63 protein-coding genes and 1 pseudogene (2 of these 64 cut by a window edge) are annotated in these 57236 nt (G+C 48.1%); 10 read left to right on the top strand and 54 right to left on the bottom strand.

All coding sequences use genetic code 11. From position 1 onward, the window contains the following. The 7 genes from hpf to flaG all read right to left on the bottom strand — a co-directional run. Positions 1–403, bottom strand: the 5' portion of a protein-coding gene (gene hpf / locus H615_RS0110230) for a ribosome hibernation-promoting factor, HPF/YfiA family (protein WP_027955061.1). Its footprint begins 155 nt before the window's first position; only the first 403 of its 558 coding nucleotides appear in the window; the start codon lies at positions 401–403; its stop codon lies off the left edge, out of view. Positions 404–957: 554 nt separating this feature from the next. Next, positions 958–2328: a cell wall-binding repeat-containing protein gene (locus H615_RS21825; protein WP_051254665.1), complete on the bottom strand. Its 1371-nt coding sequence runs from the start codon at positions 2326–2328 to the stop codon at positions 958–960. Between the two features lie 182 nt (positions 2329–2510). Beyond that, positions 2511–2747, bottom strand: a complete 237-nt coding sequence (locus tag H615_RS0110215) for a DUF8042 domain-containing protein (protein ID WP_027955060.1) — start codon at positions 2745–2747, stop codon at positions 2511–2513. 44 nt (positions 2748–2791) lie between these two features. Then, entirely contained in the window at positions 2792–3139 is a 348-nt protein-coding gene (gene fliT / locus H615_RS0110210; RefSeq protein WP_027955059.1) for a flagellar protein FliT, read from the bottom strand. A gap of 2 nt (positions 3140–3141) precedes the next feature. Further along, positions 3142–3531 (bottom strand): flagellar export chaperone FliS, encoded by a 390-nt coding sequence (gene fliS / locus H615_RS0110205; protein WP_027955058.1) that lies wholly within the window; start codon positions 3529–3531, stop codon positions 3142–3144. 28 nt (positions 3532–3559) lie between these two features. Next, positions 3560–5101: a flagellar hook-associated protein 2 gene (locus H615_RS0110200; protein ID WP_051254664.1), complete on the bottom strand. Its 1542-nt coding sequence runs from the start codon at positions 5099–5101 to the stop codon at positions 3560–3562. 12 nt (positions 5102–5113) lie between these two features. Continuing rightward, the gene (gene flaG, locus H615_RS0110195) at positions 5114–5461 is read right to left on the bottom strand and encodes a flagellar protein FlaG (RefSeq protein ID WP_051254663.1); all 348 of its coding nucleotides are present in this window, start codon (positions 5459–5461) and stop codon (positions 5114–5116) included. On the opposite strand from flaG, the gene H615_RS0110190 reads away from it, so the two are divergent. Further along, positions 5446–6519: a hypothetical protein gene (locus H615_RS0110190; protein ID WP_027955055.1), complete on the top strand. Its 1074-nt coding sequence runs from the start codon at positions 5446–5448 to the stop codon at positions 6517–6519. The genes flaG and H615_RS0110190 overlap by 16 nt on opposite strands. Before the next feature lie 36 nt (positions 6520–6555). On the opposite strand, the pseudogene H615_RS22700 reads toward H615_RS0110190, so the two are convergent. From H615_RS22700 to H615_RS0110110, 15 genes and pseudogenes are all read right to left on the bottom strand, one after another. After that, positions 6556–6669: pseudogene (locus H615_RS22700) on the bottom strand (flagellin); the annotation flags it as partial. 347 nt (positions 6670–7016) lie between these two features. After that, complete coding sequence (locus H615_RS0110180; RefSeq protein ID WP_027955053.1) at positions 7017–8018, bottom strand: flagellin N-terminal helical domain-containing protein; 1002 nt, start codon at positions 8016–8018, stop codon at positions 7017–7019. 138 nt (positions 8019–8156) lie between these two features. Continuing rightward, complete coding sequence (gene csrA, locus H615_RS0110175; RefSeq protein ID WP_027955052.1) at positions 8157–8372, bottom strand: carbon storage regulator CsrA; 216 nt, start codon at positions 8370–8372, stop codon at positions 8157–8159. Continuing rightward, complete coding sequence (gene fliW, locus H615_RS0110170; RefSeq protein ID WP_027955051.1) at positions 8359–8814, bottom strand: flagellar assembly protein FliW; 456 nt, start codon at positions 8812–8814, stop codon at positions 8359–8361. The genes csrA and fliW overlap by 14 nt, the downstream gene beginning before the upstream one ends. Positions 8815–8827: 13 nt before the next feature. After that, entirely contained in the window at positions 8828–9379 is a 552-nt protein-coding gene (locus H615_RS0110165; RefSeq protein WP_027955050.1) for a DUF6470 family protein, read from the bottom strand. A gap of 51 nt (positions 9380–9430) precedes the next feature. Next, complete coding sequence (gene flgL / locus H615_RS0110160) at positions 9431–10303, bottom strand: flagellar hook-associated protein FlgL (protein ID WP_027955049.1); 873 nt, start codon at positions 10301–10303, stop codon at positions 9431–9433. Positions 10304–10319: 16 nt separating this feature from the next. Further along, positions 10320–11861: a flagellar hook-associated protein FlgK gene (flgK, locus tag H615_RS0110155; RefSeq protein WP_027955048.1), complete on the bottom strand. Its 1542-nt coding sequence runs from the start codon at positions 11859–11861 to the stop codon at positions 10320–10322. A gap of 17 nt (positions 11862–11878) precedes the next feature. Further along, positions 11879–12361 (bottom strand): flagellar protein FlgN, encoded by a 483-nt coding sequence (locus tag H615_RS0110150; protein WP_027955047.1) that lies wholly within the window; start codon positions 12359–12361, stop codon positions 11879–11881. Between the two features lie 12 nt (positions 12362–12373). Then, positions 12374–12637: a flagellar biosynthesis anti-sigma factor FlgM gene (gene flgM / locus H615_RS0110145; RefSeq protein ID WP_027955046.1), complete on the bottom strand. Its 264-nt coding sequence runs from the start codon at positions 12635–12637 to the stop codon at positions 12374–12376. A 78-nt stretch (positions 12638–12715) separates the two neighbouring features. Continuing rightward, positions 12716–13135, bottom strand: a complete 420-nt coding sequence (locus tag H615_RS0110140) for a TIGR03826 family flagellar region protein (RefSeq protein ID WP_027955045.1) — start codon at positions 13133–13135, stop codon at positions 12716–12718. 75 nt (positions 13136–13210) lie between these two features. Next, positions 13211–13873, bottom strand: a complete 663-nt coding sequence (locus H615_RS0110135) for a ComF family protein (RefSeq protein ID WP_027955044.1) — start codon at positions 13871–13873, stop codon at positions 13211–13213. Next, positions 13870–15285, bottom strand: coding sequence for an ATP-dependent helicase ComFA (locus H615_RS21210; protein ID WP_027955043.1), 1416 nt, complete (start codon positions 15283–15285; stop codon positions 13870–13872). Before H615_RS21210 ends, H615_RS0110135 begins: the two co-directional genes overlap by 4 nt. Before the next feature lie 59 nt (positions 15286–15344). Next, positions 15345–16190 carry a DegV family protein gene (locus H615_RS0110125; protein ID WP_027955042.1) on the bottom strand — a complete coding sequence of 282 codons (846 nt, stop codon included), beginning with the start codon at positions 16188–16190 and terminating at the stop codon, positions 15345–15347. 401 nt (positions 16191–16591) lie between these two features. Beyond that, entirely contained in the window at positions 16592–17269 is a 678-nt protein-coding gene (locus H615_RS0110115; protein ID WP_027955040.1) for a response regulator, read from the bottom strand. A 163-nt stretch (positions 17270–17432) separates the two neighbouring features. Then, on the bottom strand, positions 17433–18572 hold the full coding sequence (locus tag H615_RS0110110) for a sensor histidine kinase (protein ID WP_027955039.1): 1140 nt from the start codon (positions 18570–18572) through the stop codon (positions 17433–17435). Between the two features lie 155 nt (positions 18573–18727). Here H615_RS0110110 and H615_RS0110105 point away from each other — a divergent pair, with 155 nt between their 5' ends. Continuing rightward, positions 18728–19369: a YigZ family protein gene (locus H615_RS0110105; protein WP_027955038.1), complete on the top strand. Its 642-nt coding sequence runs from the start codon at positions 18728–18730 to the stop codon at positions 19367–19369. Positions 19370–19385: 16 nt separating this feature from the next. Continuing rightward, positions 19386–20408 carry an LCP family protein gene (locus H615_RS0110100; protein ID WP_027955037.1) on the top strand — a complete coding sequence of 341 codons (1023 nt, stop codon included), beginning with the start codon at positions 19386–19388 and terminating at the stop codon, positions 20406–20408. 38 nt (positions 20409–20446) lie between these two features. Here H615_RS0110100 and H615_RS0110095 read toward each other — a convergent pair whose 3' ends face one another. After that, positions 20447–21493: a glycosyltransferase family 4 protein gene (locus H615_RS0110095; RefSeq protein ID WP_027955036.1), complete on the bottom strand. Its 1047-nt coding sequence runs from the start codon at positions 21491–21493 to the stop codon at positions 20447–20449. Between the two features lie 376 nt (positions 21494–21869). On the opposite strand from H615_RS0110095, the gene H615_RS0110090 reads away from it, so the two are divergent. Next, entirely contained in the window at positions 21870–23330 is a 1461-nt protein-coding gene (locus tag H615_RS0110090) for an APC family permease (RefSeq protein ID WP_027955035.1), read from the top strand. 177 nt (positions 23331–23507) lie between these two features. Further along, positions 23508–24545 (top strand): LCP family protein, encoded by a 1038-nt coding sequence (locus H615_RS0110085; RefSeq protein WP_027955034.1) that lies wholly within the window; start codon positions 23508–23510, stop codon positions 24543–24545. Positions 24546–24595: 50 nt separating this feature from the next. Here the strand turns inward: H615_RS0110085 and H615_RS0110080 are convergent, their stop codons facing one another. Then, a complete protein-coding gene (locus tag H615_RS0110080; protein WP_027955033.1) occupies positions 24596–24853 on the bottom strand; it encodes a hypothetical protein in 258 nt (85 codons plus the stop codon). 363 nt (positions 24854–25216) lie between these two features. After that, on the bottom strand, positions 25217–25426 hold the full coding sequence (locus H615_RS0110070) for a YkvS family protein (RefSeq protein ID WP_027955031.1): 210 nt from the start codon (positions 25424–25426) through the stop codon (positions 25217–25219). A gap of 195 nt (positions 25427–25621) precedes the next feature. Between H615_RS0110070 and H615_RS21820 the strand changes: the two genes are divergently transcribed. Both H615_RS21820 and H615_RS0110060 read left to right on the top strand, forming a co-directional pair. Continuing rightward, on the top strand, positions 25622–26215 hold the full coding sequence (locus H615_RS21820) for a YdcF family protein (RefSeq protein ID WP_051254662.1): 594 nt from the start codon (positions 25622–25624) through the stop codon (positions 26213–26215). Between the two features lie 124 nt (positions 26216–26339). Continuing rightward, positions 26340–29096 (top strand): alpha-amylase family glycosyl hydrolase, encoded by a 2757-nt coding sequence (locus H615_RS0110060; protein ID WP_027955030.1) that lies wholly within the window; start codon positions 26340–26342, stop codon positions 29094–29096. Between the two features lie 35 nt (positions 29097–29131). Here H615_RS0110060 and H615_RS0110055 read toward each other — a convergent pair whose 3' ends face one another. The 23 genes from H615_RS0110055 to gvpQ all read right to left on the bottom strand — a co-directional run bounded on the left by H615_RS0110055 (position 29132) and on the right by gvpQ (position 47572). Next, the gene (locus H615_RS0110055; protein WP_027955029.1) at positions 29132–29599 is read right to left on the bottom strand and encodes a hypothetical protein; all 468 of its coding nucleotides are present in this window, start codon (positions 29597–29599) and stop codon (positions 29132–29134) included. A 91-nt stretch (positions 29600–29690) separates the two neighbouring features. After that, on the bottom strand, positions 29691–31370 hold the full coding sequence (locus tag H615_RS0110050) for a catalase (protein WP_027955028.1): 1680 nt from the start codon (positions 31368–31370) through the stop codon (positions 29691–29693). A 125-nt stretch (positions 31371–31495) separates the two neighbouring features. Further along, on the bottom strand, positions 31496–32518 hold the full coding sequence (locus H615_RS0110045; protein ID WP_027955027.1) for an SEC-C domain-containing protein: 1023 nt from the start codon (positions 32516–32518) through the stop codon (positions 31496–31498). A 163-nt stretch (positions 32519–32681) separates the two neighbouring features. Then, positions 32682–33719, bottom strand: coding sequence for a LacI family DNA-binding transcriptional regulator (locus H615_RS0110040; RefSeq protein ID WP_027955026.1), 1038 nt, complete (start codon positions 33717–33719; stop codon positions 32682–32684). Positions 33720–34044: 325 nt separating this feature from the next. Further along, a complete protein-coding gene (locus tag H615_RS0110035) occupies positions 34045–35745 on the bottom strand; it encodes a methyl-accepting chemotaxis protein (RefSeq protein ID WP_027955025.1) in 1701 nt (566 codons plus the stop codon). After that, on the bottom strand, positions 35742–36869 hold the full coding sequence (locus H615_RS0110030) for an ATP-grasp domain-containing protein (RefSeq protein ID WP_027955024.1): 1128 nt from the start codon (positions 36867–36869) through the stop codon (positions 35742–35744). Before H615_RS0110030 ends, H615_RS0110035 begins: the two co-directional genes overlap by 4 nt. Before the next feature lie 206 nt (positions 36870–37075). Further along, positions 37076–38026 (bottom strand): ArsA family ATPase, encoded by a 951-nt coding sequence (locus H615_RS0110025; RefSeq protein WP_027955023.1) that lies wholly within the window; start codon positions 38024–38026, stop codon positions 37076–37078. A gap of 12 nt (positions 38027–38038) precedes the next feature. Continuing rightward, positions 38039–38302: a cory-CC-star protein gene (locus H615_RS0110020; RefSeq protein WP_027955022.1), complete on the bottom strand. Its 264-nt coding sequence runs from the start codon at positions 38300–38302 to the stop codon at positions 38039–38041. Between the two features lie 12 nt (positions 38303–38314). Beyond that, positions 38315–38695: a hypothetical protein gene (locus tag H615_RS0110015; RefSeq protein ID WP_027955021.1), complete on the bottom strand. Its 381-nt coding sequence runs from the start codon at positions 38693–38695 to the stop codon at positions 38315–38317. Positions 38696–38752: 57 nt separating this feature from the next. Continuing rightward, positions 38753–40489, bottom strand: a complete 1737-nt coding sequence (locus H615_RS0110010) for a carbon starvation CstA family protein (RefSeq protein ID WP_027955020.1) — start codon at positions 40487–40489, stop codon at positions 38753–38755. A 159-nt stretch (positions 40490–40648) separates the two neighbouring features. Continuing rightward, on the bottom strand, positions 40649–41785 hold the full coding sequence (locus tag H615_RS21200) for an acyltransferase (protein WP_084163090.1): 1137 nt from the start codon (positions 41783–41785) through the stop codon (positions 40649–40651). A 132-nt stretch (positions 41786–41917) separates the two neighbouring features. Further along, positions 41918–42277 (bottom strand): gas vesicle accessory protein GvpU, encoded by a 360-nt coding sequence (gvpU, locus tag H615_RS0110000; RefSeq protein WP_027955019.1) that lies wholly within the window; start codon positions 42275–42277, stop codon positions 41918–41920. A gap of 24 nt (positions 42278–42301) precedes the next feature. Further along, complete coding sequence (locus tag H615_RS0109995) at positions 42302–42832, bottom strand: YtxH domain-containing protein (protein ID WP_027955018.1); 531 nt, start codon at positions 42830–42832, stop codon at positions 42302–42304. A gap of 15 nt (positions 42833–42847) precedes the next feature. Then, the gene (locus tag H615_RS0109990; protein WP_027955017.1) at positions 42848–43168 is read right to left on the bottom strand and encodes a gas vesicle protein; all 321 of its coding nucleotides are present in this window, start codon (positions 43166–43168) and stop codon (positions 42848–42850) included. Between the two features lie 13 nt (positions 43169–43181). Then, on the bottom strand, positions 43182–43481 hold the full coding sequence (locus tag H615_RS0109985; protein ID WP_051254661.1) for a gas vesicle protein K: 300 nt from the start codon (positions 43479–43481) through the stop codon (positions 43182–43184). Continuing rightward, a complete protein-coding gene (locus H615_RS0109980; RefSeq protein WP_027955015.1) occupies positions 43462–43713 on the bottom strand; it encodes a gas vesicle protein in 252 nt (83 codons plus the stop codon). Before H615_RS0109980 ends, H615_RS0109985 begins: the two co-directional genes overlap by 20 nt. After that, positions 43710–44534 (bottom strand): GvpL/GvpF family gas vesicle protein, encoded by an 825-nt coding sequence (locus tag H615_RS0109975; RefSeq protein WP_027955014.1) that lies wholly within the window; start codon positions 44532–44534, stop codon positions 43710–43712. The genes H615_RS0109980 and H615_RS0109975 overlap by 4 nt, the downstream gene beginning before the upstream one ends. Positions 44535–44546: 12 nt before the next feature. Next, positions 44547–44804: a gas vesicle protein GvpG gene (locus H615_RS0109970; RefSeq protein WP_027955013.1), complete on the bottom strand. Its 258-nt coding sequence runs from the start codon at positions 44802–44804 to the stop codon at positions 44547–44549. Further along, the gene (locus H615_RS0109965) at positions 44801–45562 is read right to left on the bottom strand and encodes a GvpL/GvpF family gas vesicle protein (RefSeq protein ID WP_027955012.1); all 762 of its coding nucleotides are present in this window, start codon (positions 45560–45562) and stop codon (positions 44801–44803) included. Before H615_RS0109965 ends, H615_RS0109970 begins: the two co-directional genes overlap by 4 nt. Then, positions 45562–46482, bottom strand: coding sequence for a gas vesicle protein GvpN (gene gvpN / locus H615_RS0109960; protein ID WP_027955011.1), 921 nt, complete (start codon positions 46480–46482; stop codon positions 45562–45564). Before gvpN ends, H615_RS0109965 begins: the two co-directional genes overlap by 1 nt. 16 nt (positions 46483–46498) lie before the next feature. After that, positions 46499–46759, bottom strand: a complete 261-nt coding sequence (gene gvpO, locus H615_RS0109955) for a gas vesicle protein GvpO (RefSeq protein WP_027955010.1) — start codon at positions 46757–46759, stop codon at positions 46499–46501. A gap of 33 nt (positions 46760–46792) precedes the next feature. Next, positions 46793–47083 (bottom strand): gas vesicle structural protein GvpA, encoded by a 291-nt coding sequence (gene gvpA / locus H615_RS21195; protein ID WP_035531814.1) that lies wholly within the window; start codon positions 47081–47083, stop codon positions 46793–46795. Positions 47084–47104: 21 nt separating this feature from the next. Then, positions 47105–47572: a gas vesicle protein GvpQ gene (gene gvpQ, locus H615_RS0109945; RefSeq protein ID WP_027955009.1), complete on the bottom strand. Its 468-nt coding sequence runs from the start codon at positions 47570–47572 to the stop codon at positions 47105–47107. Between the two features lie 385 nt (positions 47573–47957). Between gvpQ and H615_RS0109940 the strand changes: the two genes are divergently transcribed. From H615_RS0109940 to H615_RS0109930, 3 genes are all read left to right on the top strand, one after another. After that, on the top strand, positions 47958–49166 hold the full coding sequence (locus H615_RS0109940; RefSeq protein ID WP_027955008.1) for a S8 family peptidase: 1209 nt from the start codon (positions 47958–47960) through the stop codon (positions 49164–49166). Positions 49167–49420: 254 nt separating this feature from the next. Beyond that, positions 49421–50383 carry a sodium:calcium antiporter gene (locus H615_RS0109935; RefSeq protein WP_027955007.1) on the top strand — a complete coding sequence of 321 codons (963 nt, stop codon included), beginning with the start codon at positions 49421–49423 and terminating at the stop codon, positions 50381–50383. A gap of 224 nt (positions 50384–50607) precedes the next feature. Next, entirely contained in the window at positions 50608–51552 is a 945-nt protein-coding gene (locus H615_RS0109930) for a nuclease-related domain-containing protein (protein ID WP_027955006.1), read from the top strand. Positions 51553–51724: 172 nt separating this feature from the next. On the opposite strand, the gene H615_RS0109925 is transcribed toward H615_RS0109930, so the two are convergent. The 6 genes from H615_RS0109925 to H615_RS0109900 form a co-directional block, all read right to left on the bottom strand. Further along, positions 51725–53020, bottom strand: coding sequence for a (Fe-S)-binding protein (locus tag H615_RS0109925; RefSeq protein WP_027955005.1), 1296 nt, complete (start codon positions 53018–53020; stop codon positions 51725–51727). Continuing rightward, positions 53013–54416, bottom strand: a complete 1404-nt coding sequence (locus tag H615_RS0109920) for an FAD-binding oxidoreductase (protein ID WP_027955004.1) — start codon at positions 54414–54416, stop codon at positions 53013–53015. The genes H615_RS0109925 and H615_RS0109920 overlap by 8 nt, the downstream gene beginning before the upstream one ends. A gap of 15 nt (positions 54417–54431) precedes the next feature. After that, a complete protein-coding gene (locus H615_RS0109915) occupies positions 54432–55325 on the bottom strand; it encodes a MurR/RpiR family transcriptional regulator (RefSeq protein WP_027955003.1) in 894 nt (297 codons plus the stop codon). Between the two features lie 14 nt (positions 55326–55339). Next, complete coding sequence (locus H615_RS0109910; RefSeq protein ID WP_027955002.1) at positions 55340–56176, bottom strand: carbohydrate ABC transporter permease; 837 nt, start codon at positions 56174–56176, stop codon at positions 55340–55342. Positions 56177–56195: 19 nt separating this feature from the next. After that, complete coding sequence (locus tag H615_RS0109905) at positions 56196–57089, bottom strand: carbohydrate ABC transporter permease (protein WP_027955001.1); 894 nt, start codon at positions 57087–57089, stop codon at positions 56196–56198. 81 nt (positions 57090–57170) lie between these two features. Next, positions 57171–57236, bottom strand: partial view of an extracellular solute-binding protein gene (locus tag H615_RS0109900; protein WP_027955000.1) — the 3' portion only. 1311 nt of this gene lie beyond the right edge of the window; only the last 66 of its 1377 coding nucleotides appear in the window; its start codon lies beyond the right edge, outside the window; the stop codon is at positions 57171–57173.

Below are 57236 nucleotides of genomic sequence, written 5' to 3'. Positions count from 1 at the left end.
TCGTTTTCACGATTTCCACATCGAATTCATCATCCGACTGCATCTGCTCCTGATTGGCTTCACGCTCTAATTCGGCAAATACGTATTTTGGTGCACCCTCCTGACGGAATCGGCGGTTTACCTTCGTTTTATGCTTACGGATCTGTCTTTCTAATTTATCAACCACAAGGTCGATGGCAGCGTATAAATCTGTATTATGCTCCTCCGCTCGGAGTAGTAGATTCTTCATCGGGATTGTGACCTCGATTGTCTGCTCATCATTATAGACACTTAAATTTACGTGCACCTCAGAGGACGGGGGAGTGTCAAAGTAGCGTTCAAGCTTGCCCACCTTTTTCTCCACATATTCTTTAATAGAATCCGTCACTTCAAGGTTCTCACCACGAATGTTGTACTGTAGCATTAGAAGTGTCCTCCTTTCATCCTTATGTGATATATATTCTATCATACCCACGGCCTTTCCTGCATAAACTTTCTTAAAATTGTGTCATTTTTATGTCGGTATTTGCTGGAATTTGTCCCATGACAATGAAAACGTGGATGAAACAGGGATGGATTTTGTCAGAATGATAGATGAACCGCGGTTTCCGTCATAACCTTACAATAAGATTAAGATAAAAAAAGTCAGCCTGGTTCAGGCTGACTTTCACTTTTACAAAACTGTGTTTTCCAATGCCTCCGGGAGGAAAAAACTTCCTATTCCACGGACGAACATCCAATCCTTCTCATGAAGACTTCCCAGCGTGGTCTCGGTCACCCCTGTTTCAATCGATTACTTGGTGAGGTCATGAGGAGAGTTCGGTGGTCACGCCTGCGGGAAAAGCACGAGCCGGAGATCCACTTGGGCAGGCGTTCTTCCTGTCCGAGTTAGCTGAGGACGTGCCCCGGCAAGCATCCACCGATAAGCGGAACGTGACCGTAAGTCTTTCGTGTGGAAAGCACAATACACATTCACTTTTATTCATAGAGAGCTTCCAGTTCCTGTTCCACACTGTCTTCGACAGCAGCTGTACCGCCGAAAATATTGAAACGGAACATCTCCTTTTCTTTTACGTACGCTTTAATCTCTTCGTTCAGCTCATCCTTCGGTGTCAGAAGAAGCGGCTGGTCGACATCGTTCACAGAGCCGGCAAGAGCATCAGCAAAATGGGACCCTGTCGCAAAGCTCGCTTTCACTCCTACAACGTTGAAGTGTTCCACGACGGCAAGAGACGTCAGGTAACGGTTCTTCCCAGAGATTCGCTCTGCTTTCGGCATGTCAGCGAGTACATCAGAGCTGATTACACCTGTCCCTCCGACCGCGATGCTTTCCCCATATTTTTTCAGACTTTGCTCTGTTGCTTCCGGAAGTTCATCCTGTTCGGTTAAGAGAATCGGCATCCCTTTTCCAGCCGCGATCGGGGCGATAGAAAGCGCGTCCGGGAAATTGCGTCCGTAGGCGACGACCGCTTGATCACTTTTAGGAAGACGGTCCGCAATCGCTGCGGCGGTTTCATAGCGGTTTTTTCCGGAAATGCGGTCGACTTCCATTCCAAGATCATTTTCGAGATACGTTTCTACATCAGTGGAAACAGCGCCTGTTCCGCCAAGTATCGTCACTTTTTCGGTATCAAAGCTGTTCATCACTTGTTCTGTGATTCCAGGAAGCTTGTCATCCCGCGTCAAAAGGATCGGTGCATCGAGGTGCTCTGCTAATGGAGCTCCTGCCAGTGCGTCAGGGAAATCTTCTCCAGTTGCCAGCACAACATTTTCAGATGGATAACGGTCCGCATCGCCATATTTTGCAATATTGGCGGCTGTCCAGTAGCGGTCGACTCCCCAGATTCTTTCTGCGGATGCGTTTAAAAGTTCTGCTCCAGTACCTAGATAGTAGGTGCTGCCATCCCCAAGGTCCGCCTTATCCCATACTTTCATATAGTAGACGCCCGGATCTAAAAGATGGGATTCTATGTAACCATATTCATTTCCATTCATGCTATAAGGTGGCAAAACCTCTCCCTGTTCGGTCAGGAGTCTGCCTTGAAACTTCATATCCGTTTTTTCCTCTACATACTCGAATAGATGAAAGGTAAATTGAACCGGTGTATCCCCATTCACCTCTACACGGTAGTAATCCACATCCTCGTCCGTAAATTCCCCGGAAATGTAGGAATTCAACGGAACTTGTGTGGCATCTTCCCGTCCATCGTTCGGTTCCTTTTCTTCATATGTATTCTGTGCTTCGACTTTCTCTACCTCGATGGGACCTTGCGCTGCCTCGACGGTTGATGCTTGAAACAACCCTGCCGCTGCCAGAGCGGTGGCTGCCAGTCCTAACCATTTCTTCATATAACCTCTCCCCTTTTTATGTATGGTTCCACCATGGGATTATATAGGAGATTAGTCATGAAATCTACCACATATCCAAAACAAAAGAAGTATCAGGATCCTGATACTTCTTTACTAGTGCACGATGTAGGGGTGCAGAGCGGACTGGATTTTTTCTGACCATGCCGCGTAGGCAGGCAGGACTACTTCAGAAAGATGAATGGACTTCTCCTGAGAGGGAATGTCAAACCAGCCTTCAGCAAATTACTTTCCATAAGCCCACACATTTTCTCATGAGTGACGTTCAACTGTTGGAAAGCCGTCAGCACATCCTGAAAAACACCAGGAGCCTGTGGTGATGGAAGCCCGGCATACTGGTCTGTTAAATAGTCCAGGCCCTCCTGAGTGGTGTGGATAAGCTCATTATAAGCACGAAGCATCGTGTGCTGTTCACAGGTTAGAAAAGGCAGAGGAATCCCTCTTTCTATTTTTTATGATCCAGATACATGCCGTCATAGGTCGATACGCTTTGGTACGGATTGATGTATCGCTGTTTACTGGATTTCTGCTTTTTATTATTCCGCATCTGATTCTTCAAATCCATTAGCAGAAACTCCATCTTCTGATTGATCACCAAGTCCCGCTTCTTCACTTCCTGTACGATTGCCTTTTCTTCATCCGTCAAAGGCTGCGGCAGCTTGGATAACAGTTTCTGGCGTTTTTCTAACAGGTCATTGATATGTTCCATCCGCTGAGAGCGAGTCTGAGAGGAGGGCTGGTGAACCATTTCCTCCAGTTCTTTCGTCAGCGTTAAAAATGTCTGCCACACCATCGTTACGCGTTTCCGCCCTGAGGGTACTGGGATTTTCTCGTCTGCAGGATAACCTGCTTCCACGTATCGCGGAACTCGACAACGAGCCCTTCCACTTCATCAAGGATGGCCGGATCATTTTTCGTATTCGCTTCGATCAGACGGCGGTTCATATAGTCATATAGAGGAAGCACCTGTGCGCTGATGTCTGTATTCTGGTCCATCGTCACCATCAGTTCCTGGATGATGCGCTGGGCTTTTTGGATATTCGTATTTTTACTTTCTATATCTTTCTGCTCCATCGCTTTTCCCGCTGCCTTGATGAATTTGATGCAGCCGTTGTAGAGCATGAGTGTCAGTTCGCCAGGGGAGGCTGTTTCCACTGAGTTGTTTTGATAGGCTTGAATAGACATCTATTCAACACTCCTTTTTTTATAACGTTTAGCCAAAGTTCTGCATAATAAAAGCTGACTGAGAGTTCATCTGTGAAATGGCCTTCTCCATCGCGGTAAACTCTCTCCAGTAGCGGTCTTCAATTTGATTCAAGCGGTCCTGGAAGCTGTCCATTTCATCATCTAAATCCTCAATCTGCCGGCCGAGCAGGAAATTGTTATCAAGCGTCGTCGCTTTTCCTGCCTTTTGCTCGATCGATTTCACGGTGCTGTCGATCGTCGTTTCCAGACGCCGTGCAATACCGGGATTCTCCTCTGTACCCGAAAACAGCTGATAGACCGATTCCGGGTCGTTGCGAAGGGCATTCTTCAAATCGTCCTCGTCAACGATGAGCTTACCGCCGTCACGGTAGTTGGAGGAGGATGTGATGCCAATCTGCGACAGCATGGAAAACGCTCCGTCTGTCTGAACAGGTGTGTACCAGTTTTCCCGCATTTTGCTGAGGGCTCCAGAAACAGCGGCGTCATTGCGGAGCATGCCGCTCTTCGCCTGCTCTTCCCACAGCTCGATTTCCTTCTCTTCCATATCCTCTTTCTGTTCGGCTGTCAGTGGTGGATAGTCACGGTTCTTCTTTTCCTGTACCTTCCCGTTCAAGTCCTCAATGATCTGATTGTATTTATCGACGAATTTGACAATCTTATCAAACGCGTCATCCACATTGTTGGTCACATTGACCTTGACGTTGCCGTTGGTCACTTCGTTAAAGGTAAAATTCACACCATTCAACGTGTAGTTGTTGGTCTTCGACGAAATTTCCAGTCCGTTGTTATAGGTGAACTTCGCATCCTGTCCGCCTTTTTCATTCAGCTTCCACGAGCCGGAGGAGTTATCCCCATTCTTAATGCCAAGGGTCGTAGACAGAAACGAGGCACTTCCATCAAAACCAATTTCCGCACCTAAGAATTCATTATCATCCTGATTGAAGTTTCCGGTCACGGTTCGTTCAATCATCACTTTATCCGCACTTTTATCATAAAACGCACGGACACCAAGATCAGACTTGCTGATTTCAGAGAGAACGTCATTCAGTGACTTGTCTCCGGTCACTTCGAACGACTTCGTATTTTTTGAGCCGTCTTCATTATACGTCGTTATCGAAAATGTCTCGCCAAGCGTCAGACCATTTTTGAAGCTGTTCTGCTGGCTGCTTAACGAAGCACTCGGATCAAATGATGAACCATCTTTTGTAATCTTTTCTTCACTGTAATTGTAGGCAGCCGTCGCCAGCTGTTCGACACTCAGCGTATAATCGCCGTTTCCAGCGGAAGAGTTGGCCGTTGCAGAAACGGCTGAACTCGAAGAAGTCGCTGTTTTGGAATTGAACGTTGACTGCAGTTTCATGTTAAAGGCCATATCATCCAGTTCCTTCAACTGCTTGTTCACATCACGGTACGAATCCCGCTGCCATGTGAGCCATTCCTTATCCTGCTCCATTTTGTTTAACGGCTGTTTCTCCGCATTCATCAGATCCTTGACGATACCGTCAATATCCATCCCGGAAGCCAGGCCTCCGATCCGCATATCACTCATGATTTCACCTTCTTATATTTTATGGTCGACAATGATGCCGATCGATTCCGCAATCGATGCATACAGATCCAGCATCTTCTTCGGCGGAATTTCCTTAATCACTTCGTCGGTTTCATTATTGACGACGGTTACATAATATTCCCCGAGCTTATCGTGGAACTGAAAGCGCAGGGATGTTTGCAACGATTGGAAAATATCATTCAAGCTGTCCGTCAACTGCGTCAGCTTTTCTTTTTCACCAGCAGGAAAAGAGTACGCTTCTCTCTTCTCCTGTACGTCCTGAACAGATGTCGTTGGGTTATGTGGCTTATAGGTGCTCTGCAGGGGTTGTGAGGGGGTGATGCGTGTGGGCAGGTGCACCTTCAACAACTCCTATACGGTTTTCTTTTTATATCGGAGCATTATACTTTTTATTTAGTATTAGAAAGGATATATTGAAGAGAGAAGAATACGAACGTACATTCTCTACAGAGGAGTGTAATTTATTGAATAACTTATGGGTCGATCTCCCTCAAGCTATCAAATCCCGGATTACCGGTAAGCTTTTAGGTGATGGAGGAATCACAAAGCAAATAAATCGCCAGCCCAGGATGCAATTCATTCACGCAGATAAGGATAAAGAATGGATGACATATTGTTACCATAGTCTCAAAGATTATATTCCTCTCCAACTACCAACTTACCGCAAAGTACAGGATTCCCGTTTAAAGAAGGGGTATTCTGAATCGTGGCAATGCCAGAGTAGAATATCTGAACTCATAACTTTTTTAGAAATGGAATGGTATAAAGACCGTAAGAAGACTATCCCCTTTCACCTTATTGAAACCTGCTTCACTAATGAGATGTTAGCATGGTGGTATTACGACGATGGACATTTAAAAAAGTCCCGTTCAAATATTCCTCAAAAAATCATTATTTCCACTGAATGTTTCTCCTACGTTGAAAATACAAAATTAATGAAACTCTTCGATAAAGAGTTTCAGCTTCGTTTTTTGTTAGATAATTACAACCGCTTAGTATTATACGACCAACCCTCCATTCACTATTTCCTTCATCTCATTCAAATTCCACCGGTACCATGTATGGAGCGGAAACATATCTCCTATTCAGAATCATTACCTGGACTCCCGGATAAAAGGACCACAATAAGCCTTCCGATTAACATTACTTTGAACAAACCTACACAGGAAATAAATGACTCGTTGGTTAACCTATCCAGTGTTATTAAAGATGTTAGAAATCATATGTTTTATCAGTTACACTACTTTTCATTACTAAATACGAATAAAAGAGGTAGCTACAATAAATACCAAGTTGTAGTGAGGAATGAGAATTTAGAAAAACTGTATTGGTTAAAAAGAAGAACTGGTTTCTCATATAACTCTCTCGTACAATACTGCTTCATTCTACAAAAATGAAAAAGGACCTCAGAATGAGATCCTTTACAATAAATATTAACGTAGAAGTTGAAGAACTCCCTGTGGCTGTTGGTTTGCCTGTGCAAGCATCGCCTGTGCAGCTTGAGAAAGGATAGAGTTCTTTGTTTGGTTCATCATTTCTTTCGCCATCGTGCGAACATTTGCTTTCACAAATGACCAGACTATATCTTCACCCTCTAGTAATCCAGGAGGGGTCGGGCACTTCGGATTCACAATGCTGATGATACATTGTTTCACCTATGGATTTCATCATCCTTGCATTTGCTTTAGATGGTCTATCCTAGTCGTTGAACCTTCTCCACTCTTTCGAGACAGGAGCTTGGCTGCTGATTGCCCAATCTTTTCTTTTGTTAACCTTCACGCTTATCGTTTCCAATTACGTTGTGGTAAGAAAAGTTCTCAGGGGTTTCCAGCAATTCACCCGATAATGATCGCTGACCGTTACCAGTCAGGACGACTGTGCTTTAGTTGCATTATTAAGCAGCTAAGGCATAATCTACGTCACGGATACGAGATTCCGCAGCAGTTAGGTTTTCAGAAGATGTGTTTAAGTTGTTGATGGTATGGTCAAGACGGTTTTGGTAAGCACCTAACTTGGAACGTTCTTTGGAAACCTCCGTAATCGCTTTATCAATATTAGAAATTGAAGCTTTTGCTGTTGAATGATCAGTAACATCCACTTTACCTGCTGCTGCTAAATCTAAAACGCCATCTGTTTTCATATTACGGATCGCTAAAGAAATATTTTGATCTTCATTCGCACCAATTTGGAATGTTGCAGAGCCAGAGTTTACCACTACATCACCAACACCAGCATCTTGTGCATACCCAGCATTTGTTTTAATACTTATGCCGAAGTCAGAAAAATTAAGTTCTTGAGCACCTGCAGCATTGTCAATGGTTTGGGTTTTACCACCAGACGTCATTGTAAGAGTGTGGGCGGTTGTATCAGCAGTAATTGCGTAAGTACCTGCAGTTGCACCAGAAGTTTCAGCAGAAGCAACACCAGCTACTCCTAAGACTGTCGTAGTAGTTGAATCTTGATCGACTGTACCTCCAAGATTTCCCTTAAGCAACTTTTGCGTATTAAATTCAGTAGTATCACCAATACGGTCAATTTCGTTTTTTAATTCGTTTAATTCTTCTTGGATAGCTGCTCTATCTTCAGTTACGTTTGTATCGTTAGCACCTTGAACTGAAAGTTCACGCATACGTTGAAGTATGTCATGAGTTTCATTAAGAGCTCCCTCAGCAGTTTGAATCATTGAAACTGCATCCTGAGAGTTTTTAGAAGCTTGATCCAACCCACGAATCTGACCACGCATCTTCTCAGAGATCGCAAGACCAGCGGCATCATCAGATGCGTTGTTAATACGAAGACCAGAAGATAGTTTTTCCATAGAATTGGACTGCGCATTGTTAGCAGAGCCCAATTGACGATAAGTATTCAAAGCCGCGATATTGTGATTAATTCTCATGTTACAAATTCCTCCTTGAAATGGTTGATTTCACGTCCTTGTGAAATCCATTAGAATACATACAAAAAGTCGGCCGACTCTTGTAATGCTTTTACATTACTTATATCGGACGACTTTTCCCACTGTTAACGATTATTTTCATTTTTTCAGCAGATCCAGTAAATTTTTTGAAAGCGCGGAGGCTTCCTTGTTCTCCTCTTCAATGCTGACATACACTTCTTTGCGGTGGATATCGATATGACGGGGAGCCTCGATGCCGAGCTTCACCTGTCCGCCTTCAATGGAAACGACTTTAATTTCGATGTCATCACCGATTTTGATCGATTCTCCGGACTTACGATTAAGGACGAGCATCAGCTTCACCGCCTTTATCCTCTGTCAAAAGAAGTTGCCGTCTCTGGTAGCTTTCTTCTTTCAGGATGACCTGCTTGGCCTTGTTTTTATGGACGTTAACCACGATTGGAGCTTTCAAGTTGATTGTAGAGGCTGTGAAAGGATCTTTTAGCGTCAGCACGCTGTAGACAGCTACATCTTCCGGACCGTTCAGGCTAAGCTCTTCAACGACCGCGTCTTCAATATGGAACTCGTAATCCTCAAAAAACAGGTACGGGTTGGTGACGATGAGTGCCACCTCGGCTTCGTCCACGGACTGCAGCGCGTAATAAACACCATTTTCATCCACAGGCAGCAGCACATATGTATGCTCATCTTCAAATCCCGGCAGTCCGTGCTTGAAGGTGAGAAGATCCTTTTCCTCTACAGCAAGTTCACCGAAATGCTTTGTATTGATATTCATATCCATTCTCCTTTTACACTTTCCAGTCGATCTGTACGTCCGGATGCTGTTCTAACTGAAAGCTCACTTCTCCAGGCTGATACGTATGCTGTGGTTTCTGCGGCTGAACCTGGATCACCGGTTTCTGCGGCTCTACGTCAATTTCCACAGAAGCGGTCTCATACGATAGGTCAACAAGATCATACGCAGGCAGCCCTCCCGGCGCAAATGTAAAATCCAGCTTGGCATTTTCCTCTCCATGAGAGGCGATTGGATTGCCGCCGTTTTCGATTTTCATCAGCTCATCGCCTTCACGCGCCATCCGGGCGATGCCTTCCAGCAACAACTGCCGGCCAGCAGCGGCAAGCTCATCACTCCGCTTCGCCACGCTTTTCAAATCAATATTGTTCCACGCCTTTGTCTGGTCGATTGTCAGTTTTCCAGGACGCTGACGGATATTCATTTCTGCCGCCGGCTGCTGGATGGACAATTCCGCTTTCGGCTGACGGATCGTCTGCTGTGACCCATCCACCTGATGACCGAGCCGTGCCTGAGTCGTCTGCACCTGAAGCTTTGGTATGTTCATAAGGATGCTCTCCTTTTCATAAAAAAGCAGGCTGTCCCTTCAGGGAGCAGCCTATCTTAGAAAGTCCATCAGCGTCGGCTGGATAATGCGTGAGCCAGCACCGAGGGCGGCCCTGTGGATCGTTTCCTGTGTTTTCAAATCCATGATGACTTTTTCAATGTCGGCATCTTCATTATCGGAGACAAGCTTGGAGGCCGACACCTCCTGAGTCGCCAGACGGTCCTCAATCAGCTCGACCCGGTTCATCCGCGCGCCGAGGTCGGCCCGCTCATTGACGATATTGTTGATATGACCATCGAATTTACCAAGAAATTCATCAAGGTCTGTCCCACTTTCCAAAGCATTGGCAAAGCTTTCAAGGTCGTTGAATAAATCTTCGTTGAACACATTACCGGCGTTCACGTTCGTCTGAATCCGGACGCCGTCCGACACTTCAATCATGACCGGACTTGCGCTTTGATTGATCGTAAAAGCGGCATTGTCCATATTGACCGGTGCGGCTGTCGTATTGGTCCCGTTAAAGATGTATTTATCGTTCACCTTCGTGTTGGCGATGCTTCCGACATGCTCCTTCAACTGGCGGATTTCTTTTGCGATGTTGGCAAGCTGTTCTCCTTCATACGTGCCGTTACTTGCCTGAACCGTCAGCTCTCGCACACGCTGCATCGCCTGTGTGGCTTCATTCATAGAAGAATCACTGCTGTCCATCCAATTATGCACTTCGCTGATGTTCCGCTTATACTGTTCCACTCCGGAAAGCTGGGAGCGGTAATTCATGCCCTTCATCGCAACAACAGGGTCCTGAGAGGCGCGGGTGATCTTCTTCCCGGTCGCCAGCTGATCCTGATAGGTGCCCATGTTTTCATAGCTGCTGCTTAAATTACGCAGCATATTGCCGGCTAACATCGATTGAGTTACGCGCATAGGTTATCCTCCCTTCTTAGACGCCCATCCGGTTGATGATGGTATCGAGCATTTCATCAATGATCGTAATGTTACGGGCGGCCGCATTATAGGCGTGCTGATATTTGATCATATTGGCCATTTCCTCATCGAGGGAGACAGAGCTGACCGACTGCCGCTGCTCCTCCACGGAGGCTCGCAGTGTGCCGGCATTCTTTGACATCCGGTCCGCCTCCTGTGTTTCCACGGCCATCGTACCAATCATGGATTCATAAAAGTTGGAGAGGGACGCTTCCTCCCCGAAAAGGGCGTTACTTTCGTTCTTCACTTCAGCAAGATTCCGGGCGTTTTCACCGTTCCCCGACTCGTTTGTCACCGCTGCTGCGATGTTGTCGCCGTCGGCTTTGATTTCATCCGTTAAATCCAACGTCCCTGCAATGCCTTCCACCACGCCGTCATTGTTTGCCTGCGACATATCGATATCGAAAAACTTCGGTACAGGTGTTCCGTTATTGATGCTGTTCAAGGACTCGCCGTTTTGATGAACGGTATTGAATGCATCCGCAAAGCCTGTGGCCATCCGGTCTAAATCTGAGAGCATGTCTTCGTAGCTGCCCTTTTTCTCTCCGGCCTCCACATACCCACCGGATTCGATTAAACCTTTCAATTTTCCGGGGGAAGAAAATTCATCTATCGTGTACGTGTTCTCCCCTACTGTCATTCCTGTAGCGAGAGCGCTGTCTGCGCCATAGGTGACATCGAGCTCATTCACGCCGCCACCGACGGTTCCGTCTACAAGGGTGGCCGGCGGGTTCATCGCTTTACCGTCCTGATTGACTAAGGAAATCGTCGCTCTCCCCATAGCCAGTGGACTGGCAGATGAGGACGTCTCCTCATAGCTCACTTGTACGTTGACGTGCTCGGAAAGCTGATCGATCAAGCGGTCACGCTCATCATACAAATCATTCGGAACCATTCCGTGGGGCTCGACTCCACTGATCTGCTCATTGATATTATGAATCTGGTTGGCGATGGAATTGATCGACTTTTCCGTGACGCCCACTTCCGTTTTCACATCCTTCTGCATCGTTTGGATCGTGTTGGAAAGATAGTTGAACGTTTCGGCCACCGCCTGGCCGCGCTGCCGGACGACAGAACGGGCGCCTGAATCCTCCGGGTTCACGGACAAATCCTGAAGGGCTCCCCAGAAACGGTCCATCGTGCTGGATAAACCGTCCTCGGAAGGTTCGTTCATGACGCTTTCCAGACGCGCAAGAGCATCCGAGCGTAAATCATAATAGCCCGCTTTGCTGGCTTCCCCGCGGTACTGTTGATCAAGAAAACCGACACGCACGCGCTCAATGGAAGCTGCCTGCACACCGCTTCCCATCTGACCGGGAATTTCCGGACGGTTTCTCGAGGCGGCCGGATATGGACCTGTCTGCTCGAAATTGACGCGCTGTCTCGTATATCCTTCGGTGTTGGCGTTGGCGATATTATGAGAGGTTGTGTATAAGGCAGCCTGCTGGGTAAACAAGCCGCGTTTGGCTACTTCAAGCCCGTGAAACGTAGATGTCATATGTGCTGCTCCTCTATTTAAGCTTTCGAATCAAACAGGGAGCGCTTCGGCGCTTCCTGCTTTTGATTTCCGTAATTCAACGACTGGATGGACGGCTCCAGTGTATTCAGAGACAGGCTGATAAACTGCATCGACTGTTGGATGAGCTCAGCATTCAATGCCTCCTGCTGTTTCAAGTCAGATAGAACGAAGATGAGCGCTTCATACGCACGCTGCAGTTCCTCCTTTTCCTCACCTGAAAGAAGCTCGAGCATAGCTGAAACAGTCTCGTCCTGCCCCGTATGCCCCTTTTGCTTGAACCACTCAGCCGCTGCTTCCGTCCGCTGCTTTTCCACCTGTTTCACAGCCTGGACATGCTTCCGCTCCTGCTGCAGCAGCTTCTGCATTTCGTCCGTTACATTATGCTTCAACGCCTCTGTTTTGGTGTGCGATACCGTCAGCAGGCTTTTATGCAGCTGAGTCAGTTTGTTCATTAGAGTTATGATGGTACCGATCGTCATGGTGATGCTCCTTTATTCCTTGTTTGAAAAGAAATCGATCATCTTTTTCGCTGATGCCTGGGCATCCACCTGATAATTGCCCGCTTCCACATCATGCTTGATCTGTTCCACGAGCTTCTGACGCATCGGGGATACCGAATCATTCTCCTGCATCTGCTTCGCCTGCGGGGAAATCTCAAGCTTATCCTTCGCCTGATGAGTTTTGGCATCCGCCTGCTGATTCAACTGTTTTTGATAAGGGTTCATCTGAGTATGATGCGGTCGATTGATTTTCATTAGATACACCTCACTTACGTGTCCGTTTCGTTATACTCTATATATCGGAAAAAGGAATCGCTCCATCCATCATCCAAATTAATCATTTCCCACTGAGTAATAAGTCTTACGATATATCTTTTCCTTCTCCTTGATCCGACCAGCAAATTGTTCATTGCGTGTTACCTGCTCCAGCTCTTTACCGAGTTCTTTGCTGCAGCCAGAACAGATGCGTCCTTCCTGAATGGGGGAGCCGCACTTCTCACATCCGTATTCCAAGGAAGGAAACTGAGAAGGGTGAAGTCTTTTCTGCTTTACGAATTCCCTGATCTGCTTCTTGGAAACGCCGGTTTTTGCTTCAATTTCATTGACCGTAGCCGTCCGGTTGGATTTTTTTCTTAGAAACGTATACACCGTCTGAAAGTCCTGCTCCTCTTTTTTCACGCATGCCTGACAGATGACGGCCGTTCCTTTTATGAAAATTGAATTACAGCGCGGACAGTTCGCTAATTCTCCCATGTCGATGGTCCCCCTTATACTCTCTTTCTTATTATATCGGTTGAAAAATAAGATTCAAAAGTCTCATAGACAGATTCATCGGAAAATTGTAAATGACCGCACCTCTGGACAGCCGTTTTCTTTCAACAGCGAGGCCATGTGACGGATTGTTCTTCCCGTTGTATAAATGTCATCGACGATGATAACCGGCTGGTCTACCAGTTTTACAACAGAAAATGGGTTCTCCGCTTCCAGCCTCGCCCGTCTATTCCGCTTTGACTGCTTTTCCCCATGGATGCGTTTAAATAGATACGCGGGTTCTTTTCCGACCATTTCAATGATCTTCTCGGATTGATTAAAACCGCGCTCCCTTTCCCGCTCCGAACTCAAAGGAACGCAGACAGTCAGATAATCATCCCGGTTCAGTACATTCCATTTTTCCTTAATGAACGTTTCAAGGGCTTCCAAAGCCACGTAATCGCCGCGGTATTTCCATTTGGCGACAAGCTCTTTGGCAAAAGCATTGTACGTAAACACCGAATCGTTTTGATCAAGCACACCAGGAAGCGTCTCTTCCCAGCGCGCGCAGTCACCGCAGAGACCCTCTCCGGGTCTTGAACACATCGGACAGCGTTCAGCAGGAAGCTCCTCAAGCTCTTCTTCACACGTCCGGCAGATTTTCTTTTCGATTACCGGCAGCAGGAAATTTGTCCAGTTCACCTCCGGTACGATGGGTGAAAAGCAGAGATAACAGTTCACAGCTTCTGCCCCAGCTTGTTCATCTTTTTGATGGCTTCCACCGCGTCCAGCATCTCATCCGTTTTGCCGATGTGGTACAAACGCACCTCTCCATCCGGATCGTCAGCGCTTCTTCCAGCCCGGCCGGAAATCTGAACGAGAGCCGCTTCATCAAAGACGACATGACCGGCATCAATGACATAAACGTCGACGGAGGGAAAGGTAACGCCCCGTTCCAGGATTGTTGTCGTAACAAGAATCCGGTACTCTTTATTGCGGAAGCTTTGAATTTTCTCTGCCCGGTGATGATCTTCGGCATGGACCGACTTCACCTCATACCCTTCTTCCTCTAAGAAAGAAGCGATTTCCTCTGCCTTTTTAATGGAAGGAAGAAAAAGCAGCAGCTGCCTCTCTGTTGTCTGCTGGGCTGCTATGGCTTTCAATAGATGCTGAGGAAGCTTTCCTTGATTCAAAGAACGGTGAAGCATCGGAGTCAGCTTCAACACAGGTACAGGGAGCGGGTGACCGTGGAATCGTTTCGGGATGAAAGTGACGGGGAGTGATTTTTGGCGGAGCCTTTGCTTTTGTTCTTTTCGTGGCGTTGCGGTTAAATAGATAACTGCAGCCTCCCGCTTGGCCGCTCTTTTGGCTGCAAAATGCAGCGTGGGGTCGTTGTGAAAGGGAAAGGCATCGACTTCATCGATAATGAGCACGTCAAAAGCATGTGCAAATCGGAAAAGCTGGTGGGTGGTGGCAATGACAAATGGAGCCTGCCCGTTTTTGTCCGGACTGTCGCCGTACAATGCCGCTGTATCGACTGCTGGAAAAGCCTTCTGCAGCCGGGGCTGCAGCTCCCGGACAACGTCGGTTCTCGGTGTGGCGAGGCAGATTCTTTTGCCGGTTTCCAATGCTTTTGTAATCGCAGGAAAAAGCACTTCTGTTTTCCCAGCTCCACAGACAGCCCAGATGAGGTGTTCCCCGGAGCAGTTTTGAACCAATGCGGTTAAATCATCGGCCGCCCGCTGCTGGCCGGGAGTAAGCGTTCCCTCCCATACACACGGAGCCTCATAGATAGGCCACTGTACGTTCGCGCTGCCTATATATAACGGTTCACATTCCAATACACGTCCCATTTGAATGCAGTTCCGGCAGTACACGCACGACTTTCCACAGGTTGTATGGGGGAGTTCGGCAAATAAATGGGCCTGCGTGTTCCCGCAGCGGCGGCAGCGTTTTTGAAACAGGTGCTGCTCTATACTCTCTGTTTTCGTTAAAATTCGTTTCGTAACCAACGTTAACATCTGTTTTTCACTGTAGGGGATTTCATGCTGGAGGAGGAGTTTACCGGCAAGATCGAAGTACGGATGAGGAACGGGATTGGTGGGGATCCAGGAGAAGTCCTGAGGTTTCTTTCGTTGGAAATACGAGAGCACAGCGTCACCTTCCTTAGAAAAATAGAGCCTGCCTGAGTCTCACAGACAGGCTCGTATTCTTAGGACTGACGGTACCAGCCAAGGCCGATCGCTCCTTCACCGAGGTGGGTGCCGATAACCGGACCAAAGTAGCTTAATGTCACGCGGACATTGGCGTGCCGGGATTCAATTTCTTTCTTCAATTCCGCAGCTTCATCCGGACGGTTGGCGTGTATCAGAGTTGCTTCGTATTCTCCCCCATCCTCCACTTTTTCTGCAAGCAGGGAAAGGATCCGTTTCAGCGCTTTTTTACGCGTACGGATTTTTTCAAACGGAACGATTTTCGTATCCACAAAGTGCAGCACCGGCTTCACCTGAAGCAAACTGCCGACAAATGCCTGCGCTCCGTTCAGACGGCCTCCACGCTGCAGGTGGGACAAATCATCCACCATGAAGTAGGCATGCATTGTTTCCTTCATTTTCTTCAGACGGGACAAGATTTCGTCAGGACCTGCTCCGCGCTCAGCCATATCCGAAGCCTCAAGCGCATAAAAGCCCTGCATGTGGCAGCTGATTTCCGAGTCAAACACGTGGACGTCGATGTCATCCACCATTTCCCCGGCGGTCATCATCGCCTGATAGGTACCGGAGATTCCGCTGGATAAGTGGATGGAAATGACGGCGTCATAGTTGTGCGCCAGTTCCTCGAGCTTTTGTGTCATGATGCCGATCGACGGCTGGGAGGTTTTCGGAAGCTTCCCGCCTTCCCTGACCATGTCATAAAAATCATCGGCGTTGATATCAATCTCTTCTTGATAGGATTCTTCCCCAAAGATGACGTTCAGGGGAACCATATGTATGTGATGGGCTTGTCTTACTTGCTTCGGAAGGTAAGCCGTACTGTCCGTTATGATTGCTGTTTTCATCCGACCCAGCTCCTTATAAAAAAATTCCTCTATGCTTATATGTACGATATTTTTCCTTTTTCTCCTCCCCTATTTTACATGAAGGCTGCTGCCATTGCACCAACAAACTGTGCAGCTGTCCGATGTCAGGCACTCCCATTCTTGTTTTATCAACGAAGTCGGAGTTCGGTTCTGCGGGGGACAGGTCGCTTTCCGCGGACATGCGCTGAGTCTCCTCAGGCTCCGCCTTGCGGGGCCTCACCCTGCATGCTCATCCCGCAGGAGTCTCCCCGTCCCCCTTCGACCCTTGCTGAATGAGAGCCTCCCCGTCCTGGTTAATGAAGTACCAGGTCCGGTCATGCAGACAAAGAAAAAAGCTGCCCGGAGGTTCCGGACAGCTTGAGTAAGGAGCAAATCTACCGTTAAATGACTTCCACCCAGCCATTTTTAATGGCCGTGACAACCGCCTGCGTACGGTCATTCACATTCATCTTTTGTAAAATATTGCTGACATGGTTTTTAACGGTCTTCTCACTGATGTATAAGGCCTCTGCGACACCGCGGTTGCTGTTACCGTCCGCCAACAGCTGCAGCACTTCGCATTCGCGGCGGGTAAGCAGATGAAGCGGTTTGCGGTACTCGATCGTACGATAGCTGCTGCTTCCCTTACTTTCAGACAAGCGGCGGTATTCCGCTACTAGATTGTGTGTTACCTTCGGATGCAGATAAGAGCCTCCAGCACCGACGACTTTGATGGCATCGATGAGCGCATCGGAATCCATTTCCTTCAACAGATACCCCTGTGCCCCTGTTTTCAAGGCGTGGGTGACGTAGTTCTCGTCATCGTGAATGGACAGGATGATGACCTTCATTTCAGGATACCGCTTCGTAATTTCTGCTGTCGCTTCTACGCCGTTCATGCTTGGCATGTTAATGTCCATTAACACTACATCCGGCAGGTGTTCCTCGACAATGCGCAGTGCTGCATCCCCGTCATCACCTTCGGCTACAACTTCAAAACTGGATTCGAAGTCGAGGATTCTCTTTACGCCCTCCCTGAACAATTTATGGTCGTCAATCAGTACGATTCTGGTCGTCATGGTCATTTCCTCCTGTTTCTCTTACATAGAATGGTTTTTTGTTCCCCTAACCTATTCTTTGTTCTCTCTCTATCTCTGTTTTTGTTTGTTTGTAAATGACACCCTAATCCTGCTTTCTATTATAAACGATTTAAGTCCATTTACATAGTTTTTCACAAAATTATCAATTTAATGGCAGATGGATTGTGACTATCGTCCCTTCACCGATGCTGGAATCGATGTTCAGTTCGCCTTCGAGCATTTCTACACGCTCCCGCATCCCCATCAGGCCAAACGATTTTTCCTTCTTCCCGTTCGTGTCAAAACCTTTTCCGTCATCCTTCACGATGATCATCGCACTGGTGGACATGATTTCGACTTTCACTTTGATTTCCTGTGCTTCGGCATGCTTGACCGCATTTTGGACGGCCTCCTGCACAAGGCGGAACAGAGCTACTTCGTATTTGGATTCCAGCCTGTCTTCCTTACCGAACGTGGCGAAGGTGATGGTCAGTCCATCATTGTAATCCTGGACGGTCGCCAGGTATTTTTTCAATGTAGGAAGTAAACCAAGGTCATCAAGGGCCATCGGACGGAGATCGTAAATGATCCGCCGTACTTCATAGAGGGCAGAACGGACGAGGGAGCGGACACTTTTCACTTCCTGCATCGCATCCTCGATGCCGCGTTTCTTATAGGTTCTCTCAACAAGGTCGGAACGGAGCATCACGTTGGCCAGCATCTGCGCCGGACCGTCATGAATTTCTCTGGAGAGCCGGCGGCGTTCTTCCTCCTGCGCTTCAATGATCTGCAGGCCGAACTGCTGCTTTTCTTTCGCTGTTTCCAAAGCATCGCTGACATGCTTAAAATCTTCTGTTAAGTAATTCAAAACGACGGAAATTTTTCCGCCTAACGCTTCCGCACGTCCAATCGTTTCCTCAAGCTGACGGAGTCTGAGCTCAAGGTCATCCCTGCGGCAGCGCAGCTGTTTCTCTTTTTCTCTTTTCATCGAGAGTTCCATCTGCAAGGCATGGGTTTTCTCATAGACTTCGCGGATTTCTTCCTCTGAATATTTCTGGAACTGACTGCTTACTTCGGACAAACGCTTGCGCGAAAAACGAACTTTCTGATCGAGTTGATCGCCTTCTTCAATATAAGCGATCACCTGGCGTTTCGTTTCCTGCAGTTCATCGTACAGCTTTTCATATTCCTGACGGGATCCCTCACCGATCTCGAAGATTTCATCCTTGCTGTTGGTGACTGTATCCACCATTTCATCGATGATATGGTCAAGGGCAATATCCCCCGTTTTCTGTTCGCTCATTACAAGTCCCTCCATCAATATTCACATAATCATTCGTAAGACCCATGTCCATTTATGGGGGTTATGTATAACTTTTCAGCCGCAATCCTACTATTTGTATGGTTTGCCCATTTCAACCCCCCTCGATATAATAAAAGCTTAGGAGGTTTTCAACGATGCTGGAAAGATATTATACCGTAAAACCTGAGGGTTCTGAAGAAGTTACCATACAAAAATCCCGCTTCATCGGTTATGTGAAGCGTTGTGAAACAGAAGAAGAAGCACAGGCCTTTATTCAGGAAATCAAAAAGAAACACAGCGATGCCACCCATAACTGCTCCGCTTACATGATCGGCGAGCACGATTTGATCCAAAAGGCGAATGATGACGGAGAGCCGAGCGGAACCGCCGGTGTACCGATGCTTGAAGTATTGAAAAAACGTGGTTTAAAGGACACCGCTGTCGTCGTTACCCGTTACTTCGGCGGCATTAAACTGGGGGCCGGGGGACTCATCCGTGCTTACGGATCCACTGCTTCTGAAGCAATCCAAACCACAGGTGTCGTCCAACGGCAGCTGATGCAGGAAATCAAGGTGAAAATCGACTATACCCTGCTTGGAAAAGTGGAAAATGAAGTGCGGAATTCGACGTATACACTTGAAACGGTTAATTACCTCGAAAATGTGGAACTAATAATATACGTAGAAAGCGGACTGGAAGAGGAATTCGAAGCTTGGATGGTCGATTTGACGAGCGGTCAGGCGGACATCACAAGAGGCGGAACCTCCTACGTAGAATTTGACGTCACACCGGAGTAAAGGAGCTTACTGACGAATGAAGCTGAAAAAGCTGACCATCTTCCTCTGGACAGCGGCTTTCCTCGTGCTTGCCGGCGTCGGAGCAGCGGCCGGCTATGCGGTTTACTTAACCGATCAGGTGAAAGAAACCGCTGATGAATCCCACAAAGAGCTGGACCGTAGGGGCATGTCGGATAAACGCGTGGAAGAAGTGAACCCTGCCAAAGATCATACGTCTGTTTTATTCATCGGCATTGATGACAGCGAGAAGCGTACAGGTGACGAAGGACTTCCGGCCCGTTCCGACGCCCTCGTTCTGGCCACCTTCAATCAGGATGATCGATCAATTAAGATGCTGAACATCCCCCGGGACTCCCTCACCTATATCCCTGAAGTCGGCTATGAGGATAAAATTGCCCACGCCCATGCCTTCGGCGGTGTAGACGCTACCGTCAAGACGGTGGAGCAGCTGCTTGATGTTCCTGTCGATTATTATGTCCGATTGAACTTTAATTCATTTGTGGAAGTTGTCGATGCCATCGGCGGGATCAACTACGAAGTTCCTTTTGATATGACAGAGCAGAACAGCTCGGATACGGCGGGAGCCGTAGAGCTGCAGGAAGGCTACCAGACGATTAACGGCGAAGAAGCCCTGGCCCTTGCACGAACAAGGAAGTATGACAGCGACCTTGCCCGTGGGGAGCGCCAGATGAAGCTCATCCAGGAAATTTTCAGTGAGACGATGTCCACAAAAGGGTTGAACAACTTCGACGATATTCTTGCATCTGTGAGCAGCAACATGAAAACGAACCTGACCTTTGATGAAATGATTTCCTTCAAAGATTATTTCCTCCAGAAGGACGGCTTTACATTTGATAAAATGCAGCTGGCTGGTGAAGGCGGATTCACTGGTAACGGTTGGTACTATCAGGTGAATGAAGAAGATCTCACCGCCGTCACTCAAACGCTTAAAGATCACTTGAACCTATCCAACCCTCTCGTTAAGGACGATGAGGTGGACAGCTTTTCCGACGGAGACGAAAGCAGTAATTCCATGTAAAAAAAAGCAGAAGGCTGTTTATCCAGCCTTCTGCTTTTTTATCTGCGGGTTCGGACGCCGCGGATCATATTCAAAATCGGTTTGTAATCTTTTCCAATCAATCCGGTGATTTCAACAATCAATTCAATCATCAGCGCAAGAAGGGCTACAACAAGGACCGCTCCATACATCGTCGCCTGCGAGAAAATAACGGCAGCAAGACTGAACAGGGCACTGACGGCGTAAATCATCAGAACAGATTCCGGATGACTGTAGCCGAGATTTAACAGACAATGATGAAGGTGCGACTTATCCGGTGCCGACAGCGGTTTCCGCTGAATGACCCGGCGGACGATCGCAAAGAGCGTGTCCGAAATCGGAACACCTAAAATAATGACAGGAATAACGAGTGAGAATAACGTTACGTTTTTAAATCCGAGTAAAGAAAGAACACTGATCATGAAACCTAAAAACAGGGCACCTGTATCACCCATGAAAATTTTAGCCGGATAGAAATTGTAGACGAGGAAGCCGAGGGTGCTTCCAAGCATCATCAAGCCTGCGAAGACGACGAATACGTTCCCCATCGTAATGGCCATGCCGGAAATAGTTAACAGCGCAATGGCGGACACACCTGCGGCTAGGCCGTCCAGACCGTCAATCAAGTTGATGGCATTTGTAATGGCAATGATCCAGACGATCGTAAGCGGAATACTGAGATATCCAAGCTCCAGTTCCCCGCCGAAGGGCAGGTTGATGAACTCCACCTGAACACCGCCGATGACGACGACACCTGCGGCAAGCAGCTGCCCGGCGAGCTTCATTTTTGCAGACAGTTCTTTCAAGTCATCCAGTACGCCTGTCACGATAATGATCGTTCCTCCGAGAAGGACCGGCCATGTTAATTCACTTTCCGGAAAAAAGAAGACGATTCCCAGCGCGAAGCTTAAATATATCGCTAAACCGCCGAGACGCGGCATCACATTTTTGTGGACTTTCCGGTGGTTCGGCTGATCCGTCGCACCGATTTTTATTGCTGCCCGCTTGACCAGCGGCGTAATCGCCACCGAAATGATCAGGCAGAACAGCAAGGCCTTATACTCCATAAAGACCCTCCTCAGGTTTATTATATCCTCTCCGGTCCATTGTAAGCGGATCGATAATTTCCATCTGTTGTGTTCATACTAAGGTTTGTAATCGAGAAAATTATATCACAGGAATATGGGGGGCAATGTAACGATTTCCTAAATTTCCGTTAGCCTATTTTTTCAGACCTCAAACCTATTTAGATCGGTTTCGTCACAAACCTCACTATATCAGCAGATTATGTCAGTGGAATAACTGGTTTTTAACAATCCCATTTCATTTTTTGCGTTTTTCTGACTTTTTCTTTGTAGAGAGTTTTTTGTTTACACTTTCGTTTCGGTTTGTCTAAAATAGGGAAGTTATCTTTGACATCTAACTAGGAGGACTCATTCGTTTATGGCAACTAGAGAACGAAGAAAATTAGAAAAGACGTTAAAACCCCACTGGGTCTGGGCGATTGCCTTCGGTTCAGCGATTGGCTGGGGCGCTTTTGTGCTCCCCACAGACTGGATCGGCCAGGCAGGCCCTGTCGGTGTAGTTCTCGGCCTTTTACTCGGCGCCGCTCTTATGATGATTATCGGCGTCAGCTATGGATTTTTGATTGAAAAATTCCCCGTTACGGGTGGTGAATTCGCTTATGCCTATATTGGATTCGGCCGGCGGTTCGCTTTTATGGCGGGATGGTTTTTAACGCTCGGCTATATCTGTATTGTTGCATTGAATGCCTCAGCCCTCGCGCTGCTGGCAAAATTCCTCTTCCCTGATTTTGTTCAGACAGGGAATATGTATACCGTGGCTGGATATGATGTATCCATGATCCAGATTGCGATTGCATCTCTTGCCCTTATCGTATTTGCTCTATTGAATATCCGTGGTGCCAGCTTTTCCGGGCAGACACAATTTGTTTTCAGCCTGATCTTGATTGCGGGGATTGTCCTGCTTGGAATCGGTGCCATCATGACCGATGGACCGAGCGTATCCAATATCTCCCCTGGATTTACACCGGATCAGACCGCATTGGCATCCATTTTAACGATTCTTGCCATTGCCCCGTTCGCGTACGTCGGGTTTGACAACATTCCTCAGACAGCGGAAGAATTTGAATTCGAACCGAAAAAGGCGTTCAGCCTGATTATCTGGTCACTGCTCGCTGCCGGACTGGCTTACAGCGCCATGATTTTGATTACAGCAAGTACGATGCCTTGGCAGCAGCTGCTTGCGATGATCAACGACACCCAGTCGGTCTGGGGAACCGGTGATGCGATTGAAAGCTACCTTGGACGTGCCGGCGTCTTCATCATCGCTGTCGCTGTCTGTATGGGTATCTTTACAGGGTTGAACGGTTTTTACATTTCTGCCAGCCGCCTGACGTTTGCTATGGGACGTGCCCGCATTCTGCCGGACAGCTTCCGCAGACTGCACCCGAAATATAAAACACCCTATGTCGGCATCCTGTTTACGATGGCAATCTGTCTCGTCGCTCCGTGGTTCGGCAGAGAAGCCCTCCTATGGGTCGTCGATATGTCATCCACCGGCGTTGCCATCGCGTACTTTTTCTGTACCGCAACGGCGTACAAGTTTTTCCGCTGGTCAGAGAATTCCAAGGCGGAGAATGAAGCAAGCACGGTTTCCCCGGGACGCAAGCTTCTTTCCCTGATCGGAATGATCAGCTCCATCGGCTTTCTCGTTCTCCTGCTGCTGCCATGGTCACCGGCAGCCTTAGGGAAGGAATCCTACATCGCTCTTGGTGTATGGATCATCATCGGAATCGTCTTCTATCTATTGAATGCGAAACGCTACAACGAAATCAGCCGTAAAGAAATGAACTATCTGATTTTAGAAAAAGAAGAAATATAATAGGAAAACTCCCCGGAAATGTTTCGGGGAGTTTTCTTTTTCGACAAAATCACTACAAAAAACGACGTTGTATGACAGTCAGTTAACAATTTTCCAATCCTCAAAATGAACACCTCCCCCCGTTTTCATCTATGGTAGAATGGGAATTTGAGAGGTTAGAAAACAGAGGTGGAACAAATGGCGAAAAAACTCGTCCGCGTCCGCAGACGCAGGAAAAAAAGAAGAATAAGAAGATGGGTCGTTTTTTTATTTGTCCTGTCGCTGCTGATCGGTGGTGGCTTTTATTACGTGAATAAAGTCTACACCGCCTCTTACGAAGATCTGGACAGAGGAGACAAATCCGACCTGCGTGATGAAGCCGTGGACATCGGCGATGATCCGATTTCAATTTTACTGATGGGTGTTGAGGATTATTCGACAGAAGGCGGCGCCGGCCGTGCGGATACCCAGATTGTGATGACCCTTGATCCTGATACAAAGGACATTACGATGACAAGTATTCCACGGGATACGCAGGTGGACATCCCGGCCTATAAAGTCGGAGATCAATATGCAGGATCACACAAGCTGAACGCAGCCTACTCGCTCGGGGAGGTTTCCGGATACGGGGCTGAAAAGCTGACGATTGAAACCGTTGAGGACTACCTCGGCATTCCGATTGATAAGTTCGCATCCGTCAATTTCGAAGGGTTCATGGAAATTGTCGACCTGATGGGCGGCGTCACGATTGATGTGAAGGAAGGCTTCTGGGAACGAAGCAGCCTGGATTATGATAAGAAGATTGAATTTGAAGCTGGTGAAACAACGATGACCGGGGAGGAAGCTCTCGCTTTTGTCAGGATGAGAAAGCGTGATGTTGCCGTATCCTATCCACGGGACGAACGCCAGCGTCAATTCATCCGGGCGGGCATTGATGAGGCCCTTTCTGCTGACAACCTGCTCAAAGCCGGTGAATTTGCGGATATCCTCGGTGACAGTGTCAGTACGAACCTGACGATCTCCGAACTGTATGCCATTCAAAAAACGCTGTCTTCCGAAAATCCTTCGACGACGACTTATACGATTGAAGGACAGGACATGCGTCTGGAAGACGGGTTGTATTATTTCGTCCCGGACGAAGGGGCTTTAGAGGACACGAAGCAGAAACTGCAGCAGGCTCTGGATATTACGCCTTCCGGATCCTACGGGAACACTACGGATGAAATAAGTGAATAAACACAGCAAAACTGACCATATTCTGATGTGGTCAGTTTTTTTATGTATCCTTAAGCTGTCCTGGTAAAAATCAAGATTCCGTTGGTCCGTTTCGATGTGTAGGGACCTTCGTATTCCTGTGGAAACCCCTCTTCATCACTTTCAAGTTTGATTCGCTGTATCAACGCTTTCTCTTTCAAGATCCGGCGGAAGGTATCTTCTGTTAAATGTCTGAAAGGTTCCACGACAATCGTTTTGTCAATCCGCACGCTGCACCGGCCGCTCACCGGCAGTTCTGTCTGGTCCAGTAAAAGCTTGGTTACATGCACTACCCCTGACATCCTCTCTGTATAAAATGACAAAGAGCCCCTTCCTTTTGAAGGGTACTCTATCCATATTATAAGAAAAGGAGAATAAATTGGAAACGGCAGATATTCCTAGTTGGTTAGAAAGCCTCTTTCATCAGTCCTTGAATATCGTTCTGCCATCCGCTCTCCTTCTGTCCTAAATCCTTATTCACACGGGACTGGAGGTCTTTTCCCTGCTCTTCAGCCTTCCGAGAGTCATAGACCTTCTGGAAGGATTCTTTTGTACCATTTTCCAGCTGAACCCAACCTTTTTTCATCGACTGAACGGGCGGGTATTCTCAATAAAAAAAACTCCCCCACCGAAGTGGAGAAGGCCTGTTCATGTTATTCTTCGATAATGCGATAGTTTGTATGAGCCACAACCGTCCTGTCATATTCGAAATCGATGTCATTCAGATTGTCCATAATGGTTAAATCAACAATGACAGACTGCTGGCATTGACTTGGAATAACTCTTCCTTTAAATGTGATATCATTTCGTTCAAAGGTAACAATTTGACCAGGTGTTGCAATACGATCATCAGGTTGTATCATATCTCTCTATCCTTTCTGAATCAACATTATTGGTTTCAAAAAAGTTTACATGAAATAAACAAACAATTCAAACAAAACTTTTACAATATATGTTACTAAATTCGACAAAAGTATACAAGTAAAATACTTATGGTTTCACAAATCACTCAGGCGGTATATAGTAGAAATAGAAAAAAATGGAGAGGATGATCTTTTTTGTCTGTAGCCGTTTATAAAATAAAGCGGACCATCCTGATCTTTTTCGGGGTGTTTCTCATCGCTGCGACAGCTTTCCTTTTCACACTCTATCAACTGGGAACGGATTTTCTCATCCTGGACGATACCGTGGAGGAGGATTCGGAGGCGGATGCCATCATCGTCTTAAGCGGTAGTGCAGAACGACTGGAACGCGGAGCTGAATTGTACGCTAAGGGAGCGTCAGATACAGTCATTTTAACGAATGCCGAAGAAAATGGGACGACGCCGGACCGGGCGGTTTCCCTGGGCATATCCGAAGCCGATATTTTAGAAGACACCAAAGCCACGAGTACATATGACAATGCACTGTACGCCAAGGACATTATGGAGGAGCAGGACCTTTCCTCAGCCATCGTCGTTACGAGTGAATTCCACTCGAGGAGGACGAAAATGACGTTCGATGATATTTTCGGAAAAGACTATACGTTAAGCTATGCCTTTACCTCCTCCTCGTTCAATCCCGCCGACGGTTTGACGGAAATGGAAAAAAAGACAACCTTCAGCGAATATACGAAAATGATCTTTTACTCCATCCGTCTGCTCTTTGACTGACCTTTCATATGCTGCATCCATGCGCCTGAAACAATCACTAGGATAGTCCTATGGACAGGCGTATGTCTATCCGATACAATGAAAGCGATTTCATAAAAATGGAAAAAGGAAGGAATGAAAACGAATGAAGATATCATGGATTTGGATGATTGGGCTTGTCCTTTTATTTTCACTTTTTGTGCAACCGGTTGCACAAAACGTTCAAGCCGATGCCAAAACGTACGACACTGTTGTTCTGCGCGGCAGTGCGGAGGCGCTTGATTGGAGTTCTGATCGTCATCCACTGCAGTATGACGAAGAAGAAGGGGTATGGCTCAGTGAACCGGTGACCCTGAAAGGCGGTGAAACAACAGAATACAAGTTTGTCTACGACGGAACATGGATGACTGGTTCCAACCTGACCGTCACCGCTCCTCAGGATGCAGCGTATATTTTCGCTTTTCACCCGGAAGAGGAGCGGACGGTGGATATCCGTCCTGCGGGAACGCATGAAGCATCCGCCACACTCGAACTGACTGTTCCGGAGCATACACCTGAATGGGTGAAACCGACCGTTGCCTCAAGCACGAACCATTTTCATTACACGGCTGCCCCGATGACAAAGACGGGTGAAGATACGTATACGTTTACACTTGTCGGTGAGGACGGACAGAACGTTTCCTATATATACAGCCTTGCGGGGAAAGCCTATGAGGAAGTCCGCAGCGAGCGCCGCACGGTCACTCTGACAAAGGATTCAAGCGTCCAAAACGATACGGTGGACCAATGGAAGACGATTCCCGTAGCCCAGTCTGTCACCCATGATTTCAACCATGAGCCTTACACCCCCACTAAAAAAGATGAGGTGGACGTAACGGTAGAGGTCGAGCACTTTGGTCCCATTGATACAGGAGCAGTGTATTATACGACGGATGGATCCTCCCCTTCCGGTAAGCGCGGAGAGGCAGAGAATGGGATGACCGCTGCTCTGCGTGTCGTCGAGACGAGTGGATCCACCGATGGCTTAAAAACTTCAACCTTAAAGGGCACGATTCCTGCTCAAAAGAATGAAACGCGTGTGAAATACAAACTCGACGTTTGGAACACTGGATCGCAGGGCTCCCAGTTTGCCGACAACAACGTCCTGGCCCCTGAGGAAGCCACCGAGTTTGCCTATTACGTCGAAGACTATCAATCTCCGGACTGGGCGAAAGAATCTGTGATCTATCAGATTTTCGTAGACCGTTTCCGTGATGGCAGTGAGGAGAACAACACCTCCGTCAATCCGGACCTTCCGACAGATGAGCAGTTGAAAGGATGGATGGGCGGCGACCTTCAGGGCGTGTTGGAAAAAATCGATTACCTCGATGAGCTTGGTGTGAATACACTGTGGATTTCACCGATTTACGAAGGCCCGTATTCCCACGGCTATCATCCGACAGATTTCATGAACATCGACCCCCGCTTCGGCAGCAACCAGCTGATGAAGGAACTTGTCGATGAAGCTCATGACCGCGATATGAAAGTCGTCTATGATCTTGTTCCGAACCACACGTCCAACCAGCATCCATTTTTCCAGGACGCTGTTGAAAAAGGAGAAGCCAGTACGTATTACGAATGGTACACCTTTTTGAAATGGCCGGATGAATATGAAACGTTCTATGATGTCCAGGAGCTTCCGGAACTGAACAACGACCATCCGGAAACGAGGACCTATATGCTTGAGGAAGTGGTTCCATTCTGGATGGAGGACATCGGTGTTGACGGCTTCCGTCTCGATTATGCGAAAGGACCGAGTCACAGTTTCTGGGTCGATTTCCGCCACCAGGTGAAATCCATAGATTCCGAGGCCTTCATTTTCGGAGAAGTATGGGACAGCCTGGAAACCATTGATTCCTATACAGGGAAGCTGGATGGAGCGATTGATTTTGAAACCCAGTCCGCGATTTTCAATACGTACATTAACGATGAATCAATGAACAGCTTAGCTGATTCCTTGATGACAATCCATGAAACCTATGATGAGGAATTCGTACCTGCCACATTCCTGGACAGCCATGATATGCCGCGCTTCATCTATGAAGCAGATGAAAATGAAACCACGATGAAAAACGCAGCAACCCTGCAGTTCGCTCTGCCGGGGGCTCCGATCATCTATTACGGAGATGAAGTCGGTTTGTCCCAAAGCGGTGATCATACGAAAGTGGAAGAATGGAAAGACCGCTACTACCGGGAAATGATGCCGTGGGATGAAAGTAAACAGAACCTTGATATAAAAGCCCACTATGAAGAATTGATTCAGGCGAGAAAAGATCAACCGGCCCTTGCCTACGGCGATATGAAAGTGATTTATTCGGATGATGACGTCCTCGTATTTGAACGGAGAATGCCTCAGGATCATGTGCTTACCGTCATCAATAAAGGAGAAAAGAGCCGCACATTGAACATCAAAGAGCTGTACAACCAAAAGACGCGGAATAAAGTCATGCTGCAATCGGTGATTGATGAGAGCCGGACGCTGAGCCGCCGGGATGACTTGTACGTCAAAGCAGACGCCCATTCCGCCCAGGTGTACGATGTCAAAGGCACACTCACATACGAAGAGCCTTCCGAAGAGAAAAAGTACAACAAAGTGGTCCTCCGCGGATCTGCTCCCCTCGACTGGGAAACAGATAAGCACGCCCTGACGTACAATGAAAAAGCAGGCGTCTGGAGCAGTGCCCCTGTCGCTTTGAAAGCAGGAGAAACTGTCGAGTATAAATTCGTCCGTGACGGCGAATGGCAGGAAGGAGAAAATCTGACGTTCACTCCGGAATCGAGCGGAGAATACATCTTCCACTTCGATCCACAGCAGGAGAATGTCGTCAAGGTCGTCCAGGTTCCTTCCTCAAAAGCATCTTAATCGAATGGCCTCCCCCTATGAAGGCGGAGGCCTTTTTATTTATTGTAATCCCAAAGAATCTTCCACCCGCCTTTTTCCTCAGTCACATATACATCCTGATGAAGGCGGAATCGACCGTATTTCCCTTTGAACGTCTGGTCAACCGATACAACGTACACGTTCTTGAACGGGTCCGTTCCTTTTTCCATCGACCAGGTATCCAGATGAGTGACCTCTCCTGTTGTAAACGTGAATGTTTCCACGCCGAAATGATTCATAAACACGTGGGCCCTGTCCTGTATGTAATGGCCCTTTCCGAATTTATCCTTCATCCGGGAATGAAGCAGCAGCCAGGAATCGGCGTACCGCCCTTTCTGTTCATAGCTGTAAAACGCCTCCACCGCCTTTTCCGCCTGATAACCCGGACGGGATGTGATGAACAGACCGGCAGCCGTCACACCAGCAGCCAGAAGGATAAGGGCCGTGATGACAAGGAATTTCCCACCAGAACCTTTCTTCTTCATTTCACCGCCTCCCTTTATCACCTTATGCGGAAACAGGAGAAAAAAGAAAAGGCGGCCTTCCAATGATGGAAGGCCGCCTTTTGCCTATCTTTCAATACGGATCTGCTTCGTGCCCTTTTTCCTCGGCCTGGTCGACCGCATCCGCAGCCCCATCGCTGCCTATCGGAGAGCCACCCCGCTTCGGAAGTTTCCCCTTGGAGGGGGTGATGTCGTTCGCAAATTCCTCATTCATCTGTCCCGCTGCTGCATTCATCCCAAGTCCCTCTGCCACTCGGCTTCCATAATCCTCATCGCACTGGGTCAGCAAGGATACCATCTTCTTCTGGATGTGGGTGTGGCACGGCTTGAGAGACACGACGAGGTTGTTGATTAAATCGTCCCGCTCCCAGTCCTTCAGCATCCGGTACCGTTCTCCTGCCTGCTTGAAATTGTTTTCCCTGTCAATCGGCTCTTTCTTCAGCTTTCCTTCCACGTAAGGCTGGTGAGGCGCCTTTTTCGGAGGGGATTCCTCCAGACCATTCAAGGAGGAAGGTTCATAGTTCACGTGCGGGTTGGACCCTTCCGGCCGATCTACAAAATAGGACATGCTTCCTCCTTCATAGTTGGTGGCCGCATGTTTTTTCGGGGCGTTGGCCGGAAGCTGCTGGTAGTTTGCCCCGACACGGTAGCGCTGCGTATCGGAATAGGAGAATGTCCGCCCCTGAAGCATCTTATCATCAGAGAAATCGAGACCGTCGACAAGCACACCTGTACCAAATGCCGCCTGCTCGATTTCATTGAAATAGTTGTCCGGATTTTTGTTCAGCACCATTTTTCCGACCTTCAAAAACGGGAACTGATCCTCCGGCCACAGCTTCGTATCATCAAGTGGGTCAAAATCAAGCTCGGGATGCTCGTGATCCTCCATAATCTGGACGCAGAGCTCCCATTCAGGATAATCGCCGCTCTCGATGGCTTCGTACAAATCCTGTGTCGCATGGTTGAAGTTTTCTGCCTGGATTTCGTTTGCTTCCTCCTGGGTCAGGTTTTTGATTCCCTGCTTGAGAGGCTCCCAGTGATACTTCACAAGAACCGCTTTCCCTTCGTCGTTCACCCACCGGTATGTGTTCACACCAGATCCCTGCATCTGCCGGTAGTTGGCCGGGATGCCCCACGGGGAAAACAGGAAGGTGACCATGTGCATCGATTCGGGCGTCTCGCTGAGAAAATCAAAAATCCGCTCGCTGTCCTGGATGTTGGTCACTGGATCAGGCTTGAACGAATGGATCAAATCAGGGAATTTCATTGCGTCACGAATGAAGAATACCTTCAAATTGTTTCCGACCAGGTCCCAGTTGCCATCCTCTGTATAAAATTTAACAGCAAATCCGCGCGGGTCCCTCAGCGTCTCCGGAGAACCAGCCGAGTGGGTCACCGTCGAAAATCGGACGAGCACCGGCGTTTTTTTGCCTGCTCCGGAAAAAACTTTTGCCCGTGTATATTTCTCCACCGGCTCATCGCCGGCTTTCCCGTAGGTTTCAAAGTAGCCGTGTGCCCCTGTCCCCCGGGCATGGACCACCCGTTCAGGTACACGTTCCCGGTCAAAGTGGGAAATTTTTTCGATATAATCATAGTTCTCCAGCGTGGCCGGTCCCCGGTTTCCGATTGTCCTTAAGTTCTGGTTCGTCCGGACTGGATGTCCCTGCCTCGTTGTCAGTGTTTTTTCGCCTTCTCCTTCGGCAAAACGATGGTCGTCCGCACCACCAGGCCCCTGTTCTTTATAGTTGTCCATATGATTTCCTCCTGTCATTGACTATCTACAAAGAGAGTTTCTGCAGGCGACCGGTTTTTTATTCCATCTTTTCCACCAGCTTTTTATTAAAAAAAACGCCCAGAATGATTCTGGACGTTGAAATACTATGATGGAAGAAGGTATTCCGACAGCTGTGTGATACGTTTGCTCATGCTGCCCGGACTGACTTCATACTTTTCGGCTACCGCTTTTTTCGTTACTTTTTCCGGTTCAGAACGGAAAGCAGACGTGCTGCGGTACATATGCTCAAGGGCTGCGGTTACGACTTCCGGCTTACGGAATGTCGGGTTTTCCGCCTGCTTGTACATTTCCCAGCGCTGCTTCAACAGTTCAAATCCATCTTCCTGCTTCAAGCTTTCATCGAACAAGTCAAGCACGTCATCGCCTTCAGCAGAAGCTTCGACCGGCTGTTCAGCTGTGTCTTCTTCGGTTTCATCTGTAGAAGTCATATACATCCAGCTGCGCAGCTGCTCTATAATCGTTGCCTGCATATAGTCATAAATCGTCGCAGCACCGCTCGCTTCAAACGCCTCTTCCAGCTGTTGGCGGAACGTCACGTAGGAAGACTCGTAATTCGGAATCGCCAGGGGTACGAAGTTATGAACAGGTCCCCACTTCAAGAGCACGCCGATGCAGTATGGCATGTGCTCGTAGTTCTCCTCTTTCAAAGGAATGCCGTCTTTTTTCACTTCAAACGACTCTCCGCTCCACACGTCTTCTACAGAAGCGGTGTATTCAGAGGCAGAACCGTTGATTTTGAATAAGCTCGCGTGCGGAGATTTCCAGGCTTCCATCGTCGCCATCGTCGCCGGACGGATGATTTTATCCTGTTTCTTCGCAAAAAATTCTTCATATAAGGTGGAGCCATCCTCCTGTTTGTCGATCAGGACACGCTGGACCATCTGGAACGCCGCTTCTACTTCTTCTTCCTGTGTTTCTCTTGACTCAGATGGCGTAACGTTCGGATAATTACGGTTCACATAGGCCATAAAATGGCTGTAGTTACTCTGCAGTTCCTCATGAAGGCTGCTGGATCCGACAGCCTGATCGTCTTTCACCATGCAGCATTTTTTATATTTTTTCCCGCTTCCACAAAAGCAGGGATCATTCCTTTTTGTCTTACTCATATAAATCCCTCTCCTAATTGTTTAAAGGTCAACTCTACTAGGGTACCGAAAATTGAGCAAACATGCAAAAAATTTTCCACATCTATGCATTTTTCTGTAAAAAAAGGCGGATATGGGAGTTTTATGGAACCTTTCCCTTCCTTCACAAAAAACCGCCTGAAGGTTACACTTCAGACGGAGCGGGACGGGAGATCGCCGACGAACGATATTCAATTTTATGCGGAATGATGATACGCTTCGGCGGCTGCTCCCGCCGCTGCACATTTTCAATAAGGCAGGCAGCTGCCTCTGTCCCTAAGGCCTGGATGTGTACGTCCACAGTCGTCAGGGCCGGACGGGACACCTGAGCGAGGTAGACATTGTTGAAACTGACGATCGATAAATCCTCCGGTACATGAATGCCCGCTTCCTCCAAGGTGGATATGACGCCAATCGTCATCAGATCATCGGCGACAACAAGCCCGGTCGGTGGATGAGTGAGAGACATGAGTGCACGAACGGCTGAGCGTCCGCCCGATTTCAAGAACTCTGTATGGACTTTATAATTTTCTTCAACAGAGATTCCGGCCTCTTTTAACGCCTCTTCATACCCTTGAAGGCGGTCGAGCGTCACAACGAGCTCAGGAGACCCGCCGATAAACGCCACACGCTCATGACCGATATCGATCAGATGCTTTGTAATATCCTTGGAAGCCTGAATGTTATCGTTATCGACGTGCGTCACGTGATTTCCGTTTTCTGCCGGACGGCCGACGACCACAAAAGGAAACTTCTGCTCCAGCAGGAAGGATTGAATCGGGTCACGGACCTGCGAGTAGAGGAGAAGAATCCCGTCTGTCTGACTGCTGTACACCATCCGTTTCACGGCCTCCAGCATTTCCTCATCCGTTTCCCCCGTGCAGAGAACAAGGGAATAGTCCATCTCATGGGCGATGGAACTGATGCCCCGCAGTACTTCCGGAAAAAATGGATTCTGCAGGGCTTTATCTGCACTGAAAGGCAGAACAACTCCGAGAGATTTCGTCGTCCGGCTTGCTAAATTACGGGCGGTCACATTCGGGTGATACCCCATCTCCTCCATCGCCTGCTTCACTTTCCTTTTCGTGGCCGGACTGATCCGCGGATTGTCTGCAATCACACGGGAAACCGTCGAGGGGGCTACGCCGGCCGCTCTGGCTACATCCTTAATGGTTACGTCCAAAACAATCACCTTCTATATATTTACTGCTTCCATCATAACACTCCCCGTTCCAAGGGAGGAATGAGTATTTAGGTGACTACCCAGGAAAAGTCCTTAATGAAAGACCTGTCCCATTCTTTCTCTCCCTTCAAGTGGATGGTGCAGGATTCGCTGCCCATAGCCCGTGAGGCTCCTTCTTCTGTGAGACAGGACTGTCTCACAACCCGGACGTGAAGGATAAAAAAAGAAGACCTTCTAATAAACAGAAGATCTTCCTATTTTCAGCTCATCAACCGTCGAGGTCAAAAGAATCGACGTTGACCTGCAAGCCTTCACAAATAACCTTTTACAGTTTAAATTGCTGGATTTCCTCATTCAACTGCTCAGAAAGCTCGGACAGCTGACGGGCACTGTGAGAAACTTCTTCCATTGAACTTGTCGTCTGCTGCGAGGAAGCGGCAACCTGCTCGACCCCTGCCGCAGACTCTTCGGAAACAGAAGCAATCTCTTCAATCGACTGGTTCATCTGCTGGCTGTTTTCTGCAATATCCGAAAGATGCTCGGAAATTTCCCCGATCCGTCCGGACATGTCACTGACAGAAGTATGGATCCGGTGGAATGTTTCCCCGGTCACCTCAATCTGTTTCGTTCCTTTGTCCACTTCCTGATAGCCGGATTCAAGCGATTGAGCGACCCGGTTCGACTCCGATTGGATACTTTCCACAATGGATGTGATATCAATGATGGACGTTGAAACCTGCTCGGCAAGCTTGCGGACTTCATCAGCCACGACGGCAAACCCTTTGCCATGCTCCCCGGCTCTTGCCGCCTCTATAGCCGCGTTCAAGGATAACAGGTTGGTCTGTTCGGCAATATCCTGAATGACCTGGACGAGTTTATTAATCTCCTTGGACTGCTTATCCAGTCCGTGCACACGCTCCACAGACTCTTTGACGATGCCATTGATGGTGTTCATCTGCTGGACGGACGTTTCCATCAAACCCCGCCCTTCTTCGGTCATCGACAGCACTTCCTTCGATGTTTCAGATACCGCTTTTCCACCTTTGTTGGCTTCATCCAGACGTCGGACGAAGCTGTCCATTCCTTCAGAAAGACTGCTCGAGCTGTCTGCCTGGGACTCTGCACCAGAGGACAGTTCCTGCATCGTTGAAGCGACCTGCTCACTTCCTTCTTTCACTTCGTTTGCCGACTGCGTGAGCTCCTCACTCTGCGCCGACACTTCACTGGACGCTGTTGTCACCCTCTGAACAAGGGTTCTCAGGCTGCCCACCATTTCATTCATCGCCACAGACAGCTGACCAATTTCATCGGCCCGCTTCGTTTCGATGTCCTCTGTCAAATCACCATCACTAATCCGGTTCACCGATGACAGCAGGGAGCGGACGGCTTTCGTCAGACGGCTGCCGAAGATATAAGCAAACACAGCACCAAGCAGCACAGCGACCGCTAAAAAGATGGCAAGGAACGTATTGATTTCCTTCTGGAGACTTCCGACAAAGGAGGTACTCATATCGACACCGACAATCGCATCCATGTCACCTATCTGCATAAAGACAGACTTATGGACGCCCCATTCATCTTCATAAATGGATGTCACAACTGTATCCCCTGTCTGGAACGCCTCCCTCTGCTTATCTGTAAAAGGAGACTCCACCATCACATCCTCGGAACCGTTCAAGGCGACGATGTATTCCTTCTCTCCCTGCTTTGTCAAAATATAGGCATATTCCAGACGCTCCTGTCCTTCAATGAAGCTGTCCAGCGTGTTGATCAAGCTGGCATGGTTCTCCGATGGGTTTTCCATCGCTTCACGGACGGCATTCGGTTCAATCGAGCGGACAAGCTCCTGACCATTTGTCAAAAGAACCTGTTCAAACTGCGGCAGAATATGATCATCAATCATATTACCGGTTACGAATTTCACAAATCCGAAGGTCAGTCCACCAAGAATAAGGATTGGGATGATGAAATTAACGAACAACTGGGTTTTTAACGACTTCTTCGGGTTCAAGGCCTGCCAATTCATCGGACAGCCTCCTTTGCTGGTTTCATTGTTAGGAAGGGCTCTAAATCAAGGGTAAGTAACCGGTTGAGTTCATTCAGCTGATTCGTTTTGAAAAAGACGACGGCAAACGTCCGGTCACTGGCTGACTGGATGATCCGATACTCCAGGATGTGACTGAACTCTTTTTTCAGCTCATCGTGCTGAATGGATTGAATGAGGTTCATGCTGATATGGCCCGGAACCTCCGCACAGAAAAACCCGTAATAGGACTCGTCGGCCCGCTTCACAATCGTTTTCCAATCCGGCTTTACACCCTTGAAGTAGGCTAAAGCCGAGTTGATATCATAAGCGTAATGACTCACATCTGTCGTACCTGCCCCGGCAAAGCGGAGAGGATTCATCTCAATGGGAACGATTCCGCCATCGTTTTTCCTCATTTCTATGTGAAAAGGATAGTTTCGGAGCTGAAGGCGGTCATTTAACAGACGCAGGTAATCAAGCGCCTGCTCACGGACTTCCTCAAGAATACGGCTGGATGTGTAATAAATGCGGTCTGACGTATCCTGATCGTGAGCAAACCGGCGTTTCAGGATATTCAAAATCACAGGCTCACCCGCTTCGTCATAGTAGCAGTCAAGCGCGTACTCCTGTCCTTCAATATATCCTTCAATAATGATCTGTTCACTGTCCAATACGTCATCCGAATACATCGACCGGGAAAGAAGCAGGTCGGAATACAATCCTTGTACCGCCTGGTCCCACTCCTCTTTTTCCTTCACGATATAAACACCGACACTGGAATAGCCTTTGTTGGGCTTGATAACGACAGGGAAAGGGATATCTTCCTTGTTTGAACTCATCAATTCATCAAGTGTGACAAGCTTGAAATAATAGCCTTCATCCAGATCGGCAATCATCTCCCGAAACCGGGCTTTGTTTTTGACCATCTGGGATACTTTCGTATGTATGTGCTCCGGATGGTGGTGCTGCAGCATCTGCAGACAGCTTTCCGAATTGGTTAGTAGTTTAGAATGTTCCTTCATATCCAGGGCTCTTTCATCGTCCTTATAATAGATAGGCAAGTGATGGGTAAGGGCCGTTTGTACTAGGATAGGGGACACCGTTTGTTCATCAATAATCAGCATAAATTCCCTCCTGAGCGTGCAATTTCAACTTATTTGTGCTCGACTCCTTATATATCGGCCGTCCCCGGAGTTCATACAGGTCCGCACGCCTGATTCAGTTATAAAGTCCTATTTAATCAGAAAATTAAGCGCAAAAAAATCCGTGTACGTCTACACGGATTCGATGTATGATGAGTCGAACTTTTTCATCTAGTGAATGTTCTCTTCTAATCAGAAACGGGGGCCGCTGATTGAAAAGAGCCCGCAAAGGTATGCAGCTTTTCCATATCTGAGACATCTTCTTCAAAAAGAGGCACATATACCAGCTCTTTGTCTCTAAACGTCCGCTTGATCTCCTCAAGATAGACGCGCTCCTGTTTCCTCCTTTTAGCGAGAAAAGCACCGTCAGCGTAGTCAGGCAGAACTTTATTTACAATCAAGGTCTGCACATCAAGTCCATGTCTGCCCAGCTGGTCCACCGCTTTCTTCGTTTCAAGAATGGGAAGGCGCTCAGGAATGAGGACAAATGCAAAAGCCGTCTTCTTTTCGTCTAAAATGATCTTCCTCACCTCTGCGAATTTTTCCCTGCGCATCTGCAGCACGTTGAAAATCGGATCATCCACAGGCTCTCCATCATGAAGCAGCTGCGTATACGTCTCGTTCATCCGGCTGCGCCGCTCCAGCATGCCATCAATCCACACGTTCATGATCTCAGGGAGTGTAAGCAGGCGGATCGTATGTCCGGTCGGAGCCGTGTCGAACACGATTTTATCGAACCGGCCGGATTCTTCCAAAATGATGGACACGAGGCGGTCGAACAAGGCGGCCTCATCCGCACCCGGTGAAGCGGATGCCATATCGATCTGCCGATGCACCTCCTCGACCATTTTGGATTTCACAAGACCTTCCAGGTTTTCTTTCACCCCTTCAATATACCGCTTCGATTCATAACCGGGGTCAATTTCTATTCCGTATAAATGCTTGGCGAGCTTCGTTTTCGTGTGGGATAAAGACGTATGAAAAACATCGCCGAGATTATGGGCAGGGTCTGTCGAAACCACCAGGGTTTCATGCCCCTGCTCAGCAAATGAGAGCGCAAGGGCCGCTGATGAGGTCGATTTTCCGACGCCTCCTTTTCCTCCCACAAAAATAATAGAATGATGCTGGATATGCTTCATCGATCCCCCTCCTTAACAGCAGCGGATGCCGTCGAGCGGGGATTTCTCCATGCCCATCCGCAAGTGCCAGTCATGAAATTTTTCAACAATATGTGGGTACAATTCAAGCGTATAGTAAAACGCGGGGTTGGGGATGCCGAGCAGATCGGAATAAAGCAGCAGAAGAAAAAGATCTTCTTCATCTCTCAGCTCCCGGGCCACCTCCTGTTTATGAGGCAGACTTAATACTTCATCATACAGTTCTACAATCCGTCTCAGGGAAAGCTTCTTTTCCATCGGTCTCCCTCCTCAGGATTCTATCAGTTCCAACAGCCGCTCTTCATAGTGTCCGGCTGAAGCTATATATTCTCCGTTTACAAACACCGCCCCGTACGTGCTGTGCAGCAGAAGGGAAGTCAGTGCCCGGCGGCGGGGAATACGCCCCCGGCGCTGCTGCTGCCAGAAATAAGCGGCTGCAGCCAGCAGGTTCCTAGGGTCCATGAATTGAATGTTGATATCAGGATCGATCTCCAGTGTCTTTAGATAAAGCTGCTGCAGTTTTTTTCGTTCTTCGTCATGATGCGAAAATTCGTCCTCCATGTTAATCAGACCATCCGGATCGGAGCAGACTCCACCACAGCAGCCCATCCCAATTTCCTTCTCCGCCCGCATCATCATGACATCAATCATGCCTTTTTCCTCCTTACCTGAATGCAAGAAGCCGTACATCGGCACAGCTTCTTGCTTTTATGCACTTCGCTCAATGGAATCCTTATGGTCCTTCGTAATCGCTGAAAAGGCCGTCAGCAAAATCCAGAAGGTGAAAACGAGGATGACTGCGCCAAAAGCAAACAGCATCCAGTCACTATTCTCATTCCAAGGCGCCCATTCTGTCAGCACCTGTGAAATCATCGCCCACAGCGTCATGAACATAAGAAAGACCATTGGAATAATTGTTGGAAGGTAATTCCTCCCCTGACGCTTCAGCCAGATCGATACGAGAAGGAGACTAATGCCGGCCAGGAGCTGATTGGATGTTCCAAATAACGGCCAAAGCAGATAACCTCCGGATCCGAATCCCTTCGGCCCCTGCGGAATCAGGGTCAGTGCAGCGCTTGAAACAACAGCCAGCGTAGTTGCGACATGCATTTTCGTCAATGGTGTGATCTTATATTCAGTTCCGAGTTCTGCAATAATATACCGCATCAATCGAACCGAAGAATCCAGTGTTGTCGCAGCGAAACTGACGACAATCACACTCACGATTGTCGCAGCAACAGAGGCTGGGATCCCGAGTCCTGTGGCCAGCTGGCCGGCCCCCTGGATGAAAACACCAAGCCCGGCATTACTGGCCGCCGCAAAACCGCTGTAGGTTGCTGTGAATTCCGCCGCTGTCGGGAAGAAGGTGACAACAGCAATGATCGCGACCAAGGCGAGAGCTCCCTCTCCTACAGATCCAAGATAGCCGACAAACCGTGCTTCTGTTTCATTGTTCAACTGTTTAGATGAAGTTCCGGAAGAGACGAGACCGTGGAATCCGGAAATCGCTCCACAGGCGATGGTAATGAACAAAAGCGGGAACCAGGACGTATCCGCTGATGCATTGGTTACCGGTGCTGTAATTTCCGGATTGGAAAACAACAGCCCGAGATACAGGAGACCCAGCCCGACAATCAGCTGATGGGAGTTGATATAATCCCTCGGCTGAAGCAGTTTCCACACAGGAAGCGTAGAGGCAATATACACATAGACCATGAGCACGATGATCCAGACGAAAAATGCCATGGATGTCGCACTCAATCCAAAGGCGGCCTCTGCCCCTTCCCCGCCGAAATAACGGACGAGGTCAATCTGCAGGGCGGGAACATAGCTTGCGATAATGGCTGATATATACATGACGGCAAGGGCTACAAGTGATGGCAGGAGCATACTGCCCTGTCTCTTGTAGACACTGTAACCGATCCAGACAGCGAGTGGAATTTGAATAAAGACGGATAATACACTCGCAGGAAACGAGATGAACAAGTTGGCAATGACCCAGGCGAACACTGCATTGACCATAAGAACAAGCAGAAGGATAATGAACAAAAACAACACTTTTGCTTTCTGGCCGATCAACTTGCTCGCCAGCGTCCCGATCGACTGTCCTTTGTTTCGCACGGATAAAACGAGTGTACCGAAATCATGGACCCCTGCAGCGAACACCGTGCCAAGGAGCACCCAGAGAACAGCCGGAAGCCATCCCCAGTACACCGCGATAGCCGGCCCTACAATGGGAGCTGCCCCAGCCACCGACGTGAAGTGGTGCCCCCAGAGAACGAACTTGTTCGTAGGTACGAAATCGACACCATCCTTAAACTGATGGGCGGGCGTTACGTAATTCGGATCAAGTCTATAGATCTTTTCGGCAATAAACTTAGAATAATACCGATACCCTAGAAAAAAGACAAGCATACCAACAACGGCCAGCCAAATCCCACTCACAAAAACCCTCCTTTTATGTATGCGCTTACACATTATCGTTATTATATCTTACAATTCGTCATCGTTTCAATAAAATTTACAGATTTATCAGAAAATAGAAGTCATGAAAAAGCCGCTCCTTCCGGCAGTCCGGCTGGAGCGGTCTTCTCATGACAATTATTAAATGGCTTTTCCTGTTTCCTGCTGCGACTTGTTCCCCTTCGATCGATTTCCCTCGAAAAAGCCCGGTTTCTTATTCGGCAGTTTACCGAAGAACAAACCGGCAAAAGGAAGGTACCTGTGGGACAGCCAGATGATGACATAACACGACAGCAGGGTGGCAAGTAGCCGCACAATGATAGCTGCGTGGAACATGTTTCCGGCCGGTATTGGAATGGTAAATTCAAAGATTTTCAATACGAATGGGTGAAGAAGGTAAAAGCCAAACGAATAAATCGCAATATTCTTCACATAGGACAGTGCCACCGGCCACTTGACGACCAATCGTTCCGCAATACGGAACATGGCATAGCTTCCGACAACGAGAAAGAGCATATTAATAATCAAATAGCCCCATGTCGGCAGCTGGGAACCAAAAATCTGATACCCACTTCCATGCAGATACACAGTGGTCAGCCCGGCAAGCAGGCCTCCGACAGCCCACACGGGGGTTGTCCTTGAGAAAGCCGCAGTCTTCTGCTGTTTATAGTGAACGCCGATCCATGCTCCAAGAAGGTACGGACCCATGCTTGTCATAAACAAATTAAACGAAAAGACTTGGAATTCGCGGTTGAAGAAATAATATCCGACTTGGAGAATCATTCCGAACAGCCACATATACTTTCTGAAGAACGCAGATTTCTGCGCGGCATAAAGGACGACAGGGAAAAATAAATAAAACTGAACGATTAAGAAAATAAAGTGCAGATGATAAAAGGAATCCCCTGTAAACATCCGTGTCAAAATGTTCTCCGGCGTCGTCGATACTACTCCGAGATAAATAGAGAAAGCCTCATAGAAAAGGGCCCACAGGAAATAGGGAACGACGATATATAGAGCTCTCTTCCTGAAATAAGAGAAGAGTTCCTGTTTATCCATTTTCTGATCAATATACTTATAGAAAAAGACCATCGCCGTAAGCATGATGAAGATGCCGGCTTCAATCCGGATGATCCGGTTGATAAAATGATAGGCCTCATACATGCCCGTGCCTTCCGTAAGAACCTTCACATAGGCCGCGCTGACATGTACGAGGACGACCATGACCATGGCAAAGATGCGCAGAAAGTAGATGGACTCAATTCTTTCTTTTTTCATGGAATCATTCCTTTAATGGTTCGACTTAATGGTGCGTGAGCCATCTTACCATGAAATCATGGTCTGCTTTCGCATTGTTGTCGATTATTCATGAAATTTTTGAACTGTCGTAACAAACCTTACATTTTTTAACTATTTTGCATCAATACGGCCGAGGAAAAAACCATCGATCCTGTCGAGACGTCCCCGCCAGAAAAACGATCCTTCCGCCGGGGTGGCCTGGGCATCGCCATTGTAGACCTGGGCATTTTCGAGATGAATGTATTGAATTTCCTCCTGCGAATAATTCATCTGGCTGGCTTTTTCAAGCTTTTCACTGAGGGACTGAGCCGTTTCATTCCCTTCAGCAAGGGTACCACTTAAAGAACGAAAGTATTTTTCAGCCGAAACCGTTGTCCCTGTCACCAAAGCTCCGTTAACGTTTAACGTAATGTCCAGGGAAAAGTCCTTCATATTTGCTGCTTTCACAAATTTTCTCAGCACATTATCCATCAAAGATCTTCCTTCCTGACTGGTTTATTGAACCGTGTCGTCATTAATCGTCAGTGATGTTTTCTTTGGTGTTCCCGGCGGCTTTTCCATTTCCTCTTCCTGATTGGAATCTTCATCCACCGGTTCAGGCGGAGCTTCAGAGGCAGCGGCTTCCTTCTCCGAGCTTTCGATCTGCTCCTGGGAAAGTTCAGGTCCTTCAAGGGCAGGTGTTTCTTCCGTCGGATCCAGTTTTTCCTGTTCTTCCTCATCGGCCGCCTTTCTATTTTTAATTCCTTCGACCCATTCCTCCGCTTTATCCTTCGTTTTATCCTTAACGTCCTTCACTCTGTCTTCCGCTTTTTGTGCTTTATCTTTCACCTTTGTTTCGGCCTTCTGTGCTTTCTCCTTTAAAGAAGAATCTCCTGTCTTTTCAGATTTTCCTGGATTCAGCATCAGACCTGTGACCGCTCCGACAACACCGCCGATAATGGCACGGGTCACTTTTCCACTTGGTTTGCCCGGGGATTTTTCCTGGCTGTTGTCCGCTGACGTCAATGTTGTTTTTTGATCAATCATGCTTATCTCTCCTCATCATTTTTGATGGTTGTACATGCGCTGCATCGAGTTTTCCAGCTGTTCGATGCGGTTTTGCAGCTGCTGGTTTTCCTTCTCTAAAGCCTTGGTGTCCGCTTCTGCTGCTTTAGAGTTTAAGTAGGGATCGGTTTCCCACCAGTCCATCCCGATTTCCTTCGCTTTATCAACAGACGCCACAATCAAGCGGATTTTGATCGTGAGCAGTTCTACATCAGCCAGCCCTACACGGATATCACCCGCGATGACAACCCCTTTGTCCAATACGGTTTCCAAGACATCGACGATACTGCTGGACTGGGTCGGGTGTTCAATAGACATCAGCCTTCCTCCTTCACAACAGGTTTCCAAGCGGACCTAAGTCAATGTTTAGATCCTCATCGGTCAACTCAAAGATTTCCTTCAATTCATCCATCTTCACGTCCAGGTTCATCAGGGCCACACCGAGCTGCTCAATCTGTTCATCCGTTAAAGTGCCACCATCCACCCGGCGGATGGCATGGCGTTCCACAAGCTGACGGAGAAGTTCAATAACAGTCAGGACAAGCTGCGCCAGTCCCTGTTCGGCACCATCAGGATCAAGGTTGATCCGCCCGCTTTTTAACGGCTGCTGTTCAAGGTCGTTCAACGGCATATTCCAGTTCCTCCTTTTCTTTGTCCATATTCTCAGAACTGATTTCGTTCTGCTGTGATTGAACGAGGGTTTCCACGGCCGAAATCAGAACCTTCAGATCCAGATAGACAAGGTCGATGCCCGCAATGGAAATAATGACATCCCCCTTGATGGCGACTCCTTTATCCAGCACCGTATCCAAAATATCAATCAACGCAATGTCACGATTTTCGAATTGTTCCCTCCGGCTCATCCCTCCACCCCGCTGACGGTTTTCGTGTCTGAAAAGTGATAGGGAGGCCACGGACCGGTCACTTCGATCATCCATCCCGCATCCCTTCCGTTTTCCTGAGCAGTAGTGACCTGCTCCAGGAAAGGTTCCACCTGCTCTTTTTTCAAAAGGTAGGCACCGTTCCAGCACATTTCCTCGTCTTTGCCGGTTACATTCTTGTTCCACACTTTCTTACTATTTGTGTCGACACAAAACTCCTTGAAGCGGTGATGAAGATTCCCTGCATAGGTCTCCTGTTCCTGCGAGACGATTTCTTGAATAAAACTGTCGAGCTTTTTCGTCTGAAGGTACTGCATTCCTTTTGACATCTGCGCAATATCCTCTTTCCGCTTCATAACCTCCGGGTGCCGGGCAGCTGTATGTTCCTTAAGGAGGTCGGAGCGGTTATAAATTTTCACATTCCACTCTTCCGTCCCTTGCAGCTGCTGAAGAATGATCTTCCATTCCGTTTCATAGACTGCCGCTTTATGCTGAAGATTTTCTTCCTTCTTAAAAATTGTTGCGAATTTCATCGGAATCAGTGTCATCCCGTCGTTCAGCTGCAGCAGGACTTCGTGATGGCGGAAAGCTTTTTTCCTGAGCCATTCCATTTCATTTGTTTTTTCCTCCAGCACTTCTTCCCCGAATTCGGATTCATCTACGAAGCTGACGACAGCTGCCAGATTTCCAAGCTCAATGTGGAAAAGGTGGTGAGAGTCATCCACGCCTCTCCACTGAGTCATATCCGTCTCCTGTGCTTCTTCCTTCCACGTCACGCCATACAGGTATAACAATTCTTCCATAATAAAAACTCCCTATTCATACCGTTTCGTCATCTCTTCCCATTGTTCCATCTCCCGCTTTTTGGCCATCTCATAGCGCAGCATCAGTTCTTCCTCCTGCTGCTCATACGCTTCTTCAGAGATTTCCTCCAGTTCATACATCATCTGAAGCTGGATGATTTTTTTCTGGATGTGCTCCAGATCGTACCATTCCTTATCCACTTCTTCTTTGACGTGCTCACCGACTTTTTTAATCAAAGTGATCGGAGAAGTGAACAGTTTATGAATCATGAAGCTTCCACTTTCAACTGGATATGGATGAAGTTATAAGGGGCCCACGGACCTGTATACTTGAAATCCACATAATCGCCCCACGTCTGGTAAAGCTCGTTAACAAGGGCATCAAAGACTTCCTCTTTGTCCCGATCGATTAAGTACGCGCCGTTCAGCAGCATTTTTTCTCCTAAGGTATCATTTTTCTTAGCGGCTTCCGCAAGTTCTGCGAGAGGTTCATGGATTCGTTTCTCTACATCATTCTGGATGTCGGTAAAGAAATCACGGGCCATTTCCCCAAGCTGAATCCGGTCGAAATAGCCGGCGGCTTCTGATTTCCCTTTCACCGTTTCCTTCTGCTTCTGCATTCTGTCGTTCTGATGGACCATGGATTCCAGCCATTCCCTTTTACCGACGACTTTCAAGCCGATTTCCATTTTGTCCCGGACTTCCGTGAACAGCTTTTCAAGCTGTGGATACAGATTTTCAAGCAGCACTTCGGTATCTTCTTTCGATTTAAAAACGTTTCCAAAGCTGATCGGAACGACCGCTCTCTCTTCCTGCATCACTTTAGTAATGACCGCCTGATGGGTCATCAATGGATCTTTTTTCGGGTGGTAAATCTTGACGGGAGCATGAGCAGCGACAACAGCCGCATCTTTATAATGAAGCGTAAATAACCGACGCTCTTCTCCTTCGAATTCGATCGTGCCAAAATCTTTTTCTCCTTCCGCCTGTATACAGCAGAAGATGTAAACACCTGTTTCCTCCGCCATTACGATCCCTCCTTTATATTCCGGCACTCATTTAAAATGAGTGCCTCTACATTTTTTGTCTGTTCACCGGCCTGCAGCTGAAGCGGGAACATCATAAAATCAAGACAGAGATGCTGGAATGCCGGATGACTGCCTTCAACCGGGATGGCATGCTGATAGGCGATATCCGCCATCATGATTGATGTACGGATGCTCAATGGACTGCCGCTTCCCCCGAGCTGTTCATTCACTCGTTTTACGAGGGAGACGATTTTTACTGCGCCTTCTTTTTTCATTCCGGTCCGTTTCATGACAACAGCCGTTTCTGTCTCTACATCCATCCGTTCAAGCGGAATTGTGATCAGCCTGTCAAAAAGAGCATCCTGTGTTTCATAAACACCGGCGTACTCCGACGGATTGCTTGTGAGCAGCATACGGAATTCAGGGTGGACGCGGATATGGGATTCATTCCGCTTGGCTCCATATAAAGGCATCACTTTTTCTTCTAATATAGAAAGAAATAAATTATTCGTATAAGGGGAGGAGCGGGTGAATTCATCGTAAACGAGTGTATGCCCTTCTTTCACAGCCTTGTAAAGATGCCCCTCCACCCAGTTTTCCGAAACATTCTCCTCAATCTTATGGACGGTTCGGACAAAATTATCATGAAGCTTTTTCCTGCTGTACCCACTGTAAGCTCCAATCAAATCTTCTCTTGAAAGATCTCTGCTTCCGGTAATAACGGTTACAGGGCGGCCGCGCTTCTCCGCTGTGTGAAGCGCAAGAGTGGTCTTCCCGATTCCAGCCGGTCCTGTATAATGAACCGGATAACCGGCCGACACATACCTTAAGGTCCGCTGAATCATCGATTTGAAGTGAGGGAGGTCAAACACATCCCCCGGGGTACGGGAGGAAGGCTGTCTGCTGTTCAAACGTGTCATTCGCCATTCCCCCCCCTTACGTTTCGACCTGCTCATCAATTTCCGTACGGTATCGGAGACGTATTCTGGAAAATCCGCTGATGTCCAGCTGCTCATCCAGAAAAACTTCGTACACCCCGACCATCTGATCCCTCGCATACTTTTTCATATATTCCTTCTCTTCGATCACTTCAACGATGACACGCCATTCCTCATCCTTTTTCCTTGCCGAAATGATTTTATGGACGGGCGCAATATTCTGCTGAAAAAAATCCTGGACGGCATTCAAAACCTTCATACAACCAAAACCCTCTCTTTCTTTGACGTTCGCTTATATACTGAATTCCCCGCGCTCTTGAGAGCCCGTCTCTGGAGACGAACCGCTCTCACCGAGACGGCCGCCAAGACCTTCCTCCTCCACTTCATCACGAAGCAGTCCAACGGCTTCAGCGTATCTCAGCCACGTGTCTACACTTGCAATGACGACGCGCGCCTCTACTGTAATCAACTCAATTCCTACAACGGAAACTCTGGCAAACGCATCAATGACAATACCTTTATCTAAAATTCGGTCAACAACTTCTGCAAGACTTGAACTATCAGTGGATTTTTGAATCGCCATGAGGGATTCTCCTTTCAGTTTTTAAGAATGATAGGTTTTCATATGGGACAGGCCTTTCACATCTTTCGGCCCTTTCATGGTAGAAGCGCTCTTTATGTGCGAAACACCTTTGATGTCCTGCACACCCTTCAACCGTTTCGAACCATTGGACCGATCACCCACAGCACTCTGGATCTCCTGTCCCCTCTGCTTGACATCCGCAAGGTTCTCCTTGAAGTCCAGCAGCTTCTCCTGCACTTGTTCCTTGGCTTTCTCTGCTTTGGCATGGACGTCCCTGGCATTCGCCTCGGTCTTTTCCTGCCATTCCTGCTTTCTTTCATTGATTTGGGATTGCAGATAATTCCGAAACTGTTCTTTTGCAAAATCTCCCGCACGGTCGCTAAGCTCATCACCGGCACGGTCTTTCACTTCTTTCCAGTTATCACTTTTCCGGAATACTTTTTTCGGATCCGGAAGATGTTCCTTCAGCGATTCCGCAGTTTTTTTCACTCCTCCTCCTACACGTTCCATCCAATTTGTAGAATCTTCTCGATTATTCACAGCATCACCACACTTCTGCTCGAAGGCAGTCGTTTCTATCCTTACTTCCCACACTCACTTTTCTGAAACCCGCTGCCCTTCACATTTATATAAAAATGGGAATATAGACATCATTTCACCTTGAGAGAACCCTCCCCTAGGCCTACGAAAAGCGATTGATTACACTATGATTTCTGATATAAAGCTTTTGTTACAAAGTAAAGTTGCCCAACTTCCATGTCGAAACCACACTTAAGAGGTCTTTTTTTCACACGTCTATCCCAACCCCGATATCGCAGGAATCCTTCCAATTTCTCCGAATTACTAGAGTATATCTTTTAAAGGAGGAAATCGTTTGAAGTTTAAAAAGCTTGCTTCCCTGTCCCTTGCCGCCGCTCTCGTTCTTATGCCGTCCACTGGAGGTGTCCTGGCCGATTCCCTTTCCGACAAAACATCATCAGAACGGACAAACAAAATTGATACTTATCTCGAAAAAGGAAAGTACGTGCCGGGTGAAGTCGTCGTGAAATATAAAGAAGGCTTCTCTCCAAACAAAAAAGAGATGAACCAGATGGACGCTGTTGTCCTGGAGGAACAACAGGAAGTCGTCGAAGCTGAGGAGAAAGTGTTGAAGGTAAAAAACGTTGAAAAAGTCGTCGAAGCCTTAAACAAAAATCCAAACGTGGAATACGCAGAGCCGAACTATCTATTCCAAGCCACCTGGACACCGAATGATACGTACTACAGCGGCTATCAATACGGACCGCAGAACACGGAAACACCAAGGGCATGGGACGTAACACGCGGAAGCAGCAGCCAGGAAATCGCCATCATCGACTCCGGTGTCGACTACAACCACCCGGATCTTGATGGAAAAACGATTAAAGGCTATGACTTCGTCGATAACGATAACAATCCAATGGATCTCAATGATCACGGCACGCACGTAGCCGGAACCGCCGCCGCTGAAACCAACAACGCCAGAGGAGTTGCAGGAATGGCGCCTAATACAAAGATTCTTGCCGTGCGTGCCCTCGATGCAAATGGAAGCGGCTCCTTGAACGACATAGCAGATGCGATCCGCTACTCAGCTGATCAAGGCGCAGAGGTCATCAACCTTTCCCTTGGCTGTAACTGTGATACACAGACATTGGAAAATGCGGTCAACTACGCCTGGAACAAAGGATCCGTCGTTATTGCAGCGGCAGGGAATGACGGAGTTTCCACAACTTTCGAACCTGCTTCCTATGACAACGTCATCGCCGTTGGAGCGGTCGACCGCTATGATAGAAAAGCCTCCTTCTCCAACTACGGCACATGGGTGGATGTAACAGCGCCAGGCGTCAGCATTGCGTCTACCATGCCGAACGGAGGGTATGCTTACATGTCCGGAACATCTATGGCAGCCCCTCACGTAGCCGGTCTTGCCGGACTACTCGCATCCCAGGGCCGTTCCAACAGCAACATCCGAGCTGCCATTGAGCAGACGGCCGATCCAATCAGCGGGACAGGTTCCTACTTTGAGCACGGATTGATCAATTCCTACGATGCGGTGAACTATTAAGTAGAAAAAAAGGAAGGCGCCTGCATGCGCCTTCCTTTTTCTTATCAGTTGACTATTCTGCCAACTATTCGCTATAGTAAAAGTACCAAAGGGAGTAGCGACCGCATATCCGCGGCTGATGAATCGTCATTTCGGTGATCGATTTCACCTGGTTCATCAAACTATATAGATAGGACGCGAGACTTTGGCCCGTAACAGGGCCGGAGTCTCTTTTTTTTGAGCAGAGCCCTGTATATAGAAAGGAGATGGGAATGATGGTTTATTTTATTTTTCTATTATCCGCCGTCATCGTTGTATTTGCGGCTGTCCAGCTGAACCGGTTCGGAGATGTAATCAGCCGGAAATCCACACTGAGCGGTGCTGTCGTCGGCACTTTTCTCATCGCCGGGGCGACTTCACTGCCGGAGTTGACGACCAGTTTAACGGCCGTCTACATCGACAACCCTGACATCGCCGTCGGTAACATGCTCGGGAGTAATGTGTTCAACCTGCTTATCATTGCTGTTGTAGATATGATCTACCGAAAACGAAAAATGTTTAACGCAATCGATGAGAAACAGCACATGCCAACAGCAGTGGCCGGTATCCTATTCACCCTGATTGTAGTCGCCGCCCTCATCCTGCCGTTTGATTTTTCCTTGTTTAACATTGGGATAGAGATGTTCATCCTCGTCGGGTTGTACATCGCGGCCACCCGGTTTATGAATCAAGGGGAAGAAGAGGAGATGGATGAAGCCGCCGCAGGCAAAGATTATACGTTAAAAACAGCGGTCATCGGTTTTATTGTTGCAGCACTGATCGTGTTCGCCGCAGGGAGCGCCTTATCGATTTCCGGTGATCAGCTCGCCCAGCAGACAGGGATGAGTTCAAGCTTTGTCGGAAGCTTCCTCATTGCCGCTTCCACCTCACTGCCGGAACTCGTAACTGTCCTTGTAGCCATGAAGATGTCCAACTACGGCATGGCGCTCGGGTCTATCCTGGGAAGTAACCTGTTCAACCTGCAGCTGCTTGCGGTGACCGATGTGTTTTACCAGAAAGGCGCGATTTTGCAGTCGCTCAGCTCCACTCATCTGCCTGTGGCGCTTTTAAGTACAGCGATGCTTTTCTTGACCGTGTTCATGGTGAATCGCAAGCCAAAGGAAAACAGCTTCCGTTATGCGGTACCGTCCCTGATTATGATCGTCATTTATTTTGCAGCATCGTATCAGTTGTATTAAAAAAGCAGGAGAGCTGGCGCTCTCCTGCTTTTTCTTATTTGTATCCCATCTCAATTTAAGCGATATACCTGGGGATTAATTGATATAACCTTTATTTAATTGATATATCTCGAATTTAGTTGATATATCGCAGAAAAAATGGATATATCGAAAATAAAATCGATATCCGCCAAAGGAATACCGATCTCCATGTCGAATAAGGAAAGAGCGAAAGGATGGATGTCATGATTATGAAAGAACGCACTTTTCCCAGCGATATCAAAGTGCTGCAGGCTTTGAAGCGGAGACTGGTGGAACATCACCCTCAATCCGAAGCTGTAAATGACCAGTTGAAGCTTCGATTAACCGGCTACAAAGGCGAACTATCCTTGAATTATCCTCTTACTTTTCTCCCCTCGGACCATTATATTTTCCATGACCTGCGTCTGTATGACGGCACCCACCATTTTCAAATCGACTGCCTTGTCGTAACCGCTTCTCTCCTAATCATTCTTGAAGTGAAAAATATTGGAGGTGAGCTGTTTTTCAACCAGCGCTTCCATTACCTTGAACGAAAATGGGAGGAAGATCATTCTACGTTTGCCGATCCAGTCATTCAGGTAAGCCGTCATACCCGGCAGCTTCGGAAGCTGCTGAAGCTCTGGCAGTTTCCTAACGTTCCAATTTATGGACTGGTCGTCAACAGCCACCCTACGGCAAGGATTGATACAGACGATGATGACCTTGAGAACGTCATTCGAATTGAAACGCTGCCTGAGAAAATTTCCACTCTGATGGAAGGTCGGACCCCCATTTTAAATGCCTCGCATATGAACCGCTTCACCACCCACTTGCACACCAATCACGAAAGCTACTTTTATGACTATGTGAAATTTTTCAAACTAGAAAAAGAAGATTTTAAGAAAGGGGTTTTCTGCCCGGAATGTTCCTCACTCCCAATGAAACGTATGCACGGCAGATGGAAGTGCGTGAACTGCGCTCATATCAGCAAGTCCGCTCATGTGGCTGCCCTGGAAGACTACTCGCTCTTAATTGGAAAAACCATTACAAACAAACAGGCCAGAGATTTTTTGCGTATTCCCTCTCCCTCAGCTGCTAATATTCTGCTAAAAGCGATGAAGATTAAAACAGTAGGCAGGAATAAAGGGAGAATATATGTACTGGAATGAGTGTTTAAATTGATATATTGGATAATTCGTTGATAAGTTGCTGAATTAATTGATATCTGCGGAAAATAATTGATATATCGCCATTTTAATTGATATACACAAGAAATAATTGATATCAGCCGCCCCTCCCCCATAAAGTCCAAAACAAAAAAGCCCCCCAGGAGGAGGCGCTTTACGTTTTCGGCTGAGGATCCGCTTCCATCAACACATCCACCAAATGAACGGCTTCCATACGGTCACCGGCACCTTCGCGGACAACGCCGAGCTTCATCTGCAGCAGGCAGCCCGGGTTGGAGGTGACGATGCCATCCGGGTCCACACCGCAGACGTCCTGCATTTTCACATCGAGGACGTCCATCGCCTCTTCATAGTTGACGATGTTGTAAATCCCTGCGGAGCCGCAGCAGAATTCCGGACGGTCCATCTGTTTCAGCGTCAGTCCGGGCACTTTTTCCAACAGCGCGACAGGCGCATCGGTTACCTTCTGGACGTTTCGCAGGTGGCAGGAAGGCTGATAAGTTACAGTTCGCGGAACGGACTGCTCAAACCGGAGGCCGTCCAGATCCACCAGCACTTCTGAGATGTCCTTCACATTAGCTGCAAAGGCGGAAGCCCGACTGTGCCAGTCCGTTCCTTTTTCAAACAGGTGCGGATATTCAATCAGACGGGCGCCGCATCCGCCTGCGTTATTGACAATGTAATCAAAACTTTCCTCTTCAAAGGCTTCAATATTCCGTTTGGCCAGCTCAACAGATGCATCGACTTTCCCGGAATGCGCGTGAAGAGCCCCGCAGCACGTCTGCTGGTCTGGAAAAACAACTTCTGCGCCGCTTCGCAACAGCAGCTCCATCGTGTTTTGGTTCGTTTCATAAAACACACTATCCATAATGCAGCCCTTGAAAAAAGCAACTTTAGCTGTGGCCGGACGTTTACGGACGTATCGGCCCGCCCTGGATTTCCGCCGCTTTGGGGAAGGCATCTCGGGAAGGACCGCTTCAAATTCGTGAATGTGCAGCGGGGCCCGCTTCGTCAGACCGAACCGCTGGGACACTTTTTTCAGACCACTGGATTGATAGAGCCAAGTGGCATGTCCAAGCGAATCCATCCAAGCTGTGGAAGGAAAGAAGCGTTGGAACATGAAGTTTTCGACCAGTTTCCGTGGTCTGCTTTTTCCCTCGTGTTCATCAATGACGTGCTTGGCGCTCTCCAGAATTTCTCCGTACTGGACATTCGTCGGACAGACGGTTGTACACGCCATGCAGCCGAGGCATTTTTCGATCGGCTCTTTCAAATCTTCGACGGATGCCTTCCCTTCAGCGACCATTTTCACGAGGTTGATCCGGCCGCGCGGCGAGTGGGTTTCTCTTTCCATCGTCTCATACGTGGGGCAGGCGGGAAGGCAGTAGCCACACTGGACGCAGTCGAACGTTTTGTCATAGCTGAGTTGTTCCTGCAGCAGACTATTCATGGTGCAGCACCAGCTTCTGCCCTTTTTCCGGGAACACCTTGCCTGGGTTCAGAATGCCGTTCGGATCCCAGCTCTCCTTGATCCGCTTCATCATGTCCAGTCCGACTTCGCCGAGCTCCAGTTCCATGAAGGGGGCTTTCATCGTTCCGATTCCATGTTCACCGGAGAGGGTGCCGCCGAGTTCCAGAGCCGCTTCAAACATTTCTTCCACGGCCTTTTCCACGCGCTTCATTTCCTCCACATCGCGCTTATCACACAGGACATTCGGATGGAGGTTTCCATCCCCGGCATGTCCGAAGGCGACCACTTCCACGTCATACTTCTCCTTAATAATCTGAAGCCGGTCCATAAAATCGGGAATTTTACTCCGGGGCACCGTCGCATCTTCGGAGACCTTTGTCGGCTTGATTTTCGCAATCGCAGGCGATACCTGTTTCCTTGCATGCCAAAGCTTAGCCGCTTCTTCGTTCGTTTTCGGAATGATCACATCAAGCGCACCCATATCCTCCATAATTTCTTCGATGAGGCGCTTCTCGACCTTCAACGTCTCGGGATGACCGTCCAGTTCAATAATAATGACGGCAGCAGCATCGACAGGAAGACCAGCCGGCTGAAATTTTTCTACAGCCGTGACACAGGCCTGATCCATAAACTCCATCTTAGACGGAAGGATTCCGGAGGTAAGGGTCTGGGAAATGGCCTCCCCCGCTTTTCGCACTTCATCAAACGTAACCATCAGCGTCTGAACAGCTGGAGGCTTCGGCATCAGCTTCAACGTCGCCCCGACGATGACACCTAAAATACCCTCTGACCCTACAATCAGCTTCGTTAAGTCTATACCGGTGACATTTTTGATCGTGCGTCCGCCGGTGCGGATGATTTCCCCTTCCGGTGTGACGACCTCAAGGCCAAGCACATGATCTTTTGTTACCCCGTATTTCAAGCCCCGGGGGCCTCCGGAATTCTCCGCAAGGTTGCCGCCGATCGTAGCAACATGGGCACTGCTTGGATCCGGCGCGTACATAAGGCCGTGCTCTTCAGCTGCCTTGTTGATATTAGCCGTGAGCACACTCGGAGTGACGTCCACGGTGAGATCCCGCGGACGCAGATGGATTTCAGCGGGGTACTGGGACATATCCAGAACAATTCCTCCGTGCACCGGGAGCGGTCCGCCACTCAGACATGTGCCTGATCCTCTCGGGTGAACAGGAATTCTATAACGGTTGGCCAGTTTCAAAACATCAGCGGTTTCCTGCTTGGTTTTCGGCTGGACCACAACATCCGGCAGATGCTCGTCGAACGAGGCATCAAAGCTGTAGCTGTGCCGGTCTGCAAGATCCGTCAGCACCCTTTTTTCAGGGATGATCCGGCGGAGTTCCTCGATCCATTCGTCCATATGCTCAGCTCCTTCTTAAGATTGGGCTTTTTTCTGACGAAGCGGTTTTCCTTTCAACACATCCATGGCATCGGTAATTTCATTAAAGTAATCGGACGCTTCATTCCACTGGTCGGTGACAAGATTAACAAAAAGAATGTCGATCATATGCAGCTGTGCCAGCCTTGAAGAGGTTGCCCCGCTCCGGAATGGGGCAGGAATTTCCCTGGAGGCTGAAATATACAGCGACACATCGGCATGGGCCGTCACGGGGGAATGCCCATAGCGGGTAAGACTGATCGTTTTGGCCCCTTTGTATTTGGCAATTTCCATGATTTTCGCCGTTTCATACGTTTCACCGGAAAAAGAAATGCCGAAGACGACATCATTTTCCTTTACGTTCGCAATGTTCATGGCCGCATTGTGCATATCCGTAAATGCGGAAGTCGCCTTGTTCATCCGAAGGAATTTCTGCTGGGCATCCTGGGCGATGATCCCGGAGGCTCCAACACCGAAGAAGTGGATGGTATCCGCTTTTTTCAAAACATCCACTGCTTTTTCCAGGGTCCGGTAATCGACCATTTCCGTCGTTTCCTTGATCGCCTGCAGGCTGTTGTTGGTCACTTTTTCAACAATTGAATCAGAGGGTTCCCCTGGCTGGATATCCCGGAAGCGGGCCTCCGGCTTCTTCTGCAGGTCTCCGGAAATGCGCAGCTTCAGCTCCTGCAGGCCCTTCAACCCGAGGGACTTACACAAACGGATGACCGCAGCACTGCTGGTGGAACTCAGTTCACCAAGCTGTGTAGCCGTACAATGGATCGCTTCATGAGGCTGATCCAGTATAAATTCGGCAATTTTTCTTTCTGACGGTGGCAGCTTGTCCTTCATTTCATTCAGAATGACAAGGCCGCCTTTCAATGAATTTTTCATATCTTCCACCACTCTTATCCTTTAATAGCTCCTTCTGTCATTCCTTTGACAATGCGCCGCTGGAAAATCGCATACAGGACGATGACAGGAACGATGGCAATCACTAAGCTTGCAAATAAGGTTCCCCACGCGTTGGTGTACTGGGTCTCATTGCTTATGTAATCGATCGCCAGGGCCAGCGTATAGTTTTCTTCCGTCTGCAGGAAGATTAAAGCCATAAAATACTCATTCCAGAACTGGATCATGTTCATGATCGTTACGGTAATGATACCCGTTGTCGAGAGCGGAGTAATTACCTTCCACAAGATGCCATACGGCGACATCCCATCAATGGCTGCTGCTTCTTCCAGTGACTTCGGTATCGTAGCCATAAAGCTCGTCAGTACGAAAATGCTGAAGGGCAGCTGGCTCACCGCATAGACGATGCTCAATCCGAAAATGTTATCCAGTAGGTTCAGCTGCATCAATAAAAAGAACAATGGAATCCAGCCGAGAACCATTGGAATCATCATCGCAGAAATATACAGCGTAAACAACAGACGGTTCCCGCGGAAACGCATACGCTCCAACGCGTAGGATGTAGGAATCGCCATCATCAGCGTTAACGTGGCACCGAGACCTGTCACAATGAAGCTGTTGAAAACACTCGTGTCGATATTGTAGTTGCTCCAGGCATCCACAAAATTGGCAAAGCTGAATGATTCCGGCAGTCCCCACGGGTTGGCGTAAATTTCCGCGTTCGATTTAAACGCGCCCAGAACCATCCAGACGATCGGATACAGAACAGCGAGTGTCCAGATGATCAAAGGAATTCGAACGATGGTACGTGAAAAGAATTTTCCTGTCTGCACTCCATTCCCCTCCTGTCTGTTAATATTCCACTTTTTCCCTTCTCATAAAAAACTGCATAATAAGAACCGTGACCAACGATAGAATTAAAATCATTACACCAATCGTTGCGCCATAGCCGAAATTGTACTTAACAAATGCCTGTTCATATAAATACGATCCCATCACATGGGTCGAATTGTTCGGCCCGCCCTTTGTCATAACCTGGACAATGATGAAGGAACCATTCAATGTCGTAATGATGATGTATAAAATGCTGATCTTAATCTGCGGCCAGATGAGCGGCAGGGTCACTTTCCAAAACTGCTGCCACTCTGTCGCCCCGTCGATCTCAGCGGCTTCATAATAGCTTTTCGAAATGTTGGAAATCCCGCCCATCAGCATGAGCATGAACAATCCGATCCCAGCCCAGACAGAAGGAAGTACAAGGCTTGGAAGCGCCCAGTCCTCACTGCCGAGCCACGGTTTCGTCCAGCTTTCCAGACCAATCAGCTCAAGACCGGAGTTGACGAGACCGAGACTCGGATTATAGATGAACATCCATAAGATACCGATGACCACCACCGACATAATGTTGGGAAAGAAGAAGACGATGCGGTAGAAAGGGGCTTCTTTAATTTTCAGCTGTGTCAAAGCGACGGCAAAAAATGTCGACAAAATCATGATCCCGACCACTTTGGTCACAACAAGGAAATAATCGTGAAGGATGGTTCTGGGGATAATCTCATCACTGAACAGCCGGCGGTAGTTATCAAACCCGACAAATTCCGCCAGCGACGATGCACCGGACCATTCAAAAAACGAATAATAAAGACCGTTGAATAATGGATAAAGGGTGAAAACAGAAAACAGGATGAACGTTGGAACAAGACAAAATGCGAGAAATAGATTCCTCTGCCTGCGCGATTGGACCATCACACTTCCCTCTCTTTCTGTATGGTTATGAAAAAAGGAATGTGAAGACAAGAGCCTTCCCATTCCTCCTTCCATGTGAGCCTACTCTAAACTGCTGCGGTATTCAGCTGCGGCTTTTTCAGCTTCCTCCACGAATTCCTCTGCGGT

Source organism: Halobacillus kuroshimensis DSM 18393 (genome assembly GCF_000425705.1).
Classification (GTDB): Bacteria; Bacillota; Bacilli; order Bacillales; family Halobacillaceae; genus Halobacillus; species Halobacillus kuroshimensis.
The sequence above is the reverse complement of the archived record's forward strand: the minus strand, read 5'-3'. Positions and strand labels throughout refer to the sequence as shown.

Coding starts and splice junctions, on each gene's coding strand:
- H615_RS21825 (WP_051254665.1), bottom strand. CDS start 2,328: ATGAAGAAATGGTTAGGACTGGCAGCCACCGCTCTGGCAGCGGCAGGG.
- H615_RS0110215 (WP_027955060.1), bottom strand. CDS start 2,747: ATGCTTCGTGCTTATAATGAGCTTATCCACACCACTCAGGAGGGCCTG.
- fliT (WP_027955059.1), bottom strand. CDS start 3,139: ATGGTGTGGCAGACATTTTTAACGCTGACGAAAGAACTGGAGGAAATG.
- fliS (WP_027955058.1), bottom strand. CDS start 3,531: ATGTCTATTCAAGCCTATCAAAACAACTCAGTGGAAACAGCCTCCCCT.
- H615_RS0110200 (WP_051254664.1), bottom strand. CDS start 5,101: ATGAGTGATATGCGGATCGGAGGCCTGGCTTCCGGGATGGATATTGAC.
- H615_RS0110180 (WP_027955053.1), bottom strand. CDS start 8,018: ATGAGAATTAATCACAATATCGCGGCTTTGAATACTTATCGTCAATTG.
- csrA (WP_027955052.1), bottom strand. CDS start 8,372: ATGCTCGTCCTTAATCGTAAGTCCGGAGAATCGATCAAAATCGGTGAT.
- fliW (WP_027955051.1), bottom strand. CDS start 8,814: ATGAATATCAATACAAAGCATTTCGGTGAACTTGCTGTAGAGGAAAAG.
- H615_RS0110165 (WP_027955050.1), bottom strand. CDS start 9,379: ATGAACATACCAAAGCTTCAGGTGCAGACGACTCAGGCACGGCTCGGT.
- flgL (WP_027955049.1), bottom strand. CDS start 10,303: ATGCGCGTAACTCAATCGATGTTAGCCGGCAATATGCTGCGTAATTTA.
- flgK (WP_027955048.1), bottom strand. CDS start 11,861: ATGACATCTACGTTTCACGGGCTTGAAGTAGCCAAACGCGGCTTGTTT.
- H615_RS0110150 (WP_027955047.1), bottom strand. CDS start 12,361: ATGACGATCGGTACCATCATAACTCTAATGAACAAACTGACTCAGCTG.
- flgM (WP_027955046.1), bottom strand. CDS start 12,637: ATGAAAATCAATCGACCGCATCATACTCAGATGAACCCTTATCAAAAA.
- H615_RS0110140 (WP_027955045.1), bottom strand. CDS start 13,135: ATGGGAGAATTAGCGAACTGTCCGCGCTGTAATTCAATTTTCATAAAA.
- H615_RS0110125 (WP_027955042.1), bottom strand. CDS start 16,190: ATGAAAACAGCAATCATAACGGACAGTACGGCTTACCTTCCGAAGCAA.
- H615_RS0110115 (WP_027955040.1), bottom strand. CDS start 17,269: ATGACGACCAGAATCGTACTGATTGACGACCATAAATTGTTCAGGGAG.
- H615_RS0110110 (WP_027955039.1), bottom strand. CDS start 18,572: ATGAGCGAACAGAAAACGGGGGATATTGCCCTTGACCATATCATCGAT.
- H615_RS0110105 (WP_027955038.1), top strand. CDS start 18,728: ATGCTGGAAAGATATTATACCGTAAAACCTGAGGGTTCTGAAGAAGTT.
- H615_RS0110100 (WP_027955037.1), top strand. CDS start 19,386: ATGAAGCTGAAAAAGCTGACCATCTTCCTCTGGACAGCGGCTTTCCTC.
- H615_RS0110095 (WP_027955036.1), bottom strand. CDS start 21,493: ATGGAGTATAAGGCCTTGCTGTTCTGCCTGATCATTTCGGTGGCGATT.
- H615_RS0110090 (WP_027955035.1), top strand. CDS start 21,870: ATGGCAACTAGAGAACGAAGAAAATTAGAAAAGACGTTAAAACCCCAC.
- H615_RS0110085 (WP_027955034.1), top strand. CDS start 23,508: ATGGCGAAAAAACTCGTCCGCGTCCGCAGACGCAGGAAAAAAAGAAGA.
- H615_RS0110070 (WP_027955031.1), bottom strand. CDS start 25,426: ATGATACAACCTGATGATCGTATTGCAACACCTGGTCAAATTGTTACC.
- H615_RS0110060 (WP_027955030.1), top strand. CDS start 26,340: ATGAAGATATCATGGATTTGGATGATTGGGCTTGTCCTTTTATTTTCA.
- H615_RS0110055 (WP_027955029.1), bottom strand. CDS start 29,599: ATGAAGAAGAAAGGTTCTGGTGGGAAATTCCTTGTCATCACGGCCCTT.
- H615_RS0110050 (WP_027955028.1), bottom strand. CDS start 31,370: ATGGACAACTATAAAGAACAGGGGCCTGGTGGTGCGGACGACCATCGT.
- H615_RS0110045 (WP_027955027.1), bottom strand. CDS start 32,518: ATGAGTAAGACAAAAAGGAATGATCCCTGCTTTTGTGGAAGCGGGAAA.
- H615_RS0110035 (WP_027955025.1), bottom strand. CDS start 35,745: ATGAATTGGCAGGCCTTGAACCCGAAGAAGTCGTTAAAAACCCAGTTG.
- H615_RS0110030 (WP_027955024.1), bottom strand. CDS start 36,869: ATGCTGATTATTGATGAACAAACGGTGTCCCCTATCCTAGTACAAACG.
- H615_RS0110025 (WP_027955023.1), bottom strand. CDS start 38,026: ATGAAGCATATCCAGCATCATTCTATTATTTTTGTGGGAGGAAAAGGA.
- H615_RS0110020 (WP_027955022.1), bottom strand. CDS start 38,302: ATGGAAAAGAAGCTTTCCCTGAGACGGATTGTAGAACTGTATGATGAA.
- H615_RS0110015 (WP_027955021.1), bottom strand. CDS start 38,695: ATGATTGATGTCATGATGATGCGGGCGGAGAAGGAAATTGGGATGGGC.
- H615_RS21200 (WP_084163090.1), bottom strand. CDS start 41,785: ATGAAAAAAGAAAGAATTGAGTCCATCTACTTTCTGCGCATCTTTGCC.
- gvpU (WP_027955019.1), bottom strand. CDS start 42,277: ATGGATAATGTGCTGAGAAAATTTGTGAAAGCAGCAAATATGAAGGAC.
- H615_RS0109995 (WP_027955018.1), bottom strand. CDS start 42,832: ATGATTGATCAAAAAACAACATTGACGTCAGCGGACAACAGCCAGGAA.
- H615_RS0109990 (WP_027955017.1), bottom strand. CDS start 43,168: ATGTCTATTGAACACCCGACCCAGTCCAGCAGTATCGTCGATGTCTTG.
- H615_RS0109985 (WP_051254661.1), bottom strand. CDS start 43,481: ATGCCGTTGAACGACCTTGAACAGCAGCCGTTAAAAAGCGGGCGGATC.
- H615_RS0109980 (WP_027955015.1), bottom strand. CDS start 43,713: ATGAGCCGGAGGGAACAATTCGAAAATCGTGACATTGCGTTGATTGAT.
- H615_RS0109975 (WP_027955014.1), bottom strand. CDS start 44,534: ATGGAAGAATTGTTATACCTGTATGGCGTGACGTGGAAGGAAGAAGCA.
- H615_RS0109970 (WP_027955013.1), bottom strand. CDS start 44,804: ATGATTCATAAACTGTTCACTTCTCCGATCACTTTGATTAAAAAAGTC.
- H615_RS0109965 (WP_027955012.1), bottom strand. CDS start 45,562: ATGGCGGAGGAAACAGGTGTTTACATCTTCTGCTGTATACAGGCGGAA.
- gvpN (WP_027955011.1), bottom strand. CDS start 46,482: ATGACACGTTTGAACAGCAGACAGCCTTCCTCCCGTACCCCGGGGGAT.
- gvpO (WP_027955010.1), bottom strand. CDS start 46,759: ATGAAGGTTTTGAATGCCGTCCAGGATTTTTTTCAGCAGAATATTGCG.
- gvpA (WP_035531814.1), bottom strand. CDS start 47,083: ATGGCGATTCAAAAATCCACTGATAGTTCAAGTCTTGCAGAAGTTGTT.
- H615_RS0109935 (WP_027955007.1), top strand. CDS start 49,421: ATGGTTTATTTTATTTTTCTATTATCCGCCGTCATCGTTGTATTTGCG.
- H615_RS0109930 (WP_027955006.1), top strand. CDS start 50,608: ATGATTATGAAAGAACGCACTTTTCCCAGCGATATCAAAGTGCTGCAG.
- H615_RS0109925 (WP_027955005.1), bottom strand. CDS start 53,020: ATGAATAGTCTGCTGCAGGAACAACTCAGCTATGACAAAACGTTCGAC.
- H615_RS0109920 (WP_027955004.1), bottom strand. CDS start 54,416: ATGGACGAATGGATCGAGGAACTCCGCCGGATCATCCCTGAAAAAAGG.
- H615_RS0109915 (WP_027955003.1), bottom strand. CDS start 55,325: ATGAAAAATTCATTGAAAGGCGGCCTTGTCATTCTGAATGAAATGAAG.
- H615_RS0109905 (WP_027955001.1), bottom strand. CDS start 57,089: ATGGTCCAATCGCGCAGGCAGAGGAATCTATTTCTCGCATTTTGTCTT.